We start from the raw sequence: 43,194 nt of genomic DNA on the forward strand, positions 1-43,194 counted from the left end.
TCGTGGCCTCCGCGCTGGCCGCGCTGGACCTCGTCGGATCGGAACCGGGGCTGCGGGAGCGGTTGCGTTCCAACAGCGAGCTGTTCCGCGACAGGATGAGCGCTGAGGGCTTCGACCTGCTGCCCGGGGAGCACCCGATCATCCCGGTGATGATCGGCGACGCGGCCGAGGCCACCCGAATGGCCGACCTGCTGCTCGACGAGGGGGTCTACGTCATCGGGTTCTCCTACCCGGTGGTGCCGCACGGCAAGGCGCGTATCCGGACCCAGATGTCGGCGGCATTGACCTCGGAAGACGTCGAGAGGGCCGTCACCGCGTTCGTCCGGGCCCGGGAGAGGGCCGGTAAGCTGGCCGAGTGATTGACCCGCGTCGACTGACCGTACTGCGCGCACTGGCCGACCACGGCACGGTGCGCGCGGCGGCCGAGACGCTGTACCTCACTCCGTCGGCGGTCTCCCAGCAGCTGACCGCCCTGGAGCAGGAGGCGGGCCAGGCACTGCTGACCCGCAGGGGAAGACGGGTAGAGCTGACCGCCGCCGGTGAACTCCTGGCGGAGCACGCGAAGGTCGTGCTGGCCGAGGTGGAACGCGCCGAGGCCAGCATGGCCGCCCACGCCACCGGGGCGGTGGGGCGTGTCGGGGTCGCCTCGTTCGCCTCCGCCATCACCCGGGTGGTGGCGCCGTGCATCACCGCGCTGCGCTCCACCGCCCCCGGGGTGACGGTGCTGGTGCGCGATGCCGAGGCGCACGACAGCCTCCTACTGCTGCTGTCCGGCGAGACCGACGTCGCGATCTCGATGGAGTACGGCGCGACCGCGCAGTCGGACGAGCACCGCCTGACCAGGTATCCGCTCTACACCGAACCGTTCGACGCGGTGCTGCCACCGCACCACCCGCTCTGCGGGCGAACCAGCGTGGGCCTGGCCGACATCGGCGAGTCGGACTGGATCGCACCGTTGCCGGGCAACCCCTGCCGAGAGGTCGCGCAAACCTGCTTCGCCGACGCCGGGTTCGCGCCACGCATCACGCACACCTCGGACGACTTCCACGCGGTGGTGGCCCTGGTCGCCGCCGGAACCGGGGTGGCGCTGGTGCCGCGCAGCGCGATCCCGGCCGAGCACGGCGCCGCGGTGCGCCCGCTGCACGAGCGGATCCCCACCAGGCGGGTCTTCGCGGCGGTACGGCGCGGCAGGGAGGAGCACCCGCTGCTGCGGCGGGTGCTGGACACGCTGCTCGGCTGCTCGGAGGAGCTCTAGGAGGCGCCCCCTCCGCCCGGCGGCGTCGCCGGAGCACGGCACCCGACGACGCCGAAGAGACGAGGTCAGAACGGGTAGCGCGCCTGCCGCTCGCGGAAGGTGACCCATCGGGTGTCGGTGAACGCCTCCACCCCGCTGCGTCCGCCGAAGTGCCCGAACCCGGAGTCCTTGACCCCGCCGAACGGCGCCTGGGGCTGGTCACCGATCGACTGGTCGTTGATGTGGAAGATGCCGGTCTCGACCCGTCGCGCGATCTCCCAGCCCTTGCGGGTGTCGGCCGTGATCACCCCGCCGGTCAGGCCGTACGGCGTGTCGTTGACGATCCCGATCGCCTCCTCGACGGACTCGTAGCCGAGCACGGTGGTGACCGGCCCGAAGATCTCCTCCGAGTAGATGCGCTGCTCCGGGGTGACCTCGCTGAGCACCGTCGGCCGGTACATCGCGCCCTCGGGCGCCTGACCCCCGCAGTGCGCCACCGCTCCCCCCGCGAGTGCGTCGTCGACCAGCGAGGCGATCCGCCGCGCGGCGGCCTCGTCGATCACCGGGCCGATCACGGTGTTCGGATCGCGAGGGTCACCGAAGGGCAGCTCCGCGACCTTCTTGCCCAGCCGGTCGGTGAACTCGGCACGCATCGCCTCGGGCACCAGCACCCGGTCGGCGGACATGCAGATCTGCCCCGCGTTCATGAACGCGCCGAAGGCGACCGCGTCCACCGCGTAGTCCGGGTCGGCGTCGTCGAGTACCAGCACCGAGTTCTTGCCGCCCAGTTCCAGCACGGCGGGCTTGAGGTGGCGCGCCGCCTCGATGCCGATGGAACGGCCGACCTCGGTGGAGCCGGTGAAGTTGACCCGGCGGACGCGGCGGTCGGCGATCAGGGCGTTGCCGATCTCGGCGCCGTCCGCGCTGTCGTTGGTGATCACGTTGAGCACCCCGTCCGGCAGCCCCGCCTCGCGGAGGACCTCCGCCAGCCAGAGGCCCGCCGTCAGCGGGGCCTGCTCGCTCGGCTTGAGCACCACCGTGTTGCCCATGGCCAGCGCGACGGCGAACGAGCGCGTGCCGAGGATCAGCGGGGCGTTCCACGGCGCGAACGCGGCGACCACCCCGGCGGGCTGCCGCAGCGCGAAACTCCACTCGTCGGGATCGGAGGAGGTCAGGACCTCGCCACGGGGGCCGGTCGTGGCGGCTGCGGCCTCCCGCAGGATGTCGGCCGCCAGCTCGGCGTTGAACATCGCCCACGGCCGGGTGCCGCCGACCTCGCCGGCCATCAGCTCCACGGCCTGTTCGGTGCGCTGGGTCAGCAGGTCCGCGGCCCGCAGCAGGATCTCCCTGCGCCGCGGCGCTCCGGTGCGCGACCACTCCTCGAACGAGGCGGCGGCGGCATCCACCGCCTCGGTGACGTCGGAGACCGAGGCCGCGGCGACGGTGGCGAACACCTCGCCGGTCCGGGGATCGGTGTCGGTGGTTCTGCGGCCCGTCGCCGCATCCCGGAACTCGCCCCCGATGATCAGTTGTCGTTGCACAGGCGCCATCGCCGCTCGCTTTCGTCGAAACCTTCCACCGCATAACACCACCGGCACGCGGGCTCGCGCATCCTCCGCGCCGCCGTCGCTGCCCGTTCGCAGCACGGTGTGCGCACTCCGGCCGAAAGCGTCCGGTCACTCGACCCGTGACGGGGCCGACTCGGTCTCGTCCTCCTCCGAGGGCAGGCGAACGTCGTCGACGTCGATGTTGACCTCGAGTACCTCCAACCCGGTCATGCGCTCCACGGCGTCGATCACCTTCCGCCGCACGCCCCTGGTGACGTCTACTATGGACAGCCCGTATTCCACCACGATGTCCAGGTCCACGGCGGCCTGCTTCTCACCGACCTCGACCCGCACACCCGAGACCGTGGAAGTTCCCCCGCCGGGAACGCGTTCCCGCAACGCGCCGAAGGCCCTGGAGACACCGCCTCCCATCGCGTGAACACCGGGCACCTCCCGAGTCGCGAGCGCCGCGATCTTCTGCACCACCGATGCCTCGATGCTGGTCCTGCCCCGCGAGGGCTCTCCTTCCGGGATCTCGGCCCGGACGGGCTGCCGGGACGAATCCTCCGCCGATCCGGTGTCGTCCTGTGCCATGTGCCGGTTCCTTTCGCCTGGGGTGATTCGCGACCGCTCGTCACCCGCCGTGTCCCTGCCCCGCCCTCGGACGGCCCCTTACACAGACGGGTGTCCCGCGAGTATGCCCCATTCCGCCCGACTCCGACGGCGAGCTCGCCGGGCCCGGCGGTATCCCCTTATCGCCCGGCATCCCGGCTGGTCCCGGTTCAGGGCATCACGGCGACTGAGTCGATCACGCAGAACGGTCCACCCGGCGGCCCGCCTTCCAGACCCGGTGAGTGAGCGGCACTCCGGGGCGGTAGGCGAGCCAGGACGCGGCGGGGGCGTCCAGGGCGTGCACGTCGGCGCGGGCGCCCGGCCGCAGCACCCCGAGCGCACCCTCCCCCCGGTCACGGCCGAGCGCCCGCGCGCCCGCCCGCGTAGCGGCGTAAACCGCTTCGGAGACGGTCATCCGCAGCTGCAGTACCGCCGTGGCCACGCAGAACGCCATCGAGGAGGTGTAGGACGAGCCCGGATTGCAGTTGGTGGCCAGCGCCACCTTCGCACCGGCGTCGAGCAGTTCCCTGGCCGGTGGAAGCGGCTGTCGGGTGGACAGGTCGCAGGCGGGCAGCAAGGTCGCCACGGTGTCCGAACCGGCGAGCGCGTCGACGTCCTCGGCGGTGAGGTGGGTGCAGTGGTCCACGCTGGCCGCCCCCAGCTCCACCGCGAGCGCCACGCCGGGCCCCGGTTCGAGCTGATTGCCGTGCACCCGCAGGCCGAGGCCCCGCTCACGGGCCGCCAGCAGCACCCGGCGGGACCGCTCGGCGTCGAAGGCCCCGCGTTCGCAGAACACGTCGCACCAGGACACGTACGGGGCGACGGTGTCGAGCATCGGCCCGCACACCAGGTCCAGGTAGTCGTCGGCATCCCGATCCGGGGGGACGAGGTGGGCGCCGAGGTAGGTGACCTCCTCCGCCTCGATCGAGGCGATGCGCGCGGCGCGCAGCTCGTCCTCGACGGTGAGGCCGTAACCGGTCTTGGTCTCCAACGAAGTGGTTCCCTGCGCGGCGGCCTCGGCCACGTGTGCGCGCAGGTTGGCGGCCAGCCGCTCGTCGTCGGCCGCGCGGGTGGCGCGCACCGTCTCGGCGATACCACCCGCCCGATAGGGTTCGCCCGCCATCCGGGCGGCGAACTCGGCGGTGCGGTCACCCGCGAAGACCAGGTGGGTGTGGCTGTCGACCCAGCCGGGCAGCACGGCGCGCCCTCCCAGGTCGACGCGGTGGTCGGCCTGCGGGGCCCGCTCGGCCGCTCCGACCCAGGCCACGCGCTCCCCCTCGAACACCAGGGCCGCGCCGGTCAGCGTCCCCAGCTCCTCGTCGTTGGTGGTCAGTTCGGAGATTCCGGTGACAACAGTGGAGTTCATCGGCCTTTCACCATCCGGGTGCTGTTCGTGGGTCTCAGTGGGAAACGGCTCGGCGACCGCGAGAACCCGGCGGTCACGAGTCGTCGAGCAGCTCCCGGACGCTTTCGCGCAACGTGCCCGCCACGTCCGGCATGCCCTGGTGAATCCCCTCGCGAACCACCCGCCTGCCGTCTACGACGACCTCCCGCACGTCCCCGGCACCGGCGGCCAGCACCGCGCCACGCACGGGAACCCCGGCCATGCGCGGGTCGTCCAGCGAGAGCGTCACCAGGTCGGCACGAGCACCGAGCTCGATGCTGCCCGCGTCGGGCCAGCCCAGCGCTCGGTGCCCGGTAGCGGTGGCCATCATCGTGAGCTCCTCCGGGGAGAAGTGACCGCGCACCTCGCTGCGCAGCCGCATCCCGGATTCCACGGCACGGGCCTCGACGAACGGGTCGATCACCGAATGCCCGTCACTGCCCAGCGACAACGGGCACCCGGCCACCGCCAGCTCGTCGGCGGGGCCTATCCCGTCGGCGAGGTCCGCCTCGGTGGTGGGGCACAGGCACACCCCCGCGCCGCCGCGCCCCAGCCTGGCGACGTCCCCCGCCGCCAGTCGCGTGGCGTGCACGGCGATGGTGCCGGTGCGCAGGACGCCCTCCTCCTCCAGCAGCTGGGTCGGAGTCCGGCCGTGCACCGCCAGACAGGCGTCGTTCTCCGCTCGCTGCTCGGACAGGTGAACGTGCAGCGGCACTCCCCTGGTCCGGGCGAACTCCCGCACCACCGGCATGGCGCTTCTGGGAACCGCACGCACCGAGTGCAGCGCAGCAGCGGTGATCACGCCTTCGCGCTGCTCGTCGAACTCGCTCACCCGCTCGGCCCACGACTCGGCGGTCCCGTCGGAGAACCTGGTCTGCACTCCTTCCGCCGGGGGGCCGAACCCACTGCTGAGATAGCAGGTGTCCAGCAGCGTCAGCCTGATCCCCGCGTCGCGGGCGGCCGCCACGAGCGCGGCGCTCATCGCGTTGGGATCGTCGTAGCGCTGCCCTCCCCGCCCGTGGTGCAGGTAGTGGAACTCGCCGACGGCGGTGAACCCCGCCGAGACCATCTCCGCGTAGACCCCGCGCGCCAGCCGGTAGTAGCTGTCCGGGTCCAGGCGGTCGGCCACGCGGTACATGTGGTCCCGCCAGGTCCAGAACGTGCCACGCTGGTCCGCCCCCCTGCCGCGCAGCGCCCGGTGGAAGGCGTGCGAGTGCACGTTGGCAGCACCGGGCAGGGTCAGCCCCCGCAGTCGGCGGGTGTCCGGCGGCGGCTCGACAGCCGGAGTCACGCCGGTGATCCGCGCACCGTCGGTCTCGATCAGCACGTCAGGGACGGGGCCTTCCGGCAACCACGCCCACTCGCACCAGTAGGACATCCGTGTCGGCAGCTCCTCTCCTGTCCCGGGGTCCACCGTCATCGGCTCCACCGCCGCAGCACCGTGGCGAGCGCCTCGGCGCCCGCGTCACAGTCGGCCGGTTCGGCGTACTCCTCCGGAGCGTGGCTGACGCCGGTCGGGTTGCGCACGAACAACATGCCGGTGGGGATCCGCGCGGCGAGCACCCCGGCGTCGTGCCCGGCCCCCGTGGGCAGTTCCGGCGCGGCCAGCATCCCGGTGAGCTCGTCGCGCAGCGGCCCGTCGAAGGACACCGTGTCCGAGTAGGACTCCTCGGACGAGAGCACCTCGCACCCCTCCTCGACCGCCAGCGCCTCCGCGCGGTACCGGAGTTCCTCGACCATCCCCCTGGTGTCGGCGTCGCTGTGGGCGCGGGCGTCCAGCCAGAGGTCGACCGAGGCCGCGATCACGTTCGTCCCCGACGGCACTGGCCGGATGCGGCCGACGGTGGCCCTGGCGTCGTCGTAGCGGGCCGCGGTGCGGCGCGCCTCTGACACCAGCAGGGAGGCGGGCAGCATCGGGTCCCTGCGGTCGTCCAGCGGGGTGGCTCCGGCGTGGTTTCCCTGCCCGGTGAAGCGGAAGCGCCAGCGCCCGTGGGCGAGGATCGAGGAGGCGACGCCGAGGGGGCGCTGGCGGTGCACCAGCCCCCGGCCCTGTTCCACGTGCAGTTCGACGAACCTGGCTATCCGAGGAAGGCTGGTCCGGTCCGGTCCGGCGTGCTCCGGATCGACCCCGGCTGCGCGCATCGCCTCGGCCAGACTCGTCCCGGACTCGTCCCGCAGCCCGAGCGCTCGCTCCGGCGCCACCGTTCCGGTGGCCAGGCCGGACCCCAGGCAAGGAATCCCGAAGCGTCCGCCCTCCTCCTCGGCGAAGACCACCAGCGCCAGCGGCCGTCGGGGGCGGAACCCCTCGGCACGCAGTCGGTCCACTGCGGATAGGGCGCTGACCACGCCCAGCGGCCCGTCGAACTCGCCCCCGCCCGGAACGGAGTCGAGGTGACTTCCGGTAGCGACGGCGCCGTCACCGGGAGCGGGCCACCAGGCCCAGATGTTGCCGTTGCCGTCGGGCAGGACCTCCAGTCCCCGACGGGTGGCCTGTTCGACGAACCACTCCCGCAGCTCGAGTTCGCAATGTTCGAAGACGTGGCGGGAGTAACCACCGCGCTCGCGGTCACGGCCGACCCGCCGGATATCGGCCAGCAGTTCACTCGGCGAGGGCACTCGTCCCCTCCGTTCGCTCGGTCCGCACCGGAGCCCTCCTCCGGGCGGAGTTCTCGGATGCCGGCCCGGTCCGCTGCGCGATCCCCTCGGGAAACCCGACGGCGGAGCGGATCGGCACCGCGACGACGGCCTCTCGGGAGATCGCGGTTCAGCCGAGGCGCGGAACACGGACCCCGCGCTGGTCGGCCACCTCCCGCGCCCGCTCGTAGCCCGCGTCGACGTGGCGCATCACCCCGATGCCGGGGTCGTTGGTCAACACGCGCCGCAGCTTGCGCTCGGCCAGTTCGGAGCCGTCGGCGACGATCACCTGCCCCGCGTGCAGCGACTTCCCGATGCCGACCCCGCCTCCGTTGTGGACCGACACCCACGTCGCCCCGGAAGCCGTGTTGACCAGGGCGTTGAGCAACGGCCAGTCCGCCACGGCATCGGAACCGTCGGCCATCCCCTCGGTCTCGCGGTAGGGCGAGGCCACCGATCCGGTGTCCAGGTGGTCCCTGCCCAACACCACGGGAGCCCGCAACTCGCCGGAGGCCACCATCTCGTTGAACCGCACCCCCGCCAGCTCCCGCTGGCCGTAGCCGAGCCAGCAGATCCGGGCGGGCAGGCCCTGGAACGAGACCCGTTCCCCGGCCATCCTGATCCAGCGGGCCAGGTGCTCGTCCTCGCCGAACAGCTCCAGGATCGCCCGGTCGGTGGCGGCGATGTCGGCCGGGTCTCCGGACAGCGCCGCCCACCGGAACGGCCCCTTGCCCTCGCAGAACTGCGGCCGGATGTAGGCGGGCACGAAACCCGGGTAGTCGAAGGCGCGTTCGCAGCCCGCCGTCCGGGCCTCCCCGCGCAGCGAGTTGCCGTAGTCGAACACCTCGGCGCCCGCGTCGAGGAAACCGACCATCGCCTCGACGTGCCGGGCCATGGACTCCCTGGCGCGGGCGGTGAACTCCTCCGGAGCTCGGGCGGCGTAGTCGGCCCACTCCGCCGTGGAAACCCCCACCGGCAGGTACGACAGCGGGTCGTGCGCCGAGGTCTGGTCGGTGACGATGTCCACCTCGGCCCCGCGCCGCAGCAGCTCGGGCAGCACCTCGGCCGCGTTGCCGATCACCCCCACCGAACGGGCCTCGCGGCGTTCCCGGGCCGACTCGGCACGTTCGAGCGCGTCGTCGAGGTCGTCTGCCACCTCGTCGAGATAGCCGTGCCGGACCCTGCGGTGCGCGCGGTCGGCGTCGCACTCCACGACCAGGGCCACCCCCTCGTTCATGGTCACCGCCAGCGGCTGGGCGCCTCCCATGCCACCGAGACCGGCCGTGACGGTGAGCGTTCCGGCCAGTGTCCCGCCGAAGCGCTTCGCTGCCACCGCCCCGAACGTCTCGTAGGTGCCCTGCAGGATTCCCTGCGTCCCGATGTAGATCCAGGAACCCGCGGTCATCTGGCCGTACATGGTCAGTCCCAGCGAGTCGAGCCTGCGGAACTCCGGCCAGTTCGACCAGTCCCCCACCAGGTTGGCGTTGGCGATCAGCACCCGGGGCGCCCACTCGTGGGTGCGCACCACACCGACGGGTTTGCCGGACTGCACCAGCAGGGTCTCGTCCTCGGCCAGCCCGGTCAGCTCGCGCACGATCGCGTCGTAACTGGGCCAGTCGCGGGCGGCCCTGCCGGTACCGCCGTAGACCACCAGGTCCTCCGGGCGTTCGGCCACCTCGGGGTCCAGGTTGTTGCGCAGCATGCGCAGCGGTGCTTCGGTACTCCAGCTCCGCGCGGTCGGCTCGGTGCCGCGCTGGGCTCGTACGGTGCGACTTCCGGTTGTCACGAGTGACCTCCGAGGACGGGATCGACGTGTTCGGCCGCCACCCGGTGGACCTCACCGGAGGCGAGCAGCTGCTCGGCGGCCCGAATCTGGGGGGCGACGTGCTCGTCCGGTCCGGGACCGGACACGTGGGTACGCAGCAGGTCGCGCACGGCCCCGGTGGCCGGGGCCGCCTCCAACGGCGCGCGCAGGTCGAGCGCGCGGGCGGCGGTCAGCAACTCGACGGCCAGCACCGTGCGCAGCCCGGACACGGCGGTGCGCAGCTTGCGGGCGGCCGACCAGCCCATGGACACGTGGTCCTCCTGCATCGCGCTGGTCGGAATGGAATCGACCGAGGCGGGGCTCGCCGAGCGCTTGAGATCGGTGACCACCCCTGCCTGGGTGTAGTGCGCGATCATGTAGCCCGAGTCCACCCCGGGGTCGTCGGCCAGGAAGGCCGGCAGACCCTGCGAGCGGGCGACGTCGAGCATCCGGTCGGTGCGGCGCTCGGCGATGCTCGCGACGTCGGCCAGCGGGATCGCGAGGAAGTCGAGCGCGTGCGCCAGCGGCGCGCCGTGGAAGTTGCCGTTGGACTCCACGCGCCCGTCGTCGAGCACCACGGGGTTGTCGATCGCGGCGGCGAGCTCGCGTTCGGCGACGGTGGCGGCGTGCTCGACCGTGTCGCGCGCGGAACCGTGCACCTGGGGCGAGCAGCGCATCGAGTAGGCGTCCTGCACCCGAGTGCAGTCGGGGCCGCGATGGCTGGCCACCACGGGCGAGTCGGCGAGCAGGGCGCGCATCCGCGCGGCCGAGCGGGCCTGCCCCGGATGCGGCCGCAGCGCCTGCAGGTCGGCCGCGAACGCGCGGTCGGTGCCCAGCAGGGCCTCGACGCTCATGGCGGCCGTGACGTCGGCGACGTCGACCAGTTCGGACAGGTCGCGCAGCGCCAGCACCAGCATCCCCAGCATGCCGTCTGTGCCGTTGGTCAGCGCGAGTCCTTCCTTCTCGGCCAGCGTGACCGGCTGGATACCCGCCTCGGACAGCGCCTCGGCGGCGGGCCTGCGCGCTCCCGACGCGTCGAACACCTCGCCCTCGCCGGTCAGCGCCAGCGCGACGGCGGCCAGCGGGGCGAGGTCGCCGGAACAGCCCAGCGAACCGTACTCGTGGACCACCGGGACGATGCCGGAGTTGAGCAGCGCGGCCAGCGCGTGCGCGGTCTCCGGACGCACCCCGGTGCGCCCGGTGGCCACGGTGTGCAGCCGCAGCAGCATCAGCGCGCGCACCACCTCCGGCTCCACCGGGTCGCCCGCCCCGGCGGCGTGGGAGCGCACGAACGAGGCCTGCAGCGCTGCCCGGCGTTCCGGCGGGATGTGGCGGACGGCCAGCGCACCGAATCCGGTGGAGACACCGTAGGTGGGTTGTTCGGCGGCGGCGAGGGTGTCGATGTGCTTGCGGGTGTCGCCGATGCCCTGCTCGGCCCCCTCCGAGAGCCGCACGCTCGCACGTCCCCGCGCCACCGCGGCCACCTGTTCGAAGGTGAGCGGTTCGGGGCCCACCTCCGTCGTTCCCGAAACCTGGTACTGGGTGGCCGGATGCTCGACGTTGTACCGCATGGGTCCATCCCATCGCGGTGGGAGCGCGCCGGAAAGCCGGGATACGGTGTTCGTGTCTGGGATTTCAGACATCCCCGTCCGAGTGAGCCGGGTGTGCCGGCCAGGACGCCCGCTCGGCGGGGAGCGGCCGCGTTCGGGGAGGGATCTTGGGCTCCAGCAGCGACGTGCCCGCGCTGCGACGTGGGCTCGCGGTGTTGCGCGTTCTGGCCGCGCGCCCCGGCCCCGTGTCGGCGGCGGTGATCGCGCGGGAGCTGGAGCTGCCGCGCTCCACGACGTACCACCTGCTCGCGGAGCTGACCGAGGCCGGTTTCGTGACCCACCTGCCGGAGGAGCGGCGCTACGGGCTGGGAGTGGCCAGCTTCGAGCTGGGCTCGGCATACCTGCGGCACGAACCGCTGGAGCGGCTCGCCGGACCGCTGCTGCGCGAACTGGTCGACCGGGTGGGTGACAACGCGCATCTCGGGGTGCTGCACGGCAACGAGCTGCTCTACCTGATCAAGGAACGACCCTCCCGACCGCGGACGCTGGTCACCGACGTGGGGGTGCGGCTGCCCGCGCAGCTGACCGCCTCCGGCAGGGCGATGCTGGCGCACCTGCCGCGCAATCAGGTCCGGGCGCTGTTTCCCAGGGCGGACAGTTTCGTGCTGCGCACGGAGCGGGGGCCGCGTGATCTTCCGGAGCTGCGACGACTGCTCGCGCGGGAGTACCGGGCGGGCTGGTCGGTGGAGGACGGTCAGATCACCGAGGGGTTCGCCTCGGTGGCGTGCGCGGCGTTCGACCACGGCGGGCGTCCCACCGCCGCGATCAGCGTCACCATGCGGCACCACTGCGAACCGGTCGAGGCGACCGCGGCGGAGAACGGGCGATCCCGTTCACCCTGCGGGGAGAGCTGGCCGGAACTGGCCCGGCTGGTGCGCGCCACCGCCGACGAGCTGACCAACCGGATAGGCGGGCGGACCGGCCGAGAAGGCAGAGCTCGCGGCTGACGATCGGCCATCCGATCGGCCGACCGGCGCGAGGTGTGGGCACCGACCCGTGCCCCAGCAACGCTGCCGGCGTGCCATCCGGCTCGTGCGCGACGCCGTGTCAGGCGATGTAGCCGTCCGGCCGGACGAGCGTGGCTCCGCTCGGCGGTAGTCCGTAGGCACCCCGGGGCAGGGGCGGGCGTCCGGCCACGCGGGCAGGTGAGCCCCGAGGGTGATCCGGGAAGCGATCAGCCGATCGTCGATTCCGGAGCGTTCCGGAACTCGGCAGCGCACTACCGCCCGTCCTCGGCGAACCGGAATCTCGTCGGAGAGGGTGGGCCGTACCGGTGGCGGTGCCGGAGCAGCAGCGCGAAGTAGCCGATGATGCCCGCGACCGCGAGAAGGCCCAGTGCCTTCGCCCCCTGACCGGGCAACATCAGGTTGACACCGTTCAGCGCGATCATCAGCCCGAGCAGCAGCTGGTTGCGCCCGGCCGCGCGACTCGCGGGTGTACCGCGCCCCCAGGGGAGTACCGCTACCCTGCCGGTCCAGCCCAGGATCCCGAACAACACGGCCACGGCACTGCCGACCCATCCGACCGCCAGGGAAACGATCAGGAACCAGTCCATCAGCCCGCCAATCGTTTCGAGGAATACCTCTCTCCCGGCCGCGGCCGGGGGCCGTACTTCCGACGGTGCACTATCGACAGGACGAGGAAACCGAACATGGTCACCGTCAACAGAGCGATCAGCGGACCGAAACCCGTGCCGGGCACGGCTCCCACGACCCCGTTCACTCCGATGATCAGGCCGAGCAGTATCTGGTTCCGGCCGCCCTCCCGGTTCGCCCGGGTCCAACGCGCCCAGGAACTGGCCGAGACCCTACCCATCCAGCCGAGCGCGCCGTAGATGACGAACATCGCGCCGACCAGCGGCGCGCCCACGAGGAACACGACATCGAAGGAGTCCATGACTCCGGGGTATCAGAGAACGATCGCCACTGTACCCGCTTCACGAAATCTCCACGACGGACCAAACCCGGCAGGCGAAGTATCTCCCACCGAAAAGTCCCCCGGGAGCCCCGGAGCCGAACACCATACGGCCAGACGGCCCGACGGATGGGTACGGATCCGACCGGCAGGAACCAGACCGTCACCCGGCCAGGCGCTTCGCCGCGTACGGGGAGAGAGATCCCGGCTGCGGCCGGGGGCCGTACTTGCGGCGGTGCAGCACCGACAGGGTGGCGAACCCGACCATGGCCACGGAGGCGACGACGGCCAGCGGAAGCGAAACAGGATAAGACACCGCTCCCGCGGCCCCGTTCGTCCCGATCAGCAGGCCGAGCAGCATCTGGTTCCGGCCGCCCTCCCGGTTCGCCCGGGTCCAACGCGCCCAGGAACTGGCCGAGACCCTACCCATCCAGCCGAGCGCGCCGTAAACCATGATCGTCGAACCGCCGAGCAACGCGATCACGAACAGCAGGACATTGAACGACTCCATGAGTCAGCGATACCAAACAACCGGCCCCGTTGTCCGCCGTTTCGCGGAATCTCCACAGCGGATTCCCCAGGACGTCCGAAAGTTCCGCTTCCGCACAGCGCCCTGGGGCGCGCAGCGCTCGGGAAACGGGAGCCGCCTGGAACCGGTCCGCTATTCCACTACGCGCTTCGAGGAATACCGTTCTCCGGGGCGCGGCGGCGGGCCGTACCGCCCGCGGTCTCGGAGCCCCCGGACCAGACAACCGAGCGCGGCCACGAGAGCGACGGCGGACAACAGCAGCGAGACGATCCCCGACAGCACGGATCCGCTCACCGAAAGCACAGAAGCGGAACCACCGGCACCGAGCATGGTGCCCAGCAGAACCAGATTACGACCGCTGTCACGGTTCGCCGAGGTCCCGCGTTCCCAGGACCCCACAGCGGTCCACTCCGCCCAACCGAGCAGACCGGCGACCACCACCAAGACGCTGCCGGGCAGCAGAAGCACGAGCGCCACGATTTCGAGCGGATCCATGAGACAGCCTTATCAGAACTCGACAGTCGGCGGGTCCGGCGGCCCGGAATCTCCACAACGGACCCACTCGAACGTCCGAAAGACAGTGCGCGAAGAGCTCGGCTCCGGCGTCCACGTGCGTCTCGGTCGCACAGCTGTTTCGCGCACTCGGTGCGAGATCGCGCGACGCGCGGAATTACGTCGGCCACCACCCCCGGAACCACCACCGACGTCGTGACGCCGACCGGAGGGCCCGCACGGGATCGGGACGCCCGTTCGGCGGAGACCAGGTTCCACCGGACGAGCGCCCCGATCACCGTAGCGGTGCGGCCCGGTCAGAGTTCCAATCCCGCCACGAACTCCTCGGCCAGATCCTTCGGATTGGCCTTGTCCACCGACATCCTCTTGTTCATGCGGGTGAGGTCCTCGGTGGTCAACCGCTCGGAAACCCTGTTGAGCACTTCGGCCCGCTCCTCGCTCAACGAACCCCGGTGCACCAGTGGCAGCACGTTCTGCGCCGGGAACATGCTCTTCGGGTCCTCCAGCGCCACCAGGTCGTCCCGGTCGATCGCGGCGGTGGTGCTGAACAGGTTCGCCACCTGGACGCGGCCGTCGTTGAGGGCGTTGACCCGGACGCTGCCCGCTTCCAGATTCCTGATGTCGGCGAAGGTGCAGCCGTACACCTCGGAGATGCGCTGCTTCCAGCGGGGCGCCCACTCCGACGGAGCTCCCAGCACCAGGTCACCGCACCGCGGCCCCAGGTCCGCCATGGAACGCAGCCCGCTGTCGGCGGTCTCGCGTGTCACGGTGAGCACGTCGGAGTTCTCCGCCGAGGAGTAGTCCAGCACGCGGAGTTCCTCCGGCAGCGCGTCCCGGAGCTCCCGGTAGATCCGCTCGGAACCGGTGGCCTCGGTGCCGTCGTCGAAGTGGCGCAGCAGGTTACCGGTGTACTCCGGGATCACCGAGACCTCGCCGTCACGCACCGCGTTGACGTAGACCTCGCGGGCGCCGATCCGCCCCTTCGTGGTGACCTCGGCACCGGTGCCGCGCAGCGCCTCGGCGTAGATCTCCATCAGCAGCTGGCTCTCGCTGAAGTTCGCCGAACCGACCACGATCGGTCCTCCGGAGTCCCCACCGGACTCGGTGGGGTCCGCGCACCCGGACAGCAGTCCCATGGCCGCCACCAGCGCGATCACCGGTGCGACGAGCCGCTTCATCGTTGTTCCCTCCTGCCTCGGGGCCCTGCCCCGGTCTCTGCGACGACGAGCATCACCCCGCGCGGTACGAGCAACCGGGTGAGTCCGGCCAGCACCAGGTCGACCAGCACGGCCAGCAGCGCGATCAGGATCGCGGCCGAGGCCATCTGGTCGTAGTGCCTGATCGCCTGCCCTTCGATGAGCAACTTCCCCAAACCGCCGAGCCCGACGTAGGCCGCTATCGCGGTCGTGGCCATGACCTGCAGCATCGCGTTGCGCACCCCGCCCATCAGCAGGGGCAGCGCGTTCGGGAGCTCGACCTGCCACAACCGCTGCGCCGAGCTCATCCCCATGCCCCTGGCCGCGTCGACCGCATCGGCGGGGACCGCGTTCACCCCCGCGTAGGTGCCCGACAGCACGGCCGGGAAGGCCAGCACCACCAGAGCGGCCAGCGCGGCGCTTCCCTGGTACAGCATCGCGAGGCCGGTGACCAGCCCCAGCGTGGGCAGGGCGCGCACGGCGTTGCCGAACGCCACCACGAGCACCGAACCGCGACCGGTGTGTCCGATGTAGAGGCCGAGCGGGATCGCGATCACGGCGGCGGCGCAGACCGCGAAGACGCAGTAGAGCAGGTGCAGCCAGCTCTGGCGCAGCACACCCTCACCACCGGTCCAGTGGGCCGGGTCGAGCAGCCACGCGGCTATTTCGCTGATCACGAGCCGATCACCGCCCGACCGGCGCGCTCCCAGGGCGTCAGCGAGCGCCACCCCACGACCAGCAGCAGGTCCACCAGCAGGGCCAGCAGCACCGTGAGCACGATCCCCACCGGAATCTGCACGAGATCCGGGCGCTCGAAACCGACCATGAACAGCCGTCCCAGACCGCCGCTGCCGACCAGCGCGCCCACGCTGACGAGGCTGATGTTGCTCACGGAGGCGACCCGCACCGCGGAGGTCAGCGCGGGCACCGCCAGCGGCAGCTCCACGGCGAGGAACCGACGGTGCGGCCGGTAGCCCATGGCCGTGGCGGCCACGGTGACGTGCGTGGGAACCGACTCCAACGCGTCGACCACCGGGCGCACCAGCAGTGCCGTCGTGTAGAGCGTCAGCGCGATGACGATGTTGACCGGAGATGTGTAACCGGTGCCGATGATGCCGGGCAGCAGTACGAACACCGCCAGCGAGGGGATGGTGTAGACGACTCCGGCGGTGCCGAGCAGCGCTCCCCGCAACCAGCGGACCCGCTGGGCGAGCCGACCCAGCGGCAGCGCCAGCGACACACCGGCGATCAGCGGGACCAGCGCGAGGTAGACGTGCTGGCCGAGTTGTTCCAGCAGCACCTCTCGGTTGGACGGGCTGGAGAGGTACCTGACCAGTTCGTCGATCAACGAAAAGCACCTTCGGACACCGCGGGATGCCGCCCGGACTCCAGGATCTCCAGCACCTGCCGGGCGGTGACCACGCCGAGGTAGACCCCGTCCTCGTCCACGACGACCCCCAGACCGGAAGGCGAGGACAGCGCGGCGTCCAACGCGCCCCGCAGCGGCGCGCCGCCGGTGTGCAGCGAACCGCCCGCGATCAGCTGGTCCTCGGTGAGCTGACCGTGGATGGTGGCCTCGGGTGGGAGCCAGCCGCGCGGCCGGTCGTGGGTGTCGAGCACCAGCACCCAACCGGCCTGGCTGGGCACGTCCGCGCTGGTGTCACCGATGCGGACGGTGTCGACCGAACCGGCCCGAAGCCCCGATGAGTCCACAAAGGACAGTCGCCTGTAGCCACGGTCGCGGCCGACGAACGAGGTCACGAAGTCGTCGGCCGGCTCGGCGAGCAGTTGTTCCGGGGGCGCGTACTGGGCGAGGTATCCGCCCTGCCGCAGTACCGCGACGTTCTCGCCGAGCTTGACCGCCTCGTCGATGTCGTGCGTGACGAACAGGACGGTCTTGCCCAGTTCGCCCTGCAACCGCAGCAACTCGTCCTGCAGTCCCTCCCGCACCACGGGGTCGACGGCGCTGAACGGCTCGTCCATCAGCAGCACGGGCGGGTCGGCGGCCAGCGCACGGGCGACCCCGACACGCTGCTGCTGCCCCCCGGAGAGCTGGGCGGGATAACGCTTGCCGATCTCGGAAGGCAACCCGACGCGTTCCAGCAGTCCCTCGGCCCTGCGTCGCGCCTCGCGCCTGCCGTGGCCGAACAACCTCGGCACGGTGGCCACGTTGTCCCGCACCGTCCGGTGCGGGAAGAGCCCGGCCTGCTGGATGACGTAACCGATGCCGCGGCGAAGCCGAGCCGGTTCCGAATCCCGGACGTCGCCACCGTCGAGCAGCACGGCGCCCGAGGAGGGTTCGATCATCCGGTTGACCATTCGCAGCAGCGTGGTCTTGCCACAGCCGGAGGGACCGACCAGCACGGTTACCGTGCCCGCCGGAACGGTCAGGCTCAACTCCTGCACGGCGACCGTGCCGTCGTCGTACTGCTTGCGCACGGACCGGAACTCGATCACCGAGCCCCCTCCCGGATCACCGACGGTCACTCGCCGACCGTCGCAAGCCTCGCCGAGCTTAACCCGATCAGCTGGCTCACGCGATGTAATGAGACTTACGCGTAATCACCACTCCGCCCTAGTGACAGAAATGAACCGAACGCACTCAGAGTCACTCACACGGGTGATGAGAACCGGGTCTTCCACCGGGAGGACGACGGGAGCTCCAGCCGAACGGCGAACCGGTCGGGAACGAACGGGGGTCCTCGGTGAGAAACACCGTCGAACCGGGCGCCGGGATGTGGGACGGCCGCGGATGTGCACAATTGGTCCAGCACCGCCGAACCGAACGAGGGCGGACACCGACAGCGGGACGGGACATGAGCACCCAGGTTGAGGTCGCCGCCGACTCCGGGGGAGTCGAGGCGGTTCGCGAGCGACTCCGACGCGAGGGCGCGCTCGCGCGCCCGCTGCGCCACGTCTTCACCCTGCTGGCCCGACAACCGCACTCGCTGTCGGAACTGGTGCGGATCTGCCGCACCCCGCGCCGAACGGTCGAGGAACTGATTCGCCTGGCGGGCGAGGACGTCGAGCACTGTCCGGACGGCTATCGACTGCGGGACTCGGTCCACGAGCTCTACCGGCGGCACGTCCGGCTGGACGTTCCCGAGCCCACCAGGACCGACGAGGAGGTCGAGCGGCTGCTGCGCGACTTCGTCGCCACCGGCCCCGCCCCCTGCGCCGCGCTGGACCACGTGACGGCCACCCCCGGGACCGCGCTGCGCCGGGCCGCGTGGCTGCGCGACAACTACGACCTCAGCCGGGCCCACCTGCTGCTGCTCGGCGACCACGACCTGACCTCGCTGGCCAGTTGCCTGTTGGTGCCGGAACTGCGGGTCACCGTGGTGGACCTGGACGAACGGATACTCGCCCACATCGACGGCATCGCCGCCGAGTACCGGCTCCCGGTGCACACCGTGCACGCCGATCTGCGGTTCGGGCTGCCACCGGCGCTCGTGGACGGATTCGAACTGGTCTTCAGCGACCCGCCCTACACCCCGGAGGGGATCGGGCTGTTCACCGCCCGAGCGGCGGAGGCCATGGCAGACGGCAACAGCAGGTTGCTGCTGGCCTACGGCTTCAGCTCCCGCACCCCCGCCCTGGGGCACAAGGTGCAGCAGGAACTGCTGCGCCTGGGCATGGTCTTCGAGAACATCGTCAGCGGGTTCAACGAGTACCACGGCGCGGAGGCCATCGGCGCGACGAGCGCGCTGTACGTGTGCCAGCCGACCGGGCGGGCCCACAAGTCCACCGGTGAACGGCAGGCGATCTACACCCACGGTCCGCAGTCGCTGGAGAGCGGCGGCGAACCTCCCGGAGCGGAGTTCCTGCGGGCGATCGGTGACACGCTCGGCAGCGAGGTGACCGAGCTGCGCTCGCCCGGATGGCAACGCCCGCTGCGCACCGCCGGAGCCGTCCCCGTATTCGATCTACGCGCCGACCCCGGACCGTGGCTGCTGCGCACGCTGCTGGCCTGCAACGCCGATCGGGCCGGATTCCTGGTCCCGAACCGACACCCCGACATCACCAGCGAACACGCGCAGCACTCGCTGCTGCGCCTGATGGGGGCCAAGTACCAGCTGTGCTTCCAGCGAGGCAAACCGGACGCCAACCACGCGCTCGTGGTCGCGGAGCGCAGCAAGCAGGGTGGCGGTGTCGCCGGGTACCTCTCGCACCGGGCGCACGGCAAGATCGGCAACATCTGGCGCGAGGCGCTGATCGCGAACTCCGAGACCCCGTTGACCAAGCGGGAGGCGCGGGAGCACGTCGAGGCGCTCGTAACCGACAGCGCGGACCTGGGACTGCGGCTGATCGACCTGCCCAGACACCGGTTGGACACGCTACTGCACACCGAGGCCGGGCAGTGATCTCCGCTCCCACGCGGTTTCCCGGCAGCTCTCGGAATCCACGACGCGCTGAAGCGGCCGGCACCCAAGCCGAGCCCACGCTCCGGCGCACCGCCAGGGGGACTCCCCGGATCGCCACGAGGACGTCGCCGGGATCGTGCCGACCGCTGCCCAACATCGTTCCCACGAGAGCCGTGCCGGAGGTTCCGCCACGCCACCACGCTCGGGAACCGGCGTGGCGAAGTCCCCTAGTTCCGGCCACGAGCGGCCAGGAGGGAACCGCCCGCCAGCATCGCGTGGAACTCGGGGGCGGGCACCGGCGGTGAGAAGAACCAACCCTGGTGCTTGTCGACCCCCGCTCCGAGCAGGGTGTCGAACTGCTGGGCGTTCTCCACTCCCTCGGCGACGCAGCTCCTCCCCATGGCGCCCGCCATGTCCACGACCGCCTTGGCCACCGCGAAGTCACCGCTGTCGGAGTGGATCTCGGAGACGAACCCGCGATCGACCTTGATGATCTGGGCGGGCAGCTCCTTGAGTCGCGCCAGCGAGGAGAACCCCGTGCCGAAGTCGTCCACCGCGAAGCGAGCGCCCCGGTTGACCAGCTCCCGCATGCCCGAACGAGTACGGGCGGGCAGGTCGACCAGCGAACTCTCGACCAGCTCCAGGACCACCCGGTCCCAGGAGATGCCCGCGTGCCTCACGCAGTCGGTGACGTAGTCGACGAAGTCGGGGTCCCCCGGCACCATCCCGGCCAGGTTCACCGCCACCGAGACCGCCGTATCACCCGAACCGGGCCACTCCGCCGCCTCGGACAGGGCGTTGCGCAGCACCCAGCGGTCGATGTCGCGCATCAACCCACCCTGGTCGGCCACCGGCAGGAACACCCCTGGGGAGAGCAGCCCACGTTCCTGGTGCGGCCAGCGCAGCAGGGCCTCGGCGCTGACGATTAGGCCGTGCCGGTCCACCACGGGCTGGTAGTACAGCGTCAGCTGGTCGTGATGGAGCGCCTCCCGCAGCTGCCCCTCCAGGTGGAGCTGGCTGTCGGCGGAAGCCATCAACGACGGCCCGGCCAACGAGACCCTGCCGGGGCCACCCCGTTTGGCCTCGAACATGGCGGCGTCGGCGAAGCGGAGCAGATCCGCACCGTCGTTGGTGCCGTCGGGGACCGAGGCACCGATGGAAGCCGATACCCGGACCAGCTGGCCACGCACCGGCACGGCCGTGCGCAACAGCCCGGAGACCCTGGTGGCCAACGAGTCGGTGCCGCCCACCTCGTGCACGTCGGCGCAGATGACCACGAACTCGTCGCCGGAGATCCGCGCCGCCACGCAGCCGTCCGGCAGTCCGCCCTCCAAGCGCCGGGCCAACGCCACGAGCAGATCGTCGCCCGCGTCGTGCCCCAACGAGTCGTTGATCCGCTTGAAGTTGTCGATGTCGCAGAACAGCACCGCGATGCGATCCGGGTCGCCCTCGGCGAGCATGCTGGTCAGCATCGCCTTGACCGCCGCCCGGTTCGGCAGCCCCGTCAGCTCGTCGTGGGTGGCCTGGAAACGCAACGCCTCGGCGTTGCGGCGACGCTCGGTCACGTCCTGGAAAACCACCAGCCAGGATTTCGTGCCGTCGTCGCGCACCGACAGTGCGGTGTGCAGCTCGCAGTAGACCGGTTGCCCATCGGAACGGGCGAGCATCCGCTGCACCGGTTCACCGCGCCGTCCTCGCGGGATGTCGCTCAGTTCGGTGGCGGCGAGTTCGATGTTCCCCTCGTCGGGGTGGGTGATCGCGCCGATCGTGTTGCCCCGTAAGGATTCCAGCGGGTAACCGAGCAACTCGCACATCGCGTCGTTGGCCTCGATCAGCCGCTCGCTCTCGTCGAACAGCCCGATACCGACCGGGACGACGCCGACGAGGTCGGTGAAGCGTTGGCTGGAACGCTCCATCCGGGTAACAGCGGTACGTTGTTCGGTCACGTCCTGTGCGGTGCCGACCAGCAGCGGGCGGTCAGCCACGTCGGTGATGACAGCACCGTGGCAGAGCAGGATGCGCATCGTCCCGTCCGGCCTGACGTAACGCTGTTCCACCTCCATGGGGATGTGGTTCTGGGTCAGTTCCCGCCAGCTACGGGCCACCCGCGGCTGGTCCTCCGGGTGGGTGTGACCGAGGTAGTACTCGAAAGTGGTCTCGGTGCCGGGTGGCGTTCCCGTGATCTCCAGCAGGGTCTCGGACAACCGGAGCTCGTTGGTGTGCGGATTGCCCTCCCAGGTGCCCAGCCCCGCGACACGTTGCGCGTTCTGCAACTTGCGGCGCTCGTTGGCCAGGGTCCGCGCGGTGGGGGTCATCAGGTCGGAGACGTCGACCAGCAGCGTGACCGTCAACCTGGGGTTGCCCCGGTTCGACCAGCTCAGTACCCGGAACCAGACGTCCTCGGGGCGGTCGCGCGGCTTGGCGAACTCGTCCTCGACAGTCAACAGGCCGGTCAGCGAACGTCCCGTGAGCTCACTTCCCCGAGCCGCTCCCAGCAGGGTGGCGGCCTGGTCGGTGGCTCGGATGACCACGCCGGACGGGTCACTCAACAGGGCGGGGGCGTCAGGCAGGGGCTCCACCGCCGCCCCGAGGTCCGCGGCCACGCCGGTACCGACCGGCTCGTACGCCTCCGGGGGATGTGGTTCCGCCCGGAGCCGTCGGTCCTGTTTGCTGCGTTCGGTCACGGACCAACCTCCGCATCACCACTGCGTTCGCGCCATGCCTCCGCACCGGCTGACCCCTCGATAGTGACTTGCGCCACAAGGGATGGTTCCGACCATACCGGCGTTCGAGTGAAAAGCTAAGCCGTGACGTCACCGTTACGGCTGACTCCTCTCAAGCTGGGACGTGCAACAGTCGACAGCGTGACGCTGTGTCGAGCAAATCACACCGCATTGTTCGGAGCCGAGGAGGTCGGTGAGCGGACCTGGTCCGTGAGCACCGGTCACCGGCGAGGCGGAGTCCCTCCCGAAACGAGCCGGACCCGGTCGACGGCGGCAGCACCCTCGACCGGGTCCGATTCACGCTGGGACGCGGCGGGAATCAGGCCGTGGCGACTCCGTCCTCGCGAGCGGCCTCGGCGACGGCGGCGGCGACCTCGGGGGCCACCCGGGGATCCAGCGGACTGGGCACGATGTAGTCGGCGGACAGCTCCTCCGAGGCGACCGCCGCGATCGCCTCGGCAGCCGCGACCTTCATCCGGTCGCTGATCATCCGGGAACCGGCGTCGAGAGCCCCCTTGAAGATGCCCGGGAACGCCAGCACGTTGTTGATCTGGTTCGGGAAGTCGCTGCGACCGGTGGCCACCACGCTCGCGTGCCTGGCCGCCACCTCCGGACGGATCTCCGGATCCGGGTTGGACAGCGCGAACACGATCGCGTCCTCGGCCATGGTCGCCACCAGTTCCTCCGGGATGGTGCCCGCCGAGACCCCGATGAGCACGTCGGCGCCGTGCAGGGCCTCGGCCGGCCCACCGGTGACGTGGCGGGGATTCGTGCGCTGGGCCAGTTCCGTCTTGATCGGTGTCAGGTCGTCCCTGCCGGAGTGGATCACGCCGCGCGAGTCCGCCACGACGACCTCGGCGACCCCGGCGGCTTCCAGGATCTCGGCGCAGGCCACGCCCGCGGCACCCGCCCCGGAGATCACGACACGCAACGAACCGAAGTCGCGACCCGACAGCTCGCAGGCGTTGCGCAGCGCGGCGAGCGTGACGACCGCCGTGCCGTGCTGGTCGTCGTGCATGACCGGGCAGTCCAGCGCCTCGATCAACCGGCGTTCGAGGTCGAAGCAGCGTGGTGCTGCGACGTCCTCCAGATTGACCGCACCGAACGAGGGACGCATCCTGACCAGGGTCTCGACGATCTCGTCGTTGTCGGTGGTGTCCAGCACGAGCGGAATCGAGTCCAGCTCGGCGAAGTTCTTGAACAGCGCGGCCTTACCCTCCATGACCGGCAGCGAGGCGCGGGCACCGATGTCGCCGAGCCCCAGCACGGCGGTGCCGTCGCTGACGACGGCCACGAGCCGGCTGGTCCACGTGTAGCGGGAGGTCAGCGCCTCGTCCGCGGAGATCGCACGACTGACCTTGGCGACGCCCGGCGTGTAGGCGATGGACAGGTCGCGCGGATTGGTCAGCGCGGCGGTGGGGGCGATCGCCAACTTGCCGCCCTCGTGCGCGCCGAATATCTCCTCGTGCGTGAGCTCAGCGCTCGGCGAGGTGGGCAGATCGGGGGAATCGGACGTGTTCTGATGATCACTAACGGTGGTCACGGCGTCCTCCTGTTGCCTTGACCTGGCCGCCGCGAGCAACTTCTCCGGCGGCAGATGGGCGACGCCGCACGCCGGGCGAACTGGTGCCACTCGGCGGGACGTCTAGGGGCGACCGAGACTGACTGCCCCGGTCCGGGCAGCAGCTCGGCGGACGCTGCGGTCCACCGAGTATGTCAGCCGACCCCAGGGCTGTCTGCGACTAGGATCACACCTCACCAGTACCTTCAACAAATTGTCAACACTCTTTCCGGTGATCGTCCCGCCGAGGGCGCAGCCGTTGCCACGACGCGGCGACGGTGCCCTCCCCTCGTGGCTCCGACCGCTCTCCGGTCCAGCCGCGCGCCAGGCGCGACGAACACGGCCCCGGACGGAGCCTCTGCGACCGGGCGAACGGATCGATTAATAGGCTTACGACGTGGAAATCCGTCGACTGGGCATCAACGGTGCCGTGGAGTTCACCCCTCCGTCCTTCCCCGATCACCGGGGACTGTTCGCGGCTCCTTTCCAGCAGGAGGCGTTCGCCGCGGAGCTCGGACACCGGCTGCCGGTAGCACAGCTCAACAACAGCGTGTCCCACCGGAACGTGGTTCGGGGCGTACACTTCGCGGACGTACCGCCGGGACAGGCCAAGTACGTCTACTGCCCACAGGGGAGCCTGCTCGACGTGGTGGTCGACGTGCGGGTGGGTTCGCCGACCTTCGGCCAGTGGGAGGCCGTACGACTGGATCCGGAGAGCTACAGGGGGTTGTACCTGGCTGAGGGGTTGGGGCACGCCTTCGCCGCGCTGTCCGACGACACGGTGATGATCTACCTCTGTTCGACGCCGTACAACCCTCCGGCCGAGCACGCGGTCGATCCTCTCGATCCCGAGCTCGACCTGCCGTGGCGCGACCTGGACGCGGAACCGGTGCTGTCCGAAAAGGACCGTTCAGCACCGTCGCTGGCCGAGGCGAGAACGGCCGGTCTCCTGCCCCAATACGAGGACTGCCTGGCCCACTACGAGCGGCTTCGCTCGGCTGGGTGAGCGCTCGCGACCGAGCCGGAACCGGCCCGTGCGACCGGGACGCCACAGGACACCGCAAACAGTTGTGACTCTCCGTGTTCGACCTGGCGTCCCGACGTCCGCTCCGTCGCTGACCGGAAAACCAGCCACCGCAACCGAAGCGAACGAGAACCGGAACCGAGAGCGGTCACTCAGTGTATCCGCCCGGGACGGGGAACGAGCCGCCAGCGCAACACTCCCAGTACCTCCGCGGGACCGAGTTGCCGGGAATCGGTGGAGGCCGCCGCGTGGTCACCGGTGACGTGCCAGCCGCCCTCCGCCCGGCACACCGCACGCTTCACCGAGAGCTGCGCCGGCCTGGACGGCCACCTGACCAGCACGACGTCACCGGGGCTCGGCTCGGTGCGCAACCGCAGCAGCACGATGTCCCCGTCCCGCAGTGTGGGAGCCATCGAGGGCCCCCGCACCCGCAGCCTGCGCCAGCGCAGCCGACCGAGCGAACTCACACCTACCTCCGTAAGACAACGACGATCGTAACGGAGTAGGGTCGGCCCCGTCGGAGCATTCACTGTCACTTTCAGGGAGGAAGTATGCGACTCCTGTCGCGGCTTCTCGGCCCGCGTCTGGAAGCCACTGCCCACTGCGACCTGCCGTGCGGCGTGTACGACCCGGCCCAGGCACGGATCGAGGCCGAGTCCGTCAAGGCCATCCAGGAGAAGTACCAGAACAACGAGGACCCCGAGTTCCGCACTCGCGCGATCAACATCGCCGAGCAGCGCTCGGAGCTGGTCAAGCACCACCTGTGGGTACTGTGGACCGACTACTTCAAGCCTCCGCACTTCGAGAAGTACCCGCAGCTGCACGAGCTGGTGAACAAGGCCACCAAGGCAGCCGGGGCGGCGGGCACCAAGGGCTCGATGGACCCTGCCACCGGCCAGGAGCTGCTGGACTACATCGCCGAGATCGACAAGATCTTCTGGGAGACCAAGAAGGGCTGAGCGCCCGATAGGTCCTCGTACGGCGTCGGTCGACGGCGAACGCCCTCGACCGGCGTCGTTTTTCATCTCCTGACGGTGTTTCGCCCTCCACCATTGGACGCCACCGGAACCGCCCGATGTGTACGAGGTATCCGAACCGAGGAACGGCGGAAGGCTCCGCACGTGGACGAGTGAATTCGTGAAACCCCTGGTTCCTTGAAAAGGCCGGTGGGCGATTCGTTTTCCACTCCCGACGGTACAGCGCGAGCTCATCGGGGCGCCCGCAAGCCGCCCGCCCCGGGCTGCCACCGCGCACTACGTCTCCTTCGAACGAGCAGGTGCCTACCGGGAACGTGTCTCCGGGAGGGACGGAGTCGCGAGGTTCGCCGGTAGGGCGGACTCGCCGCGAACCTCGTCGTGCGCGGCCGAATCGAACGGACCCGGGAGCCGCTCGCACACCTGAACATCGGTATGGCGCGGCGGCTGTCCGTACGACGCTCGGAGCCGAGCGGAATTCGGATCCGCAGCGCTCGTAAATCGGTTGAGCCGGGCAACCCGCACTGTGAGTATCTCTTCCGAATGTTTCCACCCGCATTACCGAAACGGAAACCGTCATGAGCGTGGAGATTCGAAAGGCCGAGCGCGGCGAGGAACAACGACTGACGTGGATCCAGCGGCAAGCGTGGTCCCCGGAGACGAGCCCGGCACCACCCCGGCCGTCCGGGGAGTCGATCTTCGACGGGCACGTCGAGGCGGGCAATGTACTGGTCGCCGATGCGAGCGGTCTCGCGGTGGGATTCTCGAAACTCGTCCCGCTGACCACCTCCTCTCCCCGGCTCGCCGGTACCGGCGACCACGTGCAACAGCTCCACGGCCTCTCGGTGCTGCCCGATCACCGGGGTCGAGGCATCGCGCGGATGATGCTGGCGGCCGTGCGCGCCGAATCGCTGCGGCGCGGTGCCACCCGCGTCACGCTGCGCGTACTGGGTACCAACCAGCGTGCGATGCGGCTGTACCGCGCCGCTGGTTACGAGGTCGAGGGCAGGCTGCGCGGCGAGTTCCGCATCGGGGACCGGTTCGTCGACGAGGTGCTGATGGCGCTGGAACTGTCCTCGTGATCTCCTTCGAGGCGTACTCCACGAGAACGTCACGACACCGAGAAGATGATCACGTGAGCACGATTCGGTTAACCTGAACGGGTGCTGGATCACGCTGGGAGCAACGGAGTACGACGAGTCACCGAAGCGGACGTGCCCACCGTGGTGCGGCTGGTGCACGAACTCGCCGAGTACGAGAAGGCACCCGAGCAGTGCGAGCTGACCACCGAACAGCTGCGCCGGGCACTGTTCGGGCCCTCCCCCGCGCTGTACGGGCACGTGGCCGAGCTCGACGGTCGGGTCGTGGGGTTCGCGCTGTGGTTTCTCAACTTCTCCACCTGGCGCGGCACCCACGGCATCTACCTGGAGGACCTCTACGTCGAGCCCCGGCACCGACGCCACGGGCTGGGGCGGGCGCTGCTCGCGGAGCTCGCGCGGGAGTGCGTCGAGCGGGGATACGCCCGACTGGAGTGGTGGGTGCTGAACTGGAACGAACAGGCGATCGGCTTCTACGAGTCCATCGGCGCGATCCCGATGGACGAGTGGACCGTCTTCAGGTTGACCGACGACGCACTCGGACGAATGGCCCACGGTTGACGGATTTCCCACGGGCGACAGCACGGTAATCTGCGAAAACAACACGCACCACACCAGCGCGAGGTGTCACCATGCCCACTCGCCCGATCAGCAGGTACTTCAACTACGGGCTCACTTTTCGCTGGGCACAAGGCGATCGGGAAATCGCGGTCAAACGGGGCTACGTCGTGGAGGGCAACCCGTTCATCGAGGTCGCCCGCCCGAAGCACTTCACGATCGCGGACCGGCCCAACGAGGACCCGGCCCGGGACCGCGAGACCTGGATAGCGGCGATCCCGGCCAACCCCTCGGACTGGGACAAGCCGGGCTCGCTGGCACGCCTGGCCGAGAGCTGGGCGGCGGCCAATCCGCGCAGCCTGCCCGCGGAGAACCGTACCGAGGGAGGGACGAGTCAACGGCGCTGAGACACGGCTGGGCACGCCCGTCCCGCCGCGCGTCCGGTCAGTTCGGAGCAGCGCGCTGGGTGCGCTCACACTCCGACGGGGAAGGAATCCCGGTCCGTGACCGAAGCCGGGGTCACTCGGGTCACCCCTGGCGGTCTCCCCGCTCCGCGTCGGGAGCGGCGCTGGAACGCAGCCACCAGTCCCTGCCGGCACGGTTGAACAGGCACCACAGCACGAACACGGCGGGCACGGCGAAGGCGAAGGCCGTCAGCGGGCTGTCCGAGGGCCCCATCGCGTACCAGGAGACGCCGAGCAGCAGCAGCTGTAGCAGCAGTACCGGAGTGCGGGCCCAGTGCTTGCTCCGCAGCAACCCGATCCCCGCGACGAGCACACCGAGGGAGATGAGCCCGAAGTAGCCCGCTTCACCGTAGGTGGAAGTGCGGGTGAGCGAACCCACCGACCCCAGATCGGCCTGGCTCGCCCGCACCAGCAGGGCTACGACGAACGCGATACCGGCAACCGCCTGCAACACGGTCACCACGCCTGCCAGGCGCACTGTGCGGGGGGCTGTCGCTGCCGACACGGGGGCCTCTTTCCTGGGGAACGCGTCCACGGTCACGCCCCGGGGGCTCGCACGGGCGATCCCCGTCGGCTCGAACGGCTCCGTCCCGACCCCCACGGCACGAAAGCCCCGACGGCTCTACGGGCGAAAACCCGGGAAGGGATGCTCCGGCCGCTCGCACGCGGGCCCCTGGGCGACGGTTTCGAGGGTAAACCACCCGTCGCTCGTGACGGTCCTCCACCGGGCGCGGGCGGAGGGGCCGGGAGACCCGTCCGCGCGAGCGGCTGGTTTCCGGGGGGGGGGCATCGGGGCCGGTGGTGCTGAACACTTCCCCGGAGACTGACTAGGCTACGGGTGTGCGCGCCGTTCTCGTAGTCAACCCGGAGGCGACCTCGACCAGTGCCGCGGGCAGGGACGTGTTGGCACACGCCCTGGCCAGCGAGGTCAAACTCGACTTGGTGGAGACCCGTTACCGTGGTCACGCGGCCGACACGGCCGCACGCGCCACTCTCGACGGGGCCGAGTTGATCGTGGTGCACGGCGGTGACGGCACCGTCAACGAAGTCGTGAACGGGATGCTGCGCACGGAGCCGGCGACCGTGGCGGAACGTCCCTGCCTGGCGGTCATCCCCGGTGGCTTGGCCAACGTCTTCGCCGGAGCACTGGGCGTACCCCGGGATCCGCTGGAGGCGACCCACGGGCTGTTGCGCGCCCTGGACGAGCAGCGCGGCCGCTGGATCGGACTCGGCAGGGCGGACGACCGCTGGTTCACCTTCAACGCGGGGGTGGGGATAGACGCCGACGTGGTGGCCGAGGTGGAGCGGCTGCGCGGCAAGGGTCGCCGGGTGACGCCGTGGTTGTACACCGGCGCCGCGACGCGCTGCTACCTGAACGGTGTCCGCCACAAACCACTACTCACCGTGCAGGCCGATGACGAACCTCCCGTGACCGCGTTACACGCGGCCATGATCTCCAACGCGGACCCTTGGACCTACCTGGGCCGCAGACCGGTGCACACCAACCCCGAGACCAGCTTCGAAACGGGTATCGGCGTGTTCGCACTGGGCAGCATGCTCCCTCACTCTGTGTTACGACATGTAGTGCAGATGCTCAGCGATAGAGCTAAACCACACGGAAAAACCCTTTTTAGGCGTGCGAACATCAGCAGGTTGCGAGTAACCTGTGAGCGGCCGCTGCGAGTACAGGTCGACGGCGACTCCCTCGGCGAGCTTTCAGTGATCGATTTCGAATCGGTCCCGAAGGCTCTTTACGTCGTCGGATAACTTGCCGCAGCGGAAACACCACACAGGGTCGGCCACACCGCCTCCGGTGGTCACCTACCCCAGGTCAAGATCTGTCGATCTTCCGGGTGAGCTCACTCACTCGGGTGCGATCGTCCCCTTGACATTACGCGAGTTCGTGAAAGCATTCACAAGCGCACGGACTCCGTGAAAGCATTCACAAACACCCCGAACCAACGACTGGCGCGCATTGGCGTGCCTAGCGAGGAGCGAAACGATGGACTGGCGCGACCGTGCGGTTTGCCGTGACGAGGACCCCGAACTGTTCTTCCCCGTCGGGAACAGCGGTCCTGCCCTGCTGCAGATCGCCGAGGCTAAGGCTGTTTGCCGTCGTTGCCCCGTTACTTCCGAGTGCCTCGCGTGGGCGCTGGAGACCGGCCAGGACGCAGGCGTATGGGGCGGTATGAGCGAGGACGAGCGTCGCGCGCTCAAGCGCCGCAACTCCCGCACGCGTACCCGCACCACCAACGCCTGAGCGACCGAGAGACCCCTCCCGACGGAAATCCGTGAGCGGAGACGGGCCAGCCCCGTACGGAATTCCGCGGGAACGTCGAATCGGACGCTCGGCGGCCGTGACCCCGCAACAACCGCACAACACCATCGGTCGATCCGCGTCGATGTCGGTCGCGAACGCGATCATCGCGTTCCACAGGGGGGCCGACAGGATCGATCGGAGCACCCTCCCCCGGTGTGCACCCGCTATCGACGCGCCCCAGCCGCGGCGAATCAACGACGGTACTTCAACGGAACTCGCAGCACCGCCTCGGTACCCCGTTGGTCACGCCCGCGCAAACTCAACGACCCCCGGAGCTCGGACTCCACGAGGGTCCGCACGATCTGCAGGCCGAGACGTTCGGCGTGCTCGAGGGAGAAGTCCTTCGGCAGGCCCTGACCATCGTCGGAGATCACCGCGTCCAGCCAGCGCGCCGAACGCTCCGCCTGTACCACGACCTCACCACCCTCGCCCTCGGCGAAGGCGTGCTCCAGAGCGTTCTGGACCAGCTCGGTCAACACCATCACCAGCGGAGTCGCCAGTTCGGCGGCGACCACGCCGAAGCGCCCCTGCCTGCGCACGTTCACCCCGGCACCCGCGCTGGCCAGGTCACTCATCATCGGGATGACCCTGTCGACGACGTCGTCGAGGTCCACCCGTTCGTCGACCGACATCGACAACGTCTCGTGCACCAGAGCGATCGAGGTCACCCGGCGCACCGATTCGTCCAGCGCCTGCTTCGCCGTGTTGTTGCCCGTCCGCCGGGACTGCAACCGCAGCAGCGCCGCCACCGTCTGCAGGTTGTTCTTGACCCGATGATGGATCTCCCGGATCGTGGCGTCCTTGGAGAGCAGGGCCCGATCCCTGCGCTTGACCTCGGTGACGTCCCGAACCAGCACCAGCGCCCCCGCCGCCTGACCACGTGGCTGCAGCGGCAGCGCCCGGAAGAGCACCGTGGCACCGCGGGCCTCGGCCTCGATCCGCATGCCGGGTTGGCCGTCCAGCGCCTGCCGGATCCGCTGCGAAACCTCGTCGGCGTCGAACGGGTCGGACAGCAGGGAACGGGTCAACGGCGCCAACTGCCCCCCGACGAGGTCGGCCGCGTGCCCCATCCTGTGATAGGCCGACAACGCGTTGGGACTGGCGAACACCACCGTTCCCGCACTGTCCAGCCGGATCAGCCCGTCCCCCACCCTGGGGCTGGTGTGTACGTCGGGGGAAGGCTCGGCGGTGGGAAAACTGCCGTCGGCGATCATCTGGCAGAGATCGGCGGCGCTGCCCAGGTACGAGATCTCCAACGGGCTCGGCACGCGCGGCACCGCCAGGTTGGTGTCCCTGCTCAGCACCGCGACCACGGAATTCTCCAGCCGCACCGGGATGGTCTCCCGCCGGACGGGCACCCCCATGTGCCACCGGGGGTCCTCCTCCCGACAGATGCGCTTCTCCCGCACGGCCCGCCGCAACTGCGGGTGATCGGGTGGGGTCACCTCCGTTCCCACCAGATCCTCCGAGTGGGCCGTCGGCGCCGTCGTGGGGCGGGCCTGGGCGACGCAGAGGAAGCGGTTGTCGCCCGCGGGATCCTCCTCACCGACCGGTACCCACAACAGGAAGTCGGCGAAGGACAGGTCGGAAAGCAGCTGCCATTCCGCCACCACGAGCTGGAGATGATCGGCCGTCGTCCCCGACAGACCGGTGTGTTCGGCCAACAGATCACTGAGAGTGGACACGATCAGCCCTTCCGACCGAACTCGCAACGAAAGCCCGGCACGCCGCCTCGACGAAGCGGTGCCGCTCACCACGAACACGGTGCCCGTCCACCACCACGCCTCGGACTCGGCCGAACGGGCCCCTCGACAACCGGTGCGAAAGCGGCCCGTTCAGTTCGGGTTCTCGATCACGGCCAGCAGGTCCCCCTCCCGAACCACGTCGCCCGGGCCCACCGCGATCCGGTGGACGCGCCCCGGCCGCTCGGTCAGCACCGGGATCTCCATCTTCATCGACTCCAGCATGACCACCGAGTCCCCGTTGCCCACCTGGTCACCCACGGCCACGTCAACCGTCATGACATTGGCCACCATCTCGGCGCGAATCTCGTGTGCCACCAGTTACCGCTCCTCTTCCGGACCCCGTCCGACTGACGCTCGACCTCCAGGAAACCACGCGGGCAACCGCCCACGAACAGCAGGTCACCGCGCATGTCAGACTGTGGGGGGTCGAATTCGAGTCGGATTAGGAGTACTCAATGGCCAAGCGGGCCCGCAAGAAGAAGGCCGCGCGCAAGAACAACGCCAATCACGGCAAGCGTCCGCTGCGCGGCAAGTGAGGGTTTTCGCGGACCGTGCGGCTCGTTCGCGCCACCGCGGCAACACGCCGCGTCCGCACCCGAACGAAGTGGCCCCGAACCGGTCCGACCGGTTCGGGGCCACTTCTTCGTGCTGTCCGGAGAGCGGTCGCTGCCTGCGCGGAGATCGATCGGGGCGCACCGGAGCACGGCGGATCGTTCGCACGCACGACGGTGGGCCGGACCCGCACGCGCGAGCGCGCTACGAGTTCTTGCTGCGAACCTCGACCGAGGTCCCCTCCGGGCTGTCCTCGACCGTCACCTCCGCCTGGCGCAGCACGTTCTCCCTGATGGAGTTGCGCAGCCTGTCGCGCAGTTCCGGCGGGGCGTGCTCACCACCGCACTTGCGGTGCAACAGTTCCTTGAGGTGCTCTTCGATGCCGTAACGTTCCAGGCAGGAGTTGCACTCGTCGAGATGCTTCCGCAGGGCGGCACGCCGTTCCTGATCGCACTCGTTGTCCAGGAAGAGCCACACCTCGGCGAGCACGTCGTCGCAGGAAGTCCGCGAATCGTCGCAACAGCTCACGGCGTACTCACCTCCCGCTCACCGGATCGCAGAAAGCCGCGTTCACGCGCCACGTCGGTCAGCATCCCGCGCAGCTGCCTGCGTCCGCGGTGCAGCCGGGACATGACCGTACCGATCGGAGTATCCATGATCTCGGCGATCTCCTTGTAGGCGAACCCCTCGACGTCCGCCAGGTAAACCACCATGCGGAACTCCTCGCCCAGCTGCTGCAACGCGTCCTTCACGTCGGTGTCCGGCAGCCTGTCGAGCGCCTCCAGCTCGGCGGAACGCAGCCCGCTGGAGGTGTGGCTCTCCGCCTGGGCCAACTGCCAGTCGGCGATCTCGTCCGTGGGCTGCTGCTGCGGCTGGCGCTGCCGCTTGCGGTAGCCGTTGATGTAGGTATTGGTGAGGATGCGGTACAACCAGGCCTTGAGGTTGGTCCCCCTGGTGTAGGACTTGAACGCCGAATACGCCTTGAGGTAGGTCTCCTGTACGAGATCCTCGGCGTCGGCCGCATTGCGCGTCATCCGCAGCGCGGCACCGTAGAGCTGGTCCAGCAACGGCATCGCGTCACGTTCGAAGCGGGCGACACGCTGTTCGGCGGTCTCCGTCACCTCGGAGTCCGCCTGCTGCGTCGCCGCCTCCCGCGACCGTTGCTCACCGCTCTCCGCGGGCTGCGCGTTCTCGGCAGGACTGGCCTGCTCGCTGTTGGTACCAGGCACCGGGCTCCTTCCCCGCCACCAAGACGAAAGTGGAGATGGTGACGCCCCCATGCCCTCACCGACATGAGTACCCTCCCAGGATACCCCGGTACCGCCACGCGCACGCCTCGTGGAATCCCGCGAACCACGTGACGGTACGCACTCCTTCAAGCTGGGCTGCTGGCCGTCGTGGACGGCCGTACCACTCTGCTCGGTCAACACGCCCCGTCCAACAGCGCACGACGGCGCGCTATTCCACCCGCCGGTCCGATCCCGATCACCACTCCCGTTGAACCGCCGCCACGAACGGATTCACGCTCGTGACACCGCGAGTCGGACTTCCGGCGGGGCAGAGTCGATTTCTCGCGAAACCGCCGCGCCATCAGCGCCGACGGGGGCCGAACCGCGGCCACCTCTCCCCGGAACGGACTCCGACCACTCCCGCAGTCGGCACCGCCGCGATTCTCCGATGCGGCTCTCGCGAGAGACGGCGCCGACGTTGTGTGGTCGCTGCCCGAGGCCCCAGCGCCCACTCACGAGACGTGCGATGAGACTCCGCGACAAGACCGGCTCGGACACCGGCCGGAAAGCCCCGATCAGTCCAGGAGGCGAAGTACCCTGCCGAGCCACTCGGAGACGGCACGCGAAACCGCTCCGGTGTCGGCCCGCAGCGAGTGGTCGCCGGGAACCAGCACCACCTCCCGCTGGGAGGACGGCTCAGGTTCCCCGAACGGATCGCTCTCCCCCTGCACCACCAGAGTCGGCACCTCGACGCCGAAGAGCTCGTCACCGCGGTCCTTGTCCGGCTTGCCGGGCGGGTGGAGCGGGAACGCCAGGCACAGCACCGCCGAGGCCCCGCCCGCCTCGGCCGTACGGCAGGCCACCCGCGCCCCGGAGGAACGTCCACCGAAGATCAGTGGAAGTTCCGGGAACCACCGCTGTCCCAGGTCCTCGGCCACGGCCAGCCAGCAGGTGTCGAGCTGTCGCGCGGGTGCGGGCGCCCTGCGACCGGCCACTCGGTAGGGCTGCTCGACGAGCGCGACGTGCACTCCCGAGGACGTGGCTGTGCGTGCCGCGCACACCAGGTCCTCCGCGTCGAATCCACCGCCGGCACCGTGGCCCAGCAGCAGCGCCGCACGTCCCTCGGCGGCGCTGTGCAGTTCGGCACGGGCGACGCCGTGCGGCGTGTCCACCTCGACTCTGGTCATGATCCGAACAGGGCGTCCTTCTCCGGAACCGGCTCGGTGAGGCCGGGACTGTTGTTGGCCACGCTGTTGACCGCTCGGGAAACCGGGCGCATCCGAAAACCACCCACCAGATCGGCCGAGGGAGGCACCAGCAGGTCGGTGACGTCCTGATTGTCCGGGTCCAGCCACGTCGCCCAGTCCCGCGGCGACAACACCAGCGGCATCCGCTCGTGAACCTCGGCGAGCTCACCCACCGCCTCGGTGGTCAGCACCGCGCAACTGACCAGGGGCTCGGCCGAGGGATCGGCGGGATCGCGCCAGGTCGCCCAGATCCCCGCCATGCCGAGACTGGAATCGTCGGCGGTGGTGACGTAATAGGGCTGCTTGGGACCGTTGCCCGGCTTCCACTCGTACCAACCGTCTGCGGGCAACAGGCAGCGGTAGTGGCGGACGGCGCCCCGAAAGGCCGGTTTGGTGGCCACGGTCTCGGAACGCGCGTTGATCATCCGGCTTCCCACCGAAGGGTCCTTGGCCCACTTCGGCACCAGACCCCAGCGCATCACCCGCACCGTGCGCTCGGAGGTGTCCGGATCGGGGTTGCCCTCGGTGTCACGCGGATGTCGCTGGACGACGCTGAACACCGGCTTGGTGGGGGCGACGTTGTAGTCGGGCTCGGGTGCTCGCGAACCGGTCGCGTCACGGGCGTCGAACTCGGCGGCGAGCTCGCCCGGCGACTTCGACGAGGCGTACCTACCGCACATCGCTTTCACACCTCCACCACCGCCGCGAAGCGGCAGACCCCGAAGAGCGGGAACCGCACCTGCTGTTCACGTTGCACGTATGCTCCCAGTTCCGCCGCGAACTCGCGCAACCCACACCCGGTCGAACCGGCCCAACCCACACCCCGAACCCAGGGCGCGGCCCGCGTGTGCGAGACCATCGACACATGAGCGCACCATGGTCCGCCCCGCTCGCACAGGACGCGGTACACGCCACCGTCGAGATCGCGGGTTCCAAGTCGATCACCAACCGGGCGCTGGTCCTCGCGGCACTGGCATCCGGCCCCTCCACACTACGATCTCCCCTACGCAGCAGGGACACCGAGCTGATGGCAGGCGCGTTGCGCGCGCTGGGTGTGGACGTCGCCGACGGCCCGAACGACGAGTGGCTGGTCACACCCACGACGCCGCACGGTCCGGCGACCGTCGACTGCGGGCTCGCCGGAACGGTGATGCGCTTCCTGCCGCCGCTGGCGTGCCTCGCCGAGGGCACGATCACCTTCGACGGGGACCCGCGGGCACGGGAACGACCGCTGGACACTGTGTTGCACGCACTGCGCGACCTGGGGGCTCGAGTGCGGGGCGACAGCCTGCCGTTCACGATCGAGGGATCAGGCGGGCTCCACGGTGGTGAGGTCACGATCGACGCGTCGGCCTCCTCGCAGTTCGTATCCGGGCTGCTGCTTTCGGCCGCCAGGTACGACCGGGGGATGACCGTACGGCACGCCGGCTCGGCGGTGCCGTCACTGCCGCACATAACGATGACGGTGGAGATGCTGCGCGCCCAGGGGGTCGATGTCGACGATTCGGAGCCGGACAGCTGGACCGTGTCCCCGGGCAAGATCGAACCGCTCGACCTGCGGATCGAACCGGACCTGTCCAATGCCGCGCCGTTCCTCGCGGCCGCCGCGGTGACCGGCGGCGAGGTCACCGTTCCGAACTGGCCGACGCGCACGACCCAGGCCGGCGACGCCATGCGGTGGATTCTCCAAGAGATGGGGGCCCGGGTCCGGCTGGACGAAACCGGGTTGACCGTCACGGGGCCCGAACGGCTGCGCGGCGTGGACGTGGACCTGCACGAGATCGGAGAGCTCACCCCCACCGTCGCCGCGATGGCCGCGCTCGCGCACGGCGAATCCCGGCTGCGGGGGATCGCACACCTGCGCGGGCACGAGACGGATCGGCTCGCGGCGCTCCGCGCGGAACTGACCAACCTGGGGACGGAGGTCTCGGAGCATCCCGACGGGCTGACCATCCTCCCCGGGCCGATGCGCGGTGGGCAGTGGCACTCCTACGCCGACCATCGAATGGCCACGGCGGGGGCGATCCTGGGGCTGCGGGTTCCGGGGACACGTGTCGACGACATCGCGACCACCGGCAAGACCCTGCCCGACTTCCCCGGGCTGTGGACGAGCATGCTGGGTGCACAGCAGTGATCGGAACGGAGCGGTGATGGCCAAGCGGGGGTGGCGAGATCTCGACGAGTCCGACGTCCGGGTGAGGCCCAACCGGCGCAACAGCAGGCCGCGCAGCAAGCAGCGCCCCACGCACTCCGATGCCGTGGTGGGGATGGTGGTGGCCGTCGACCGGGGCAGGTGGACGTGCGCCGTCGACGGGAATCCCCGGCACCAGGTGGTGGCCATGCGTGCCAGGGAGCTCGGCCGCACCCCCATCGTGATCGGGGACCGCGTCCGGCTGGTGGGTGACACCTCCGGCGAACCGGACACGTTGGCGCGGATCGTGGGCGTGGCGGAGCGGAGCAGTGTGCTGCGACGCACCGCCGACGACACCGATCCCTACGAGCGGGTCGTTGTGGCCAACGCCGAGCAGCTGGTGATCGTGAGCTCGTTGACGGATCCGCCGCCCCGCTCCGGGTTCATCGACCGCTGCCTGGTCGCCGCCTATGCCGGTGGGCTCACCCCCGTGCTGTGCCTCACCAAGGCCGACCTGGCCGCGCCGGAAGAGTGGATCTCCGGGTACGCGGAGCTGGGGATCTCCGTACTCACCACCCGGCTCGACGTCGAGCCGACCGAGCTGCGCGCGACGCTGGAGGGCCGCGTCTCGGCGCTGGTCGGGCACTCCGGCGTGGGCAAGTCGACACTGGTCAACCGGCTGGTCCCGGAGGCGGCACGTGCCATCGGCCGCGTCAGCGAGGTCGGCAAGGGCAGGCACACCTCGACCTCGGCGGTGGCGATGGCGCTGCCCGGCGCGGCGGGGGGATGGGTGGTGGACACCCCGGGCATCCGTTCGTTCGGGTTGGCACACGTCACCGCCGACGATCTCGTGGACGCCTTCGAGGACCTCGCCGAGGCCGCGGAGGAATGCCCGCCGAACTGCGGTCACCTGGGTCCGCCCGAAGATCCGGACTGCCACCTGGACACGTTCGTGGCGGAGGAAGGGCATGGAGCGCAATTGAACTCACTACGGAGGCTGCTGCGCTCGCGCACGGGACGTGACGAATGAATCATGTTCATAAAATTCTTCGCTACCGGGTACTCCCCGTTGCTAGGGTTCCGCCCCGATCAGAACGATCGTCGCGGAAGGATCCGAATGCGAAGACTGGCCATCGGGCTGACGGCGCTGGCTCTGACGGGCATCACCGCCTGTGGCTCCGGACAGACGGCCCAATCGAACGACCCCACCGGCGAGGACTCCCCCGAACAGTCCGAGCAGGAGCTCAACCCACTGTCGAGCACCTCCGCGCTCGGCGATGCCGTCAGCGAGGCCATGCGGGAGACCAGCACCGTCAAGGTGAGCATGCGTGCCGAGAACTACCCGGTCAGCACGGCCGAGATGGTGAACTACGACTGCGAGATGGAGCTGATCGGGCCGCGTATGCACTGCTCCGGTCTCCTGGACTTCATCCTGGACTCGGGTGAGTTCTACATGAAGCCTCCCGAGCGGATGCGGGAACAGCGCGGCATTACCGAACCGTGGGTGAAGCTGCCCGCCGGAAAGCTGGGGCAGAGCAGCACCGACTTCAGCCAGCTGAGCAAGTTCGGTGACATCGAGCGGATGCTGCCCGAGGGTTCGACCATCGGCGAGAAGCGGAAAACGGAGCTCGACGGCAGGCAAGTGGTCCGCTACGACGTGACCGTCGACATGAACGTGACGCTCGAGAAGGGCGAACAGCAGTACCGGCAACGCGCACAGCGGATGCTGGACAGGGGTGTCGAGGAACTCGAATACGTCTTCTGGGTCGACGAACGCGGCCTGCCGATGCGGATCACCAGTGAGACTCCCGACATAGCGGGTATCCCTCCGGACGCACGAATGGTGATCACCTACTCGGACTGGGGCGAGCCGGTCGACATCACCGTCCCACCCGCCGAGAAGATCGACGAGCAGTACACCCAGGATCCTGTCTGAAGGTCACCGGCGCACGGCACCCCGGGAAAACCGCGTGACGGGAAATCCCCCCGAACCACCACGTGGGCTCCCGAAGCTTTGCTAACTTGCGCGATGATCCACCCACTCGGGTGAGTCGCAGTGAAGGGAGTTTCTCGTGCGCCGCACGACATTGGCACTGTCAGCGCTGGCACTGATCAGCACCCTGGGGGCGTGTAGCACGTCCTCCCCCGACCAGGCGAGTGATACGGGCGGAGGAGACAGCCAGTCGCGGTCCTCCGACTCCACGCGGACGTTCCACAAGGTCTCCGGCCTCGTCTCGCAGACTTCCAACAGCATGGACAGCGAGCAGACGGTGACGATGGAAACGGAGATCGAGGGAGGCGGCACCGGTCTCCAGGGCTCGATGTTCTCCGCCATGGGCGGGCAGACCTGCCAGATCGACCTGGGCGCCAACAAGATGGGCTGCGACGGCGCGATGCCGATGGTGATGACCGAGAAGGCCGTCTACTTCAAGATGCCCGGCAGCTCCCAGAACGGCAAACCGTGGACGAAGACCAGCCTGGACTCGGCGGACATGTCCGGCAACATGGGGCAGCTCGGCAGCATACGTCAGTACTCGGACATCGAGACCATGCTGCCTGAGGGCTCGACGATCGAGAATACCGAGCGGGAGAAGCTCAACGGTAAGCAGGCGACCCGCTACGAGATCGTCACCAACCTGAGCGAGGCCACCGCCCAGTCCGGGAGTTCCGCCCAGAAGCTCTACGAGTTCCTGCGCGAACAGGGCATCGAGCAAACGCGGAAAACCGTGTGGATCGGGCCGAACGATCTGCTGATGAAGGTGGAGTCGACCAACCCCTCGATGGAGATAGCGGGACAGAAGATCCCCGAGATCACCACGAAGGTCACCTACTCCGACTGGGGCGAGCCGGTCGACATCACCGTCCCACCCGCCGAGAAGGTCCAGAGTTCCTGAGCCTTCGGTGGAACACGCGGGCAACCGCGCGTCCCACCCGGTCGGCTCCGCTCACAGCCCCACCGCGGAGTCGACCGGGGCCACGCGGCCGAGCACCTGGCCCCGATGGGCCGAGACACCACGAATCCCTTCCCCGAGCCGGGCGGCGGTCACATCAGTTCGAGCATGAACGGCACTTCCTGCGGGGCGAACCAGGCCAGCTCGTGGTCCTCCGCGTCCCCCAGCGCCAGCTCGGCCTTCTCGTCACCGAGATCGGCGTCGTCGACGAGCGGAGCGGCCCGCCGCACCGCCTCCTCGGCCTCGACGGTGTCCACGTGCACTGCCGCGATCTTCTTCCACGGCACGGGATTGGAGAGCCGGACGACGGCATGGTCCAGATCCGGCCGCAGGGTGGCTTCCTCGTCGCGCACATCAGCGGAGACGACCACCCGTCGCGGGTGTTCCGCTCCTTCCCGCTCGTCCTCCCCGGGCTCACCGAGCTCCGTGGAAACCAGCCTAAGCGAAGCACGGGCCGCCTCTCGCATCGCCACGTCCTCCAGCTCCTCGGCGTCCCCGCTCGAATACGACTCCCGCAGTGCCGGGGTCAGCGCGAAAGCCGTGCCGCTCAACGGCCGCAGCTGCTGCTGTTCGAAGAAGTCCCGCAGCATCCGCACCGTAGCGGGCAAGTAGATCCTCATACCTCGACCGTCCCGATCATCTCTTCCACCGACTCCTCGATCATCCCAGCAAGGACGTCCACATCCGGCATGGCGGCCCGGTCGGCGTTCAGGCCGATGAACACTCCACCGTTGTAGGAAGTGATCCCGACGGCCAAGGACTGGTTCTTCACCAGGGGAACCACCGGAAAGATCTCGGACATCGGCGCACCGGCCGCGTACAACGGTACCTGCGGCCCCGGAACATTGGTCACCAGCACGTTGAAGAGCCGGTTCGACAGCCCACTCGCCACCCGCGCCCCCAGCGCGTGCAGGGTGGGAGGAGCGAACCCGGAGAGCCGCACCAGTGCGTCCGCCCCCACGGACTGCCCCGACTCGACGTGCGCGCGCATGGCATGACTCACCTGCTGCAACCTGATGACCGGGCTGGGCTCCCCCACCGGCAGATCGACCAGGTACGAGGAGACCCCGTCGAACGGGAAATCCCCCGCTTCGGCACGTACAGCGGCGGCGGGACCGTCGGCCCGGACGGAGACCGGGACCATGGCCCGAACGGTGCTGCGCGTGGTGACCACCTCGCCCCTGGACAACAGCCAGCTCCGAAACGCACCGGTCAATACCGCCAACACCACGTCGTTGACGGTGCCGCCGTACCGGCGCCGCACACCTCGGAAGTCCTCCAGCCGTGCCCGCGCGACCGCGAACCTGCGCTGCGGCGAAGTCGTCCCGTTCAGCGGAGTTCCCGGCGGAGGAACGGCGGCCGTGCGCAGGGCCGAGTAGATGCCCGTGGCGGTTCCCGCCAGCTTGCGCAGCGTGGCGGTGGCGTCAACCGTGGCGGCACGAAGGTTCTCCACCACCTCCCCAGGACGACGAACGGCCTCGGTGACGGCGTTGACCGCCAACCCGACCGCCCCCGGTTCGGGACGCGGGCGCCACGGAACCTGCCGGGCGACCCGATGTTCCGAGTGTTCCGACGGGCTGGTTTCCAGGATCAGCTGGCCGATGTCGATGGCACCGATACCGTCGATCATCGCCTGGTGCGTCTTCGTGATCACCGCGGTTCGCTCATCCGACAACCCCTCGACCAGGTAGACTTCCCAGAGCGGCCGAGTGGTGTCCAGCTTCTTGGACATCAACCGCTGGGTGAGGTCGTGCAGCTGCTCGTCGTTGCCCGGCCGTGGCAACGACGAACGACGTACGTGGTAGCTGATGTCGAAATTCCGGTCGTCCACCCATACCGGCCTGGCCAGGCGTCCCGGAATCTGCACGACCTTCTGCCGGTAGCGGGGGACCAGTGCGAGTTTGCGTTCGATGAACGAGACCACGAGGTCGTAGTCGAACCCCGAACTCGGCCGCCGGAAAACGGCCACACCACCGACGTGCATCGGTGTGGTGTGGTCCTCCAGATACAGAAACGAGGCATCCAACGCGGACAACCGATCGGACATGACCGCGATACTGACACACGGTGCACGTCGAACGAAGTGACTCCGAGAGGCCGGTGGCACCGGGGTCCCGGCGAGCACGCGGATCGATCGCCGTTGACTCCGCCCGGCCCGTTCCGCCGGCTCTCCCCGAAAGGAAGCTCCCAGCAGTGCAGGAAGTATCACCACGTGACCGATTCGTCACCGTCTACGGCCGCAAACCGGTCCTGGAAGCCCTGTCCGACCTCGAACTCCGCGTGGACAAGGTGGTGCTCGCCGAGGGAATCAGTGGCAGCGTCGTCCGTGAGATCAAGGAGGCCGCCGCCGACCGGGCCGTACCGGTACGACGTGCCAGCGCGCATCGCGTGAAGGTGCTGGCGGGTAACGGACGGCACGATCAGGGCGTGGTCGCCGACGTGATCGCCCGCAAGATGCGTCCGCTGGAAGAAGCCCTCGCCGATCCCGCCAGCGCTCCGCGCGACATGCTGCTGCTGGACGGGTTGACCACACCGGCCAACGTGGGAATGATCCTGCGCACCGCGACAGCTTCCGGCATCGACGGCATCGTGCTGCCGCACCGAGGAGTGGCCAATGTGGACCCGTTGGTAGTGAAAGCATCGGCCGGTATCGCCTTCCACGCTCCGATCCTGCGCAGTCCGGACGCGGGAACCGCCGCGGAGACCCTCTCCGACGCCGGGTACCCACTGTACTCACTGGACGCTCATGCCGGACCGAACCTCTTCGAGGCTGACTTCCCGCAGCGGGCCGTGTTCGTACTGGGCAGCGAAACAGCCGGACTGTCCGAAGCGGTGGAGCGACGAGTGACCGAACGGCTGCGCATTCCGATGTACGGCGGTGTCGAATCGTTGAACGTGGCCACCGCTGCCGGTCTGGTCTGCTACGAACTGGCTCGTCGAAACGGGTGGTGAGTGAATCCCAGAGTGTTCGCGTGTTTGTGGGTGTATCGACTATGGGGGTGGAATCGCAGTCATACGACGGTGGGGGCGTTTAGGGAAGTGGGGACGTGTTTTGGCCCCACCCCCTTTGTGGTGGGGGTGGGGCCGGTGGGGGGTTGGGTCGGCGGTGTCCGTGTCTCCCACACCCGTGGGGGTGCAGTACCTGGGGCGCTGGAGGGCTTAGCTGCCGGGTTCGGGATGGGGTCCGGGCGTGTCTCCTCCGCTGTGGCCACCGACCCAAGTGTTGGGGGCTGTGTGCCAGCCGGTTGTGTTCAATTGGGGTGATGGGGGGTGGTGG

Annotated in this window: 45 protein-coding genes and 1 rRNA gene (1 of these 46 running past the window's edge); 17 read left to right on the forward strand and 29 right to left on the reverse strand. The window is 69.5% G+C overall.

Going from position 1 to position 43,194, the window contains the following annotated elements; all coding sequences use genetic code 11:
* Both BLQ75_RS12790 and BLQ75_RS12795 read left to right on the forward strand, forming a co-directional pair.
* Positions 1-359 carry the 3' portion of a glycine C-acetyltransferase gene (locus BLQ75_RS12790; RefSeq protein WP_092601923.1) on the forward strand. The gene continues 844 nt to the left of window position 1, outside the view, so 359 of the gene's 1,203 nt are visible here — the last part of the coding sequence; its start codon lies beyond the left edge, outside the window; it ends in the stop codon at positions 357-359.
* Positions 356-1,255 (forward strand): LysR family transcriptional regulator, encoded by a 900-nt coding sequence (locus BLQ75_RS12795; RefSeq protein WP_092601925.1) that lies wholly within the window; start codon positions 356-358, stop codon positions 1,253-1,255. The genes BLQ75_RS12790 and BLQ75_RS12795 overlap by 4 nt, the downstream gene beginning before the upstream one ends.
* A gap of 65 nt (positions 1,256-1,320) precedes the next feature.
* Here BLQ75_RS12795 and BLQ75_RS12800 read toward each other — a convergent pair whose 3' ends face one another.
* The 7 genes from BLQ75_RS12800 to hutH form a co-directional block, all read right to left on the reverse strand.
* Complete coding sequence (locus BLQ75_RS12800; protein WP_092601927.1) at positions 1,321-2,784, reverse strand: aldehyde dehydrogenase family protein; 1,464 nt, start codon at positions 2,782-2,784, stop codon at positions 1,321-1,323.
* A 126-nt stretch (positions 2,785-2,910) separates the two neighbouring features.
* Positions 2,911-3,375 carry an Asp23/Gls24 family envelope stress response protein gene (locus BLQ75_RS12805; protein WP_092601929.1) on the reverse strand — a complete coding sequence of 155 codons (465 nt, stop codon included), beginning with the start codon at positions 3,373-3,375 and terminating at the stop codon, positions 2,911-2,913.
* A 214-nt stretch (positions 3,376-3,589) separates the two neighbouring features.
* Positions 3,590-4,759 (reverse strand): imidazolonepropionase, encoded by a 1,170-nt coding sequence (hutI, locus tag BLQ75_RS12810; protein ID WP_092601931.1) that lies wholly within the window; start codon positions 4,757-4,759, stop codon positions 3,590-3,592.
* A 73-nt stretch (positions 4,760-4,832) separates the two neighbouring features.
* The gene (locus tag BLQ75_RS12815) at positions 4,833-6,155 is read right to left on the reverse strand and encodes a formimidoylglutamate deiminase (RefSeq protein WP_092602061.1); all 1,323 of its coding nucleotides are present in this window, start codon (positions 6,153-6,155) and stop codon (positions 4,833-4,835) included.
* A gap of 38 nt (positions 6,156-6,193) precedes the next feature.
* The gene (locus BLQ75_RS12820) at positions 6,194-7,393 is read right to left on the reverse strand and encodes an allantoate amidohydrolase (protein ID WP_092601933.1); all 1,200 of its coding nucleotides are present in this window, start codon (positions 7,391-7,393) and stop codon (positions 6,194-6,196) included.
* A gap of 148 nt (positions 7,394-7,541) precedes the next feature.
* Positions 7,542-9,197 (reverse strand): urocanate hydratase, encoded by a 1,656-nt coding sequence (hutU, locus tag BLQ75_RS12825; RefSeq protein ID WP_092601935.1) that lies wholly within the window; start codon positions 9,195-9,197, stop codon positions 7,542-7,544.
* Positions 9,194-10,786 (reverse strand): histidine ammonia-lyase, encoded by a 1,593-nt coding sequence (hutH, locus tag BLQ75_RS12830; RefSeq protein WP_092601937.1) that lies wholly within the window; start codon positions 10,784-10,786, stop codon positions 9,194-9,196. Before hutH ends, hutU begins: the two co-directional genes overlap by 4 nt.
* A gap of 146 nt (positions 10,787-10,932) precedes the next feature.
* Between hutH and BLQ75_RS12835 the strand changes: the two genes are divergently transcribed.
* Positions 10,933-11,772, forward strand: a complete 840-nt coding sequence (locus BLQ75_RS12835) for an IclR family transcriptional regulator (protein ID WP_092601939.1) — start codon at positions 10,933-10,935, stop codon at positions 11,770-11,772.
* A 272-nt stretch (positions 11,773-12,044) separates the two neighbouring features.
* Here the strand turns inward: BLQ75_RS12835 and BLQ75_RS12840 are convergent, their stop codons facing one another.
* From BLQ75_RS12840 to BLQ75_RS12875, 8 genes are all read right to left on the reverse strand, one after another.
* Entirely contained in the window at positions 12,045-12,380 is a 336-nt protein-coding gene (locus BLQ75_RS12840) for a hypothetical protein (RefSeq protein ID WP_092601941.1), read from the reverse strand.
* Positions 12,380-12,721 carry a hypothetical protein gene (locus tag BLQ75_RS12845; RefSeq protein WP_092601943.1) on the reverse strand — a complete coding sequence of 114 codons (342 nt, stop codon included), beginning with the start codon at positions 12,719-12,721 and terminating at the stop codon, positions 12,380-12,382. The genes BLQ75_RS12840 and BLQ75_RS12845 overlap by 1 nt, the downstream gene beginning before the upstream one ends.
* A 181-nt stretch (positions 12,722-12,902) precedes the next feature.
* Positions 12,903-13,250, reverse strand: a complete 348-nt coding sequence (locus BLQ75_RS12850) for a hypothetical protein (protein ID WP_092601945.1) — start codon at positions 13,248-13,250, stop codon at positions 12,903-12,905.
* Positions 13,251-13,400: 150 nt separating this feature from the next.
* Positions 13,401-13,763, reverse strand: a complete 363-nt coding sequence (locus BLQ75_RS12855) for a hypothetical protein (RefSeq protein WP_092601947.1) — start codon at positions 13,761-13,763, stop codon at positions 13,401-13,403.
* 314 nt (positions 13,764-14,077) lie between these two features.
* Complete coding sequence (locus BLQ75_RS12860) at positions 14,078-14,959, reverse strand: ABC transporter substrate-binding protein (RefSeq protein ID WP_092601949.1); 882 nt, start codon at positions 14,957-14,959, stop codon at positions 14,078-14,080.
* Complete coding sequence (locus BLQ75_RS12865; protein ID WP_092602065.1) at positions 14,956-15,654, reverse strand: ABC transporter permease subunit; 699 nt, start codon at positions 15,652-15,654, stop codon at positions 14,956-14,958. Before BLQ75_RS12865 ends, BLQ75_RS12860 begins: the two co-directional genes overlap by 4 nt.
* The gene (locus BLQ75_RS12870; RefSeq protein WP_092601951.1) at positions 15,651-16,325 is read right to left on the reverse strand and encodes an ABC transporter permease; all 675 of its coding nucleotides are present in this window, start codon (positions 16,323-16,325) and stop codon (positions 15,651-15,653) included. The genes BLQ75_RS12865 and BLQ75_RS12870 overlap by 4 nt, the downstream gene beginning before the upstream one ends.
* Positions 16,322-17,434 carry an ABC transporter ATP-binding protein gene (locus BLQ75_RS12875; protein WP_092602063.1) on the reverse strand — a complete coding sequence of 371 codons (1,113 nt, stop codon included), beginning with the start codon at positions 17,432-17,434 and terminating at the stop codon, positions 16,322-16,324. Before BLQ75_RS12875 ends, BLQ75_RS12870 begins: the two co-directional genes overlap by 4 nt.
* A gap of 359 nt (positions 17,435-17,793) precedes the next feature.
* Here BLQ75_RS12875 and BLQ75_RS12880 point away from each other — a divergent pair, with 359 nt between their 5' ends.
* Positions 17,794-19,341, forward strand: coding sequence for a bis-aminopropyl spermidine synthase family protein (locus BLQ75_RS12880; RefSeq protein ID WP_092601953.1), 1,548 nt, complete (start codon positions 17,794-17,796; stop codon positions 19,339-19,341).
* A 227-nt stretch (positions 19,342-19,568) separates the two neighbouring features.
* On the opposite strand, the gene BLQ75_RS12885 is transcribed toward BLQ75_RS12880, so the two are convergent.
* Complete coding sequence (locus BLQ75_RS12885; protein ID WP_092601955.1) at positions 19,569-22,025, reverse strand: putative bifunctional diguanylate cyclase/phosphodiesterase; 2,457 nt, start codon at positions 22,023-22,025, stop codon at positions 19,569-19,571.
* A 358-nt stretch (positions 22,026-22,383) separates the two neighbouring features.
* On the reverse strand, positions 22,384-23,607 hold the full coding sequence (locus BLQ75_RS12890; RefSeq protein WP_092601957.1) for an NAD(P)-dependent malic enzyme: 1,224 nt from the start codon (positions 23,605-23,607) through the stop codon (positions 22,384-22,386).
* A gap of 415 nt (positions 23,608-24,022) precedes the next feature.
* Here BLQ75_RS12890 and BLQ75_RS12895 point away from each other — a divergent pair, with 415 nt between their 5' ends.
* A complete protein-coding gene (locus BLQ75_RS12895) occupies positions 24,023-24,631 on the forward strand; it encodes a dTDP-4-dehydrorhamnose 3,5-epimerase family protein (RefSeq protein ID WP_092601959.1) in 609 nt (202 codons plus the stop codon).
* Between the two features lie 170 nt (positions 24,632-24,801).
* Here the strand turns inward: BLQ75_RS12895 and BLQ75_RS12900 are convergent, their stop codons facing one another.
* Positions 24,802-25,116 carry a S26 family signal peptidase gene (locus tag BLQ75_RS12900; protein ID WP_092601961.1) on the reverse strand — a complete coding sequence of 105 codons (315 nt, stop codon included), beginning with the start codon at positions 25,114-25,116 and terminating at the stop codon, positions 24,802-24,804.
* A gap of 84 nt (positions 25,117-25,200) precedes the next feature.
* Between BLQ75_RS12900 and sodN the strand changes: the two genes are divergently transcribed.
* The 4 genes from sodN to BLQ75_RS12920 all read left to right on the forward strand — a co-directional run bounded on the left by sodN (position 25,201) and on the right by BLQ75_RS12920 (position 27,685).
* Positions 25,201-25,608, forward strand: coding sequence for a superoxide dismutase, Ni (sodN, locus tag BLQ75_RS12905; RefSeq protein ID WP_043576769.1), 408 nt, complete (start codon positions 25,201-25,203; stop codon positions 25,606-25,608).
* Positions 25,609-26,201: 593 nt separating this feature from the next.
* A complete protein-coding gene (locus BLQ75_RS12910) occupies positions 26,202-26,705 on the forward strand; it encodes a GNAT family N-acetyltransferase (RefSeq protein WP_092601963.1) in 504 nt (167 codons plus the stop codon).
* Between the two features lie 81 nt (positions 26,706-26,786).
* Complete coding sequence (locus BLQ75_RS12915) at positions 26,787-27,281, forward strand: GNAT family N-acetyltransferase (protein WP_211481340.1); 495 nt, start codon at positions 26,787-26,789, stop codon at positions 27,279-27,281.
* Between the two features lie 71 nt (positions 27,282-27,352).
* Positions 27,353-27,685, forward strand: a complete 333-nt coding sequence (locus BLQ75_RS12920) for a hypothetical protein (RefSeq protein ID WP_092601965.1) — start codon at positions 27,353-27,355, stop codon at positions 27,683-27,685.
* A gap of 121 nt (positions 27,686-27,806) precedes the next feature.
* Here BLQ75_RS12920 and BLQ75_RS12925 read toward each other — a convergent pair whose 3' ends face one another.
* Positions 27,807-28,247, reverse strand: coding sequence for a hypothetical protein (locus tag BLQ75_RS12925; RefSeq protein ID WP_244515490.1), 441 nt, complete (start codon positions 28,245-28,247; stop codon positions 27,807-27,809).
* A gap of 335 nt (positions 28,248-28,582) precedes the next feature.
* On the opposite strand from BLQ75_RS12925, the gene BLQ75_RS12930 reads away from it, so the two are divergent.
* Entirely contained in the window at positions 28,583-29,509 is a 927-nt protein-coding gene (locus tag BLQ75_RS12930; protein ID WP_092601967.1) for a diacylglycerol/lipid kinase family protein, read from the forward strand.
* A gap of 235 nt (positions 29,510-29,744) precedes the next feature.
* Entirely contained in the window at positions 29,745-30,002 is a 258-nt protein-coding gene (locus tag BLQ75_RS12935) for a WhiB family transcriptional regulator (RefSeq protein ID WP_043576752.1), read from the forward strand.
* Positions 30,003-30,253: 251 nt separating this feature from the next.
* On the opposite strand, the gene BLQ75_RS12940 is transcribed toward BLQ75_RS12935, so the two are convergent.
* Positions 30,254-31,747 (reverse strand): PAS domain-containing sensor histidine kinase, encoded by a 1,494-nt coding sequence (locus BLQ75_RS12940; protein WP_092602071.1) that lies wholly within the window; start codon positions 31,745-31,747, stop codon positions 30,254-30,256.
* A 150-nt stretch (positions 31,748-31,897) separates the two neighbouring features.
* Positions 31,898-32,122, reverse strand: coding sequence for a biotin/lipoyl-binding carrier protein (locus BLQ75_RS12945; protein WP_092601969.1), 225 nt, complete (start codon positions 32,120-32,122; stop codon positions 31,898-31,900).
* 140 nt (positions 32,123-32,262) lie between these two features.
* Between BLQ75_RS12945 and BLQ75_RS24715 the strand changes: the two genes are divergently transcribed.
* Positions 32,263-32,343 carry a 50S ribosomal protein bL37 gene (locus tag BLQ75_RS24715; RefSeq protein ID WP_033374540.1) on the forward strand — a complete coding sequence of 27 codons (81 nt, stop codon included), beginning with the start codon at positions 32,263-32,265 and terminating at the stop codon, positions 32,341-32,343.
* 220 nt (positions 32,344-32,563) lie between these two features.
* Here BLQ75_RS24715 and rsrA read toward each other — a convergent pair whose 3' ends face one another.
* The 5 genes from rsrA to BLQ75_RS23455 form a co-directional block, all read right to left on the reverse strand.
* Positions 32,564-32,887: a mycothiol system anti-sigma-R factor gene (gene rsrA / locus BLQ75_RS12950; protein ID WP_043576744.1), complete on the reverse strand. Its 324-nt coding sequence runs from the start codon at positions 32,885-32,887 to the stop codon at positions 32,564-32,566.
* Positions 32,884-33,588, reverse strand: a complete 705-nt coding sequence (locus tag BLQ75_RS12955) for a sigma-70 family RNA polymerase sigma factor (protein WP_043576741.1) — start codon at positions 33,586-33,588, stop codon at positions 32,884-32,886. Before BLQ75_RS12955 ends, rsrA begins: the two co-directional genes overlap by 4 nt.
* A 575-nt stretch (positions 33,589-34,163) precedes the next feature.
* Positions 34,164-34,775, reverse strand: a complete 612-nt coding sequence (locus BLQ75_RS12960) for an alpha/beta hydrolase family protein (protein WP_092601971.1) — start codon at positions 34,773-34,775, stop codon at positions 34,164-34,166.
* Positions 34,772-35,515, reverse strand: coding sequence for an SOS response-associated peptidase (locus BLQ75_RS12965; protein ID WP_092601973.1), 744 nt, complete (start codon positions 35,513-35,515; stop codon positions 34,772-34,774). The genes BLQ75_RS12960 and BLQ75_RS12965 overlap by 4 nt, the downstream gene beginning before the upstream one ends.
* A 5-nt stretch (positions 35,516-35,520) precedes the next feature.
* A complete protein-coding gene (locus tag BLQ75_RS23455) occupies positions 35,521-35,694 on the reverse strand; it encodes a hypothetical protein (protein ID WP_170837462.1) in 174 nt (57 codons plus the stop codon).
* A 6-nt stretch (positions 35,695-35,700) separates the two neighbouring features.
* Here BLQ75_RS23455 and aroA point away from each other — a divergent pair, with 6 nt between their 5' ends.
* From aroA to BLQ75_RS12990, 4 genes are all read left to right on the forward strand, one after another.
* Entirely contained in the window at positions 35,701-36,969 is a 1,269-nt protein-coding gene (gene aroA / locus BLQ75_RS12975; protein WP_092601977.1) for a 3-phosphoshikimate 1-carboxyvinyltransferase, read from the forward strand.
* A 16-nt stretch (positions 36,970-36,985) separates the two neighbouring features.
* Positions 36,986-37,996 (forward strand): ribosome small subunit-dependent GTPase A, encoded by a 1,011-nt coding sequence (rsgA, locus tag BLQ75_RS12980; protein ID WP_092602073.1) that lies wholly within the window; start codon positions 36,986-36,988, stop codon positions 37,994-37,996.
* A gap of 87 nt (positions 37,997-38,083) precedes the next feature.
* On the forward strand, positions 38,084-38,902 hold the full coding sequence (locus BLQ75_RS12985) for an SCO4651 family lipoprotein (RefSeq protein ID WP_092601979.1): 819 nt from the start codon (positions 38,084-38,086) through the stop codon (positions 38,900-38,902).
* Positions 38,903-39,038: 136 nt separating this feature from the next.
* Positions 39,039-39,860 carry an SCO4651 family lipoprotein gene (locus BLQ75_RS12990; RefSeq protein WP_139182975.1) on the forward strand — a complete coding sequence of 274 codons (822 nt, stop codon included), beginning with the start codon at positions 39,039-39,041 and terminating at the stop codon, positions 39,858-39,860.
* A gap of 149 nt (positions 39,861-40,009) precedes the next feature.
* Here BLQ75_RS12990 and BLQ75_RS12995 read toward each other — a convergent pair whose 3' ends face one another.
* Entirely contained in the window at positions 40,010-40,537 is a 528-nt protein-coding gene (locus BLQ75_RS12995) for a DUF6912 family protein (RefSeq protein ID WP_092601983.1), read from the reverse strand.
* Complete coding sequence (locus BLQ75_RS13000) at positions 40,534-41,964, reverse strand: WS/DGAT/MGAT family O-acyltransferase (RefSeq protein WP_092601985.1); 1,431 nt, start codon at positions 41,962-41,964, stop codon at positions 40,534-40,536. Before BLQ75_RS13000 ends, BLQ75_RS12995 begins: the two co-directional genes overlap by 4 nt.
* Before the next feature lie 146 nt (positions 41,965-42,110).
* Here BLQ75_RS13000 and BLQ75_RS13005 point away from each other — a divergent pair, with 146 nt between their 5' ends.
* Positions 42,111-42,869 carry a TrmH family RNA methyltransferase gene (locus tag BLQ75_RS13005; protein WP_092601987.1) on the forward strand — a complete coding sequence of 253 codons (759 nt, stop codon included), beginning with the start codon at positions 42,111-42,113 and terminating at the stop codon, positions 42,867-42,869.
* Between the two features lie 146 nt (positions 42,870-43,015).
* Here BLQ75_RS13005 and rrf read toward each other — a convergent pair.
* Positions 43,016-43,133, reverse strand: a 5S ribosomal RNA gene (gene rrf / locus BLQ75_RS13010).
* Between the last annotated feature and the right edge of the window lie 61 nt (positions 43,134-43,194).

It is taken from the genome of Actinopolyspora xinjiangensis (genome assembly GCF_900104475.1).
In the GTDB taxonomy this organism is placed as follows: Bacteria; Actinomycetota; Actinomycetes; order Mycobacteriales; family Pseudonocardiaceae; genus Actinopolyspora; species Actinopolyspora xinjiangensis.

What these genes read in the sequence shown, in the direction of transcription:
- BLQ75_RS12800 (WP_092601927.1), bottom strand. Translation starts at nt 2,784, where the DNA reads ATGGCGCCTGTGCAACGACAACTGATCATCGGGGGCGAGTTCCGGGAT.
- BLQ75_RS12805 (WP_092601929.1), bottom strand. Translation starts at nt 3,375, where the DNA reads ATGGCACAGGACGACACCGGATCGGCGGAGGATTCGTCCCGGCAGCCC.
- hutI (WP_092601931.1), bottom strand. Translation starts at nt 4,759, where the DNA reads ATGAACTCCACTGTTGTCACCGGAATCTCCGAACTGACCACCAACGAC.
- BLQ75_RS12815 (WP_092602061.1), bottom strand. Translation starts at nt 6,155, where the DNA reads ATGTCCTACTGGTGCGAGTGGGCGTGGTTGCCGGAAGGCCCCGTCCCT.
- hutH (WP_092601937.1), bottom strand. Translation starts at nt 10,786, where the DNA reads ATGCGGTACAACGTCGAGCATCCGGCCACCCAGTACCAGGTTTCGGGA.
- BLQ75_RS12840 (WP_092601941.1), bottom strand. Translation starts at nt 12,380, where the DNA reads ATGGACTGGTTCCTGATCGTTTCCCTGGCGGTCGGATGGGTCGGCAGT.
- BLQ75_RS12845 (WP_092601943.1), bottom strand. Translation starts at nt 12,721, where the DNA reads ATGGACTCCTTCGATGTCGTGTTCCTCGTGGGCGCGCCGCTGGTCGGC.
- BLQ75_RS12850 (WP_092601945.1), bottom strand. Translation starts at nt 13,250, where the DNA reads ATGGAGTCGTTCAATGTCCTGCTGTTCGTGATCGCGTTGCTCGGCGGT.
- BLQ75_RS12855 (WP_092601947.1), bottom strand. Translation starts at nt 13,763, where the DNA reads ATGGATCCGCTCGAAATCGTGGCGCTCGTGCTTCTGCTGCCCGGCAGC.
- BLQ75_RS12860 (WP_092601949.1), bottom strand. Translation starts at nt 14,959, where the DNA reads ATGAAGCGGCTCGTCGCACCGGTGATCGCGCTGGTGGCGGCCATGGGA.
- BLQ75_RS12880 (WP_092601953.1), top strand. Translation starts at nt 17,794, where the DNA reads ATGAGCACCCAGGTTGAGGTCGCCGCCGACTCCGGGGGAGTCGAGGCG.
- sodN (WP_043576769.1), top strand. Translation starts at nt 25,201, where the DNA reads ATGCGACTCCTGTCGCGGCTTCTCGGCCCGCGTCTGGAAGCCACTGCC.
- BLQ75_RS12910 (WP_092601963.1), top strand. Translation starts at nt 26,202, where the DNA reads ATGAGCGTGGAGATTCGAAAGGCCGAGCGCGGCGAGGAACAACGACTG.
- BLQ75_RS12920 (WP_092601965.1), top strand. Translation starts at nt 27,353, where the DNA reads ATGCCCACTCGCCCGATCAGCAGGTACTTCAACTACGGGCTCACTTTT.
- BLQ75_RS12935 (WP_043576752.1), top strand. Translation starts at nt 29,745, where the DNA reads ATGGACTGGCGCGACCGTGCGGTTTGCCGTGACGAGGACCCCGAACTG.
- BLQ75_RS24715 (WP_033374540.1), top strand. Translation starts at nt 32,263, where the DNA reads ATGGCCAAGCGGGCCCGCAAGAAGAAGGCCGCGCGCAAGAACAACGCC.
- BLQ75_RS12960 (WP_092601971.1), bottom strand. Translation starts at nt 34,775, where the DNA reads ATGACCAGAGTCGAGGTGGACACGCCGCACGGCGTCGCCCGTGCCGAA.
- BLQ75_RS12965 (WP_092601973.1), bottom strand. Translation starts at nt 35,515, where the DNA reads ATGTGCGGTAGGTACGCCTCGTCGAAGTCGCCGGGCGAGCTCGCCGCC.
- BLQ75_RS23455 (WP_170837462.1), bottom strand. Translation starts at nt 35,694, where the DNA reads ATGGTCTCGCACACGCGGGCCGCGCCCTGGGTTCGGGGTGTGGGTTGG.
- aroA (WP_092601977.1), top strand. Translation starts at nt 35,701, where the DNA reads ATGAGCGCACCATGGTCCGCCCCGCTCGCACAGGACGCGGTACACGCC.
- rsgA (WP_092602073.1), top strand. Translation starts at nt 36,986, where the DNA reads ATGGCCAAGCGGGGGTGGCGAGATCTCGACGAGTCCGACGTCCGGGTG.
- BLQ75_RS12985 (WP_092601979.1), top strand. Translation starts at nt 38,084, where the DNA reads ATGCGAAGACTGGCCATCGGGCTGACGGCGCTGGCTCTGACGGGCATC.
- BLQ75_RS12995 (WP_092601983.1), bottom strand. Translation starts at nt 40,537, where the DNA reads ATGAGGATCTACTTGCCCGCTACGGTGCGGATGCTGCGGGACTTCTTC.
- BLQ75_RS13000 (WP_092601985.1), bottom strand. Translation starts at nt 41,964, where the DNA reads ATGTCCGATCGGTTGTCCGCGTTGGATGCCTCGTTTCTGTATCTGGAG.